Genomic DNA, 56,302 nt, shown 5'->3' with positions numbered 1-56,302 from the left:
TTGGCGCGCGACTGCGTCGCGCCGGGGAATGACGAACGGAGCGATTCGGTGCGCAACCTCAACACCTTACCCGCCGTCACCCCGCCACTCGCCCACGCGCCGTTTCTACTGTGCATGGGGTTGTTTTCGCGAAAATGAGTTTGGGAGGCATGACGGCGGAGCAGGCGGAGGGGCCCCGTGAATCCATTTGACTCCGCCCCGATTCTGATTCGACTCCGCGCCGTCCCCAATTTTAAGGAACCCGCCACCGAAGTGTCGCTTGTGCGGCAGCCCAAAACTCCATCTAGTGCAATCAAACACAGGGCGCCGCGACATGTTGCGTGAACGGAACAGGCTCAATGGGGAGTCAGCGATTCGGCCGCGATTCGTTCTAGAGTCGTTCCGATGCTTAAGGACACTGGGAAAAGCGTCGCAAAGTGAGACAGTTGCGCGAGGTTCGGGGAGAGCGCTCCCACACGCACGATGTGCGAGGCGGCATTCATCTGTCGGCTATGTGTCCGAACGCTGCCGCCCTCTCCGCTGTCATGCCCCGGCTTGACCGGGGCATCCAGTACGCCGCGGCTTCTCGGCTCATCCACAGCCGCCTCGGCGTACTGGATCGCCCGGTCGAGCCGGGCGATGACAACAGTGCGTGCGGGAACCGCCCAGCCGCCTCACCGCCCCAAACAGCACTGACATTCGCCGAAATCGGCACTACCTAATCGTACAGAATGGCTTTTCCCCCTTCCCCCTTCGCCTCCGAGCGCGCACCCGGCGCGGGCGTCACTGCGGTGCTCGGGCCGACCAACACCGGCAAGACCCATCTCGCCATCGAGCGGATGCTCGCGCATCCCTCCGGCATGATCGGCCTGCCGCTGCGCCTGCTTGCGCGCGAGGTCTATAACAAGATCGTCGATCGCAAGGGCGTGGAGAGCGTCGCGCTGATCACCGGCGAGGAGAAGATCAAGCCGAAGAACCCGCGCTATTGGGTCTCCACCGTCGAGGCGATGCCCAGGGATCTCGACGTCTCCTTCCTCGCCGTGGACGAGGTCCAGATCGCCTCCGATCTCGAGCGCGGCCACGTCTTCACCGACCGCATCCTCAACCGCCGCGGCCGCGACGAGACGCTGCTCTTGGGCGCTGCCACCATGCGCCCGATCATCGAGCGCCTCTTGCCCGGCGTGTCCATGATTACGCGGCCGCGGCTGTCGCAGCTGGAATTTGCCGGCGATCGCAAGATCACGCGCCAGCCGCGGCGCACCGCCATCGTCGCGTTCTCGGCCGACGAGGTCTACGCCATCGCCGAGCTGATCCGCCGCCAGCATGGCGGCGCGGCCGTCGTGCTCGGCTCGCTCAGCCCGCGTACCAGAAATGCGCAAGTGTCGATGTTCCAGAACGGCGACGTCGACTATCTCGTCGCCACCGACGCGGTCGGCATGGGCCTCAATCTCGACGTCGACCACGTCGCCTTCGCCTCCGACCGCAAGTTCGACGGCTACCAGTTCCGCCGCCTGACGCCGTCCGAATTCGCGCAGATCGCCGGCCGCGCCGGCCGCGCCACGCGGAATGGAACGTTCGGCACCACCGGCCGCTGCGCGCCGTTCGAGCCCGAGCTCGTCAACGCGCTGCAGAACCACACCTTCGACAGCGTGAAGATGCTGCAATGGCGCAATTCGAAGCTGGATTTCTCCTCCCTCGGCGCGCTCCAGGTGTCGCTGAACCTCTCCCCCGGCCATGAGGCGCTGACGCGGGCGCCGATCGCCGAGGACATGCGCGTGCTCGACCACGTCGCCCGCGACGCCGATGTGCGCGATTCCGCACATGGCAAGCTGGCGGTGGAGCGGCTGTGGGAGGCCTGCCAGGTCCCCGATTACCGAAAATTGTCCCCGGCGGCCCATGCCGAGCTCGTCACCACGCTGTACGGCTTCCTGATGCAGAAGGGCCGCATTCCCGATGCCTGGTATGCGGCCCAGGTCGACCAGGCCGACCGCATCGACGGCGATATCGACACGCTGTCGGGCCGGATCGCGCAGATCCGCACCTGGACCTTCGTCGCCAACCGGCCGGACTGGCTCGCGGACCCCGAACACTGGCAGGGGATTACGCGGGAGGTCGAAAATAAATTATCGGATGCGCTCCATGAACGCTTGACTGAGCGTTTCGTTGATCGCCGGACCAGTGTATTGATGCGCCGCCTGCGGGAGAACACGAGCTTGAATACTGAAATCGGCAAGACCGGCGAAGTCATCGTCGAAGGCCATGTCATCGGCCGTCTCGATGGCTTCACCTTTGCACCGGATGCGGCGGAAGCCGGCTCCGATGCGAAAGCCTTGCAGGCTGCGGCCCAAGCGGTGCTCGCCGGCGAGATCAACGCGCGCGCCGAAAAACTGGGCAACGCGCCGGACGAGCAGTTCGTGCTGACCTCGGAAGGCACCATCCGCTGGACCGGCGACGCCGTGGCGCGACTGTCCGCCGCAGAGGATGCGCTGCATCCGCGCATCCGCATCATCTCCGACGAGCGCCTGACCGGCAGCCCGCGCGAGAAGGTGCAGGCGCGCCTCGAGCTCTGGCTCAAGACGCATATCGAAAAACTGCTCGGGCCGATGTTCGAGCTCTCTAAGGCCGAGGACGTCACCGGCATTGCCCGCGGCATCGCCTATCAGCTCGTCGAGGCGCTCGGCGTGCTCGAGCGTCCCAAGATCGCCAACGAGTTGAAGGATCTCGACCAGCCCTCGCGCGCGACCTTGCGCAAATACGGCGTCCGCTTCGGCGCCTATCACCTCTATTTCCCCGGCCTCTTGAAGCCCGCTGCGCGTGCGCTCGCCGCGCTGCTGTGGGCGCTGAAGCAGGACAATGTCGATCTGTCCTCGCTCTCGGGCGCGCAGCATCTGGCATCTTCGGGCCGCACCTCGTTCCCGGTCGACAAGCAGCTGCCGCGCGATGCCTATCGCGTGCTCGGCTACAAGCAGGCCGGCGAGCGCGCCGTGCGCGTCGACATCCTGGAGCGCCTTGCCGATCTGATCCGCCCGGCGCTGGCCTGGCGTGATAACTCGCCCGGCGAAAAGCCCGCCGGCGCGTTCGACGGCCGCAGCTTCGTGGTGACGCAGGCGATGACCTCGCTCACGGGCTCCGCGGGCGAAGATTTCGCCTCGGTGCTGCGTGCGCTCGGCTATCGCATGGAGAAGCGCCCGCCGCTGCCGCCGAAGCCTGTGGCGCTCATTGCTGAAGCTTCCAGCGCAGAGGCGCCCGCCGAGACGCCTGCGACCGAAACGCCGGTCGAGGACGCCGCCGCCGCAGACACGCCGATCGAAGCCGCTGCGGTCGCAGTCACCGTCGAAGACGCGCCCGGCATGGAGCAGCACGACGCGCCCGCGCAGGACGAGCCGGTGCTCGAAGCATCGCTAGATGCTCCCGTCACGCCCGAAGACGCTCCCGGCATCGCGCCGCCGGCCGAAGAGGAAGCCGCTGCGCCTGCGGAGGTTGCCGGCCTTGAGGCAGCTCCCGCTGAAGCTGCCGCGGTCGAAGCTGCTGCATCGCCCGACGCCGCCGCGCCCGTCGAGGCCGCGCCCGCCGAGCCCGAGCTGGTCGAGGTCTGGCGTCCCGGTGGCCGTCACGAGGACCGCAAGCCGCGCCACGAGCGTCATCGCCACCAGCGTCACCATCATCAGCCACGCCCGCAGGCGGGCGCCGAGGCGGGTGCTGCGCCCGCCGAAGGCGAGGCCGCGCAAGCAGCCGACGGCGAGAAGCGCGGCGAGCGCCATCGTCACGGCGGTCGCAGGGATGGCGGCAGAGATTTCCGCAAAGGCCGCGAGGGTGGTGCCGAAGGCGCGCCGCGTCCCGAAGGGCGCGACGACAAGAACCGCAGCTTCCAGGGCAAGGACCGCGACAAGGATCGCGATCGCAACAAGGGCAAGTTCGGCGGCGATCGCGACAATCGCGGCCGCGACCGCGACAAGGGCCGTGACCGTCAGGGCGGGCCGTCGCTGCGCCCCTACGCCTCGAGCGCGAACCCGCGCGAGCGTGATCGGCCGGTCGATCCCAATTCGCCCTTCGCAAAGCTCGCTGCGCTGAAGGAGCAGCTCGCAGGGCGCAAGGAGTAGCCCACGACCGAGCGGCAGCGCATCGACAAATGGCTGTGGCACGCGCGGGTGGTGAAGGCGCGCACATCTGCGGCTGAGCTCGTCGAGTCCGGCCACGTCCGCGTCAACGGCGTGCGCGAGACTTCGCCGGGCCACGCGATCAAGGCCGGCGACGTGCTCACCATCGCGCTCGACCGCACCGTTCGCGTGTTGAAAGTGATAGCCTTCAACGAGCGCCGCGGCGATGCCGCCTCGGCGCGCGTGCTCTACGAGGAGCTCGGCGAAGGAAAGCGCAATTAATTGCGCTTTGAATTCATTTCTTGGTCGATCAATCGCGCAAAGCCGTCATGATCGACCGTCCCCGACCTTGCGGCGCCGGGCCATCCGCGCTACGCAAGCCGCGACTTTTAAAAGAGCTTTTCGGAGCGTTGGATGACTTACGTCGTCACTGAAGCCTGCATCAAGTGCAAGTATACCGACTGCGTCGAGGTCTGCCCGGTCGACTGTTTCTACGAGGGCGAGAACATGCTCGTCATCCATCCCGACGAATGCATCGACTGCGGCGTGTGCGAGCCGGAATGCCCCGCCGACGCCATCAAGCCGGACACGGAACCGGGCCTGGAAAAGTGGCTGTCGGTCAACGCCGACTACGCCAAGAGCTGGCCGAACATCACCCAGAAGAAAGAATCACCTGCCGACGCCAAGGAATTCGACGGCATGGAGGGAAAGTTCGAGAAATATTTTTCTCCTAACCCCGGCTCCGGAGACTAATTCGGCCGCAAACTTAACCCTAATAGCGGCGTGACCGCCGAAAACCAGGCCTGAAGACCCCTAAATCATTGATTTTTGCGGGAAATGTGCTATATTGGGCACATTAAGCCGAACCCCGTCAGCCCCGTTGGCCCTTCTGGGTTCCCGTGAAACCAAATGTCGAACAGGGGCGTGGCAGTTTCCGCGCGCAGGCTGTGTCACAGAAAACGCGTAAAAAGAGTACTTCAGCGAGGGCTTCCCATAAGGAGGCCAAAAAAGTCGCCGCGGCCAGCCGTAGCGCATCCAAGGGTCGGACCGCGACGAAGGCGCCGGCTGCAAAGTCCTCGAAGAACAAAAGAAGCGCAATGCCTAACAAGACTGCCAAACCGGCCGCGAAAGCGACCGCTGCCAAGCCTGCTGCCAAGGCTCCCGCTGCCAAGTCCGTCGCGCCGAAGGCCCCTGTTGCTGCTGCCAAGGCTCCTGTCGCTTCCAAGCCGGCCGTGAAGCCGGCGGCTGCTGCGCCGAAGGTCGAGGAAAAGAAGGTCGTGACCCAGCGTCAGGGCTTCAAGGCCAACGAATTCGTCGTCTATCCCGCTCACGGCGTCGGCCAGATCCTGGCCATCGAGGAGCAGGAGATCGCCGGTGCGAAGCTCGAGCTGTTCGTCATCAACTTCATCAAGGACAAGATGACGCTGCGCGTGCCGACCGCCAAGGTCGCCAATGTCGGCATGCGCAAGCTGTCCGAGCCCGCGCTGGTGAAGAAAGCGCTGGAGACGCTCAAGGGCCGCGCCCGCGTCAAGCGCACCATGTGGTCGCGCCGCGCCCAGGAGTACGAAGCGAAGATCAATTCGGGCGACATCGTCGCGATCGCGGAAGTCGTGCGCGACCTCTATCGCTCCGAGTCGCAGCCCGAGCAGTCCTACAGCGAACGCCAGCTCTATGAAGCCGCGCTCGATCGTCTCTCCCGCGAGATCGCGGTGGTGCAGCACTCGACCGAGACCGAAGCGGTCAAGGAGATCGAGGCCCAGCTCGCCAAGAGCCCGCGCCGCAACGCCAAGGCGGAAGCCGCCGAGGGCGAGGCGGATGCCGAGGGCGATGCCGACGATACCGATGGCGACGACACCACCGTCGCCGACGAGGCGGCGTAAGCCTCTCGTCGCGTCGATCGCAACAGATCAAAAGCCCGGCCGTTTGGCCGGGCTTTTTGTTTGTGATGCAACGGCGGTCGAGCCTCGCCCTACGGCGCCGCGCGCGGCTGGGTCCAGATCGCGATCGGCCGCTCGAGCCCGCGGATCGCTTGGGGATCCAGGGCGATCAACGATGCAAATGTCTCGGCTGTGCTGCCGAGCTCCAGCATGGCGCGGCTGACGAGATCGTGGCTTGCCACCAGCGCGCAGTCGAGCGTGCGCGTCAGCGCTTCGAGACGGCTTGCTGCGTTGACGGTCGCGCCGATCACGGCAAATTCCAGACAGGTGTGCCCGATGTCGCCGAGCACCACCGGCCCGTAATGCAGGCCAAAGCTGACGCGCATCGGCGGCTCACCGGATGCCCTTCGCTGCGCGCTCCACCTGTCCGCCGCCGCAATCATGGCCTGGGCACAGCGCAGCGCGTTGCTGGCGTCGCGCGTGCCGGCGAAGGGGGTGCCGAATGTCGCCATCAATCCGTCACCCAGATATTTGTCCAACGTGCCGTCGTGACGGAAAACCTCCTGCTCCATCAATCCGTGGAATTCGCGCAGCGTCCGCACCACCTCCTCCGGGGTGCGCGCATCGGCAAAGGCCGTGAAGCCGACGATATCCACGAACAGCACCGCGACGTCCTGCGTGCGCACCTGCTTCAGTGGCTCGTCGTGCTTCGACAATTCCGTCACGACGTTGGGTGAAAAGTAGCGCGCAAGATTGCCGCGTTCCCGTTCCACCGCGGCATGCCGGATCAGCAGATCGTTGCTGCGGCGGACGGCGAGCGCCAGCGTCACGGCGACGATCATGAAGACGACGATTTCCTGGATGCGGAGGCCGAATCCGATCGCAGCGGGCGAGATCAGCGCGAACAGCCTGTGATCGCTGCCCACCGCGTCCGCAATGCGGGCGGTCAGTGCGGGATCGCGATCAGGTTGCCACCACACCCAGGCCATGCCGATCACCCAGAGCGCTGCGGTCCATGTTCCGACCGCAACCACGGTTCGCCAGGAATAGGCCAGCGTGGCGCCCGAGAGCAGCACGAAGAAGTAGATGAAGTTGCCGAAATGGTACTGCATCGCCACCGGCCAGTGCGTCGTGCCGAAGGGGTTCGGGACGACGATGACGAAGGTGAGCAGCGCCAGGTCGCAGAACAAAAGCGCCAATTCCGACCGCGACACGCCGACCCGCCCAACCCTGACCTGGGCCCAGCCGATCAGCGCAAACAGGCCCAGCAGCGCCACGTAGTAGAGCTGCTCCCATGCCGGGTTAATGGCAGGCAGCAGGCAAGCGATGATGGCAAGCGCGACATAGCGCGCCCGCACGGCCAGTTGCAGGCCCTCCTGCTTGGCGGATGCGAGTGCGGCCTGCGCGAACTGGACGGTTTCGGTCTCGCGCTGGCTGCGCGCGCGTGAAGGCTCGGCAGACGATTCGCGGCGCTCGACGAGCATTGTCACGGGGCGGTCTCCTCGCTTGAGCCGTTGCAGCACGACGACGGCTGTCAGCCGCCGCAACCGATCTTCAGTCTAGTGATGCATGGCCGCGAGGTCATCAGCTCGGGTGAGTGTTTTTCACCCGCGCAGCGAACCGCTCACTTCACCGGCCGCTTCTCGAGCTTCCTCGCCAGCGTGCGCCGATGCATACCCAACCTCCGCGCTGCTTCCGAGATGTTGAAATCCGTCTCGATCAGCGTCTGGTGGATGCGTTCCCATTCCAGCGTCTTGATCGAGGTCGGCCGCGCGTCGAGCGCGACTTCGGCATTGCCTTCGGCCTTGTTGAAGGCCGCCTCGATGTCGTCGGTGTTCGACGGCTTGGCCAGATAGTGGCAGGCGCCCAGCTTGATCGCCTCGACGGCGGTCGAGATGCTGGCAAAGCCGGTCAGCACCACGATCAGCATCTCCTCATCGTGGGTGTGCAGCAGCTCGACGCAGGCTAGCCCCGAGGCGCCGCCGAGCTTGAGGTCGACGACGGCGTGGCCGAAGGATCGCTCCTCCAGCACTTTCCGTACCTCCTCGATCGAGCCGGCCAGCACGACCTCGTAGCCGCGGCGCTCGAACGAGCGTTTCAGCGTGCGCGCAAAGCCTTCGTCGTCCTCGACGACGATGAGCGAACGGTCAGGCGTCAAAGCTGCCCCCGATCGCGAGCGTTGCGAGCGGCAGGGTGAGGCGGACGGTGGCGCCGCGCTTCCTGTGGTTCTCGGCGGTCACGCTGCCCCCTAACTTGCGCACCACGTTGACCACCAGGAACAGGCCGAGCCCGCCGCCGGCGCGGCCCTTGCTCGAGTTATAGGGCTTGCCGAGCTGCGCCAGCATCTCCGGCGCAAAGCCGGGACCGCGGTCGCTGATCGACAGCACGAGATTGTCGCCCTCGCGCTCGGCCAGAAGCTCGACCCAGTCGCGCGAGACCTCATAGGCGTTGTCGAGCACGTTGAAGATGACCTGCTTCAGCGCCACGTCGGAGACGATCGCGACGTCCTCGCCGAACGTGTTGACGAAGTAGAGCGTGCGCGCCGAACGGGCGTTGCGCCACTCATCGACCAGCGCGGTCACGAAGGCCGTCACCGTCGTCGGCGAGGACCCTTCGCCGCGCGCTTCGCCCGCCGACACCAGGATGCCCGTGACGATCGACTTGCAGCGTTGCAGCGAGGTCTCCATCTCCGCGAGATCCTCCGCGAGCTCCTGATCGGCTGCGAGATCCGGCATGCGGCGCCAGTCGCTGAGGATCACCGAGAGCGAGGCCAGCGGGGTGCCGAGCTCGTGCGCCGCGCCCGATGCCAGCAGGCCCATGCGGACGATGTGGTCCTGCTCGGCCGCATGCTGGCGCAGCGCCGCCAGATGCGCGTCGCGCTCGCGCAGGTTCCTGTTGATGCGGGTGACGAACACGACCAGCAGCACGGCATTGAGCACGAAGCCCAGGAGCATGCCTGTTACCGTGAGGCTGTAGGTCTCGCTGATCGGGTTCGGCGGCAGGTCGAGCGGCCGGTACGCCAGCGTCAGCCAGACGAAGCTGGCGCAGGTCAGCGCCACCAGCGACCAGGTCGAGCGCGCATCGAGCAGCACGGCGCCCAGCGTCACCTGGAGCAGGAATAGCGAGGTGAACGGATTGGTGGCACCGCCACTGAGGTAGAGCTGCGCGGTCAGTGCCGCGACGTCGAGCATCAGGGCGACCAGCAGCTCGTTGTTGGAGATCGCGGCGCGATGGCGCACCCAGACCAGGCTCGAGACGTTGAGCAGCACCAGCGCGCCGATCACCGCGCCCATCCGCTCCAGCGGCAGGGGAATGCCGAGCCAGAAATGCACGCCGCCGATGGTGACGATCTGGCCGACCACCGCGGTCCAGCGCAGCTGGATCAGCAGCGCCATGTTCTTGCGGTTGGTCTCGTCGTCGGTCGGCGTAGCGCCGACCAGCTCGCTGCGCGCGTCCGCCTGCGATTGCAGCGTCACGGCGAGCTCGCCAAACGCCTGGGGAGGCGTTCTTCCGTCGTCAGGCCTGTTCGACGATCGTTCCAGCATCTGATCCCGTCCTGCGGGCGGCAGCATCGGAGCCGCCGGCCGGTTCGTGGACGAAGCGCCCGCGGCGGAACAGCCCGCCGCCGAATGTGACGAAAAGTTTACCGGCCAGCATGACAGCCAAGGCAAACCACGTCAGCGCGTAGATCAGGTGGTTATTGGGAAAGCGGATCACGGTCAATCCGCCGATGGGGCCTTCGATGGGGCCTTGGGCGGTTTGTGATCCGGCATCGGCATCGACGAAAAAGGGTGCGACATCGTGGAGGCCACGTGCCGTCGCGATCGCGGCGACGTCCCGCGAGTACCAGCGGTTGTGCTGGGGAACGTTGTTCCGGAGGAAGCCGCCCTTCGGCTCCGTCATGCGGAGCAGGCCGGTGATCACGACCTCGCCATCCGGATTGCCATCCCGGCGTGTCGATGCCTCGCGCCGCTCGGACGGCACGAAGCCGCGGTTGATCAGGATCAGCGTGCCGTCGTCGCGTTTGAGCGGCGTCAGCACCCAATAGCCGGGGCCTTCCTCGGTGACGGCCTGAACCAGCGTCTCGCGGTCATGCAGGAAGCGGCCGCTGACGGTGACGTGCCTGTATTCGTCGCTTGCGGCCGAGACCGCAGGCCACGAAGCGGGCGAGGGGATCGGCTGGGCCGGGGCATGGACGCGCTGCTCGACGCGGTCGATCAACGCCAGCTTCCAGGCGCGGCGTTCGATCTGCCAGACGCCGAGCGCGATCAGAACTGCAAAGGCCGTGAGCGAGAGGACCGTGAGCCAGAAGGACGGGCGCGCAGCGTTACGGCGCGCCCATCCTGTCTTGCTCGTCACGGTCCCCAATTCGTTCACTTCATTCCGCTCATCTGGTGGATCGGCATCATGTTGCTGTTGAGGTGGTTCATCACCCACAGCGAACCGGACAGCGCGATCACCACCATGACGATGGTGAAGATCAGCGCCATCATGCTCCAGCCGTTCTCGGATTTCGTGTTCATGTGCAGGAAGTAGATCATGTGCACGACAATCTGCACGACCGCGAAGGCCATGATGACCAGCGCGGTGATCTGCTTGCTCGGCAGTGCGCCGCTCATCACCAGCCAGAACGGGATCGCGGTGAGCACGACCGAGAGCACGAAGCCGAGGAGATAGGTCGAGAACGTGCCGTGGGCGTGACCATCGCCGTGGGGATGATCGTCCGCGTGGGCGGCGTGGGTATCGGTGTTCATCGCAGAACTCCCAGGAGATAGACGAAGGTGAAGACGCCGATCCAGACCACGTCGAGGAAGTGCCAGAACATCGACAGGCACATCAGGCGGCGGCGGTTGGCCTCGATCAGGCCGAACTTCGAGACCTGCACCATCAGGGTCACCAGCCAGATCAGGCCGCAGCTGACGTGCAGGCCGTGGGTGCCGACCAGGGTGAAGAAGGCGGACAGGAAGGCGCTGCGCTGGGGCGTTGCGCCTTCATGGATCATGTGGGCGAACTCGGTCAGCTCGATGCCGATGAAGGCGGCGCCGAACAGACCGGTGATCGCCAGCCACATCTGCGTCTGGGCGATCTTGTTCTGCTGCATCGTCAGCATCGCGAAGCCGTAGGTGATCGACGACAGCAGCAGCATCGAGGTGTTCACCGCGACCAGGTCGAGGTCGAACAGGTCCTTCGGCGCGGGCCCGGCGGCGTAGTTGGCGCCGAGCACGCCGAAGGCGGCGAACAGCATCGCGAAGATGAGACAGTCGCTCATCAGGTAGATCCAGAAGCCCAGCGAGGTGCTGTAGCCTTCCGGATGCGGATGCTCGTCGGCGAGATAGAAGACCGGCTCGCCGGTTTGCGAGGGATTGAGAGCGACAGTCATTTACTTGACTCCGGCGAGCAGTTTGGTGCGCGCGTCCTCGGTCCGGATGACGTCGTCGGCCGGAATGTCGAAGTCGCGGTGATAGTTGAAGGTGTGACCGATCCCGACGACGAGCATCGCGATGAAGCTCGCAGCCGCCAGCCACCAGATGTACCAGATCAGGCCGAATCCCATCGCGGTGGCGAAGCCGGCGAGGATGACGCCGGTGCCGGTGCTGCTGGGCATGTGGATCGGCCTGAACCCGGTGAGCGGACGCTGGTAGCCGCGCTTCTTCATGTCCCACCACGCGTCATTGTCGTGAACGACGGGGGTGAAGGCGAAGTTGTAGTCCGGCGGCGGCGATGAGGTGGCCCATTCCAGCGTGCGCGCATCCCAGGGATCGCCGGTGACGTCCTTGAGCTGCTCGCGCTTCAGGAAGCTCACCGCGAACTGCATCAGCATGCTGAGGATGCCGAGGAAGACGAGGAAGGCACCGATCGCGGCGATGACGAACCAGATCTGCAAGGACGGATCGTCGAACACGCGCAGACGGCGGGTCACGCCCATCAGGCCGAGCACATAGAGCGGCATGAAGGCGAGGTAGAAGCCGACGACCCAGAACCAGAACGACAGCTTGCCCCAGAAGACATCGAGCTTGAAGCCGAACGCCTTCGGGAACCAGTAGTTGATGCCGGCAAAGGCGCCGAACACCACGCCGCCGATGATCACGTTGTGGAAGTGCGCGATCAGGAACAGGCTGTTGTGAAGGACGAAGTCGGCCGGCGGCACTGCGAGCAGAACGCCGGTCATGCCGCCGAGCACGAAGGTCAGCATGAAGGCGATCGTCCACATCATCGGCAGCTCGTAGCGGATGCGGCCGCGATACATCGTGAACAGCCAGTTGAACATCTTCGCGCCCGTGGGGATCGAGATGATCATCGTGGTGATGCCGAAGAACGAGTTGACGCTGGCGCCCGAGCCCATCGTGAAGAAGTGGTGCAGCCAGACCAGGTACGACAGGATGGTGATGACGACCGTGGCGTAGACCATCGAGGTGTAGCCGAACAGCCGCTTGCCGGAGAAGGTCGAGGTGACTTCCGAGAAGATGCCGAAGGCGGGGAGAACCAGGATGTAGACCTCGGGATGGCCCCAGATCCAGATCAGGTTCACGTACATCATCGGGCTGCCGCCGAAATCGTTCGTGAAGAAGTTGGTGCCGACGTAGCGGTCGAGCGAGAGCAGCGCGAGCACCACGGTCAGGACGGGGAAGGAGGCGACGATCAGGATGTTGGTGCAGAGCGAGGTCCAGGTGAACACCGGCATCTTCATCATGGTCATGCCGGGGCAGCGCAGCTTGACGATGGTACAGATCAGGTTGATGCCGGATAAGGTCGTGCCGACGCCGGCGACCTGCAGCGCCCAGATGTAATAGTCGACGCCGACGTCAGGGCTGTAGCCGATGTTCGAGAGCGGCGGATAGGCGAGCCAGCCGGTGCGGGCGAATTCGCCGATGAACAGCGAGGCCATCACCAGCACCGCGCCGCCGACCGTCATCCAGAAGCTGAAATTGTTCAGGAACGGGAACGACACGTCGCGCGCGCCGATCTGGAGCGGCACGACGTAGTTCATCAGGCCGGTGACCAGCGGCATCGCCACGAAGAAGATCATGATCACGCCGTGGGCGGTGAAGACCTGGTCGTAGTGATGGGCGTTGAGATAGCCTTCGGAGCCGCCGAACGCGAGCATCTGCTGGCCGCGCATCATCAGCGCGTCCGCGAAGCCGCGCAGCAGCATCACGATGCCGAGGATCATGTACATGATGCCGATGCGCTTGTGGTCCACCGTGGTGAACCATTCGCGCCAGAGGTAGCCCCAGAGACGGAAATAGGTGAGGCCGCCGAGCAGCGTGGCGCCGCCGAGCGCGACCACCACGAAGGTGCCGACGACGATCGGCTCGTGCAATGGCAGTGACTCGAGGCCGAGCCGGCCGAAGATGAGCTTGAGAAGATCAGGAGACATGCGAGCTCTCTTTAGGAGTCTGACTTCGGACGCTGTCCGAGGAAGAAGGACGAGGACTTGAGCGGCGTGAAGGTCGGCCGCTTCAGGCCGGCGCCGAGCAGCGGCGCGGTGTCGACGGGCGCCGTGATGGAGGCGGTGGTCTTGCCCTGCGGCGCATCCGGCGTGCAGGTGCCGGCGACGAAGGTCGGCTCGGGGCCGAGCGCGGTGCCGCGGCGGGCGTACTTGTCGTAGGAGAGCGGCAGGGTGTTGTTCAGGCCCTGATGGCCGGCGCCGCCCTTGGCGTCGATTGCCATCATCTCGCTCTGGCACATCTTGCCGGTCTCGACGCACATGTTGAGGATCAGGCGGTAGAGATCGGAATCGATCGTGCCCCAGCGCCGCACCGGCTCGTTCTGGCTGGGCTTTTCGAGCTGGAGATATTCGGCACGTCCGAGCGAGCCGCCGGCGGACTTGGCGCTGGCGATCCAGGCGTCAAAGCCCTTGTCGTCGAGGCCCTGGAAGTTGAAGTGCATGCCGGAGAAGCCGGCGCCGCTGTAGTTCGCCGAAAAGCCCTTGTAGGTGCCGGGATGGTTCACCACCGCGTGGAGCTTCGTCTCCATGCCCGGCATTGCGTAGATCTGGCCGGCGAGCGCGGGGATGTAGAACGAGTTCATCACCGAAGAGGCGGTGATGCGAAAGTTGATCGGACGATCGACCGGAGCTGCCAGATCGTTGACGGTGGCGATGCCGTAGTCCGGATAGATGAAGAGCCACTTCCAGTCGAGCGCGACGACGTCGACCTCGAGCGGGGCCTTGGACTGGTCCACGGCCTGCTCCGCTTTGATGCGGCCGAGCGTGCGATAGGGGTCGAGCAGATGCGTCCCCATCCAGGTCAGCGCGCCCAGGCAGATGATGATCAGCAGCGGCGCCGACCAGATCACCAGCTCGAGTTTGGTCGAGTGATCCCATTCCGGCTCGTAGCGGGCCGCGGTGTTGGACTGGCGGTAGCGCCAGGCGAACAGCACCGTCAGCGCCATCACGGGGACGACGATCAGGAGCATCAGGACGGTGGAGATGATGACGAGGTCGCGCTGCTGGGCAGCGATGTCGCCGGCTGGCGCCAGCACGACGTAGTTGCAGCCACTGAGCGCAACTGCCAGGGGTAGCAGCGCCAGGATCTTGAGACGGGACACGGGCCGAGCCTTTGAGAATGAGTTTCCTTTGCGGGGCCAACGGGTAGCTGCGGCGCAGCAATCCGGACATTGGACAATTTGTCCAATGTTGCAGTGCGGAATATTGGGTCAGACAGGCCCGGATTGCCTGGCGCCCCGCCGGGCGGTCGGCTTTGGTTTTCAGGACGTTAAGGGCGCACGAATGGCGACGGCACAGACCCCCGCAATGGCAGACCTCCACTCGGGCGAGCACGGCCACGACCAGGCCAGTCCCGGCGAGATCGCTATCGGCGTGATCATCGGCCGCACCTCGGAATTCTTCGACTTCTTCGTCTTCGCGATCGCCTCGGTGATCGTGTTCCCGCGCCTGGTGTTCCCGTTCACCAGCGAGCTGACCGGCACCCTGTATTCCTTCATGATCTTCGCGCTGGCCTTCATGGCCCGGCCGATCGGCACCGTCATTTTCATGACGGTCGACCGGGAGTACGGCAAGACGGCCAAGCTGGTCTCGGCGCTGTTCCTGCTCGGCACCGCCACCGTGGCGCTCGCGTTCCTGCCCGGCTATCACGACATCGGCGTTGCGGCGATCTGGCTGCTGGCGCTGGCGCGTATCGCGCAGGGTCTGGCCTGGGGCGGCGCCTGGGACGGCATGGCTTCGCTGCTGGCGCTGAACGCGCCGCCCTCCAAGCGCGGCTGGTACGCGATGGTGCCGCAGCTCGGGGCCCCGCTCGGGCTGATCGTGGCGAGCGCGCTGTTCGCCTATTTCGCCGGCAATCTCTCGGCCGACGACTTCTTCGACTGGGGCTGGCGCTATCCGTTCTTCGTCGCCTTCGCCATCAACGTCGTGGCGCTGTTCGCCCGCCTGCGCATGGTGACGACCGAGGAATATGCCTCGCTGTTCGAGACCCGCGAATTGCAGCCCGCGCGCATCTCCGACACCGTCGCGCGCGAAGGCCAGAACATCATGCTCGGCGCGTTCGCGCCGCTCGCAAGCTTCGCGCTGTTCCACATGGTCACCGTGTTTCCGCTGTCCTGGGTGTTCCTGTTCACCCGCGAAAGCCCGGTGCGCTTCCTGATCATCGAGATCGTCGCCGCCGTGTTCGGTGTCGGCGCGATCGTGCTCTCGGGCATCATCGCCGACCGCGTCGGCCGCAAGTCGCTGCTGATGGGATCGGCGATCGCAATCGCGATCTACAGCGGTTTCGCCCCGCAGCTGCTCGATGCCGGCGCGTTCGGTGAGACCATCTACATGGTGATCGGTTTCATCCTGCTCGGCCTGTCCTTCGGTCAGTCCTCGGGCGCGATCGCCTCGAACTTCAAGCAGGCGTATCGCTACACGGCCTCGGCGCTGACCTCTGACATGGCCTGGCTGTTCGGCGCCGGCTTCGCCCCGCTCGTCGCTCTGTTGCTGGCGACCAATCTCGGCGTCATCGCCTCGGGTGCGTATCTGCTCTCCGGCGCGTTCTGGACGCTGCTCGCGCTCTGGCTCAGCGGCCAGCGCGAGGCGGGCGATATGGACGCGGGGGGTTAGTCGTTAGCTGCAGCTACAAAAGAGATGTCGTCCCGGCGAAGGCCGGGACCCATAACCCCAGGGAGGGGTTGTGGTACGAGCTTGCAGCCAAAGGTGTTCGCAAACTCTATTCTGTGGTTATGGGTCCCGGCCTTCGCCGGGACGACGGCGGAAATCAATCCGCGACGATCTTCACACGATCCCTCACCTTCACCTGCGCGGTGCGATCGAGGCCGTTGAGCACGCGGAAGCGCTCGGCGGGGTGATCGACGCCGGCCATGCGGTGGGAGAGCGATTCCACGGTGTCGCCGGGCTGCACGGTGATGACCTTGATGCGCAGCGGGCGCGCGGCCTGGATCTCGTCGAGGGTCAGGCGGCGGAACGAGTTGACGGTCTCGCGCGCGTTGCGCTCGCTCTCGGTCGACTTCTGCCGTGCCGCGAAGATGAAGCGGTAGACGTCGCTGCCGAAGCGCAGCGCATAGACCTTGAACTGCCACTGGTCGCCCTTGGCGGTGGCGGACGCGGCCGGGAAGCCGTTGATGGTGATGTCTTCCGTGGACGCCTTCTCGACGCCTTCCATCCAGCCTGAATTGAGATAGTCGCCGAGCGACTGCTCGGCCGGCACCCTCACCACGTCGAAGCGCATCGCCTGCGAGCCGCCGTCGCGCACGCCGATCACCGCCTGCGCGGTGTTGTCGAGCGTGAAATTGTCCGGCGCCTGGAAGGTGAAGCCGAGCTTCGGATGCAGGAAACGCCGGCCGCGGACAAAACCTTCGCTCGGGTCTTCGCCATAGACGAGGTTGTCGATCGCAGCGAGATAGCTCTCGCGGTCGCGCTCGCCGCCTTCCGGAGCGACGTACTGCCGCGCGATGGTCTGCGCGTTCTGCACACGCTCCGGGGTTGCCGGATGCGACGAGGTGAAGTCCTGCGCGCGCGGATCGAGCGAGGAGGTCTTGCCGGCCTTCAGCTCGGCATTGCGCTCCATCGCCGAGAGGAAGCGGGCCGCACCATAAGGGTCGAAATGTGCCTTGGCGGAGATGCCGACGCCGATGCCGTCCGCCTCGAACTCCTGGTTGCGCGAAAAGCTCGCCATGGTGAGCTTGGTCTTGGCCAGCGCGAGCGCGGTGAGATCGGGGTCGTTGCTCATGTCGGTGACGACACGGGTGACGATCGCGGCCTGGCGCGCCTGGTCCTCGCGCATCGCGGCGTGCTTGGACAGCACATGCGCCATCTCGTGGCTGAGCACGGAGGACAATTCCGACGTGTCGCTCGCAAGCGCAAGGAGACCGCGCGTGACGTAGAGCTGGCCGTTCGGCAGCGCGAAGGCGTTCACTGCGCCGGAATTGAGAATGGTGACCCGGTAGCCCTGGTCAGGGCGGTCCGAGGCGGCGACGAGCCGGTCGACGGTTTTGGTGACCAGCGATTCGAGCCTGGGGTCGTCATAGGCGCCGCCATAGCTCGCCAGGATGCGCTCGTGCTCCTTTTCGGTGGCGGGGGTCTGCGCGACTGCGGGCTTCGGCTTGGGCATCGCGACCGCCGGCGGGGCCGCCGCGGTCTGGAATCGGCCCATATCGCCGCAGCCGGCGAGCGCCGTGCCCAGCATGAGGCATAGCGCGGCCGGCGCAGCCCGAAGGCGGCGGCCTTCACTCGTTTTGTGCTGTTCTAGCACCCCATTCACGTCGTTAACCCGTGCCCGGCCCGTTTAAGGCCTTACCCCTGTCGGCTCGTTTGCACTCAGCAACTCGACCTGTCCCACGAGGCGCACATCGATACGCGGCCCCGTATTCCCCTCAACCCAGCCCCGGACTCGAATACGTCGATTTTCCAAGGACTTAATGGCAACCCCGGCGTTTTCGAACGCCGGTAACGCGCGCCTTGAAATAGTCACGGCAAAGCCGCGTGTCCAGTTCCGTCCGAAGTTGAGGTAGGTCATTGCCCCAGCTTGCCGGACCGACAGGACTTTGCCCTCGACCACCACAAAGCGCCCGATCCCGGCCAAAATATCGTCCGGACTTTCCGTGTTTTTTATGGCCGACAGGTCAGCCCAGTTGCCCTTTTTTTGGCGCCGCGCCTCGGCCTCCGACGACATCAGGGCGGCCGCACAGTCCTTGTCGGCGATCTCGGCGGAGACGATGGCCTCGCCCTGGGCCAGCAGCATCGCCTGCACCGGGGTGTCGCTTTCGCCGACGAAGACCAGCCCGCCCTGGCGCCCATAGCGATCGGGCGTGTCGTCAGCGCTCCGCAGCGTCACGTCGCGGCCGACGAGCAGCGAGGCCAGCGCCTGCTTCGTCGTCGCGGTCGGTTCGATTCCGGCGAGGCGCACCTCGCGGCCGTCATCGAGACGCACGCTGCGGGCATCGACGATCGCGGCGACGCGGCCTTCGCCCTGGGACTCGAATTGGCACGGCGCCGCGAACGCATCACCAGACGCGAAGACGAGTAGCGCTGCGGCGATGAGGATGAGTGATCGTGTCACGTTGCCCGGAGAGTTTGCGTTACGCTCCAGCTTTAACCCATGCGTAGCGGGTCGCGAAGAGGCTTCCTCACACTCCGTCATTGCCTCGCTGCGCTCGCAATGACGATGCGGAAACATCTTGCGTCATCCCACTATTCCGTTTTGCGGAAAACGCGTGACGATCGCGCGACCTGCACGCCCCTCGCGCTTGCTGCCCTCTCGCGCATGCGGCATGATTGCGGCAATAGCGATCGGCAATAGCGATAGCCAAAAGCAATAACCAAGCCGCCATCAGAGCACGGCGCGATAAGGGAGGTCTTTTCGATGAAGAGAATTTTGCCGGGCATTTTTGCCGCTGCGTTTGCCTTGAGTGCCAGCGCCGTGCAGGCCGAGGATAAGCCGCCACTGAAGATCGGTGGCATTCTCGACATGTCGAGCCTCTATGCCGACATCACCGGTCCCGGCAGCGAGACCGCAGCCAAGATGGCCGTCGAAGACTTCGGCGGCGAGGTGCTGGGACGCAAGATCCAGGTGCTGGCGGCCGACCATCTCAACAAGGCGGATCTCTCCGCCAACATCGCCCGCGACATGCTCGACAACCAGGGCGTCGAGATGATCTACGACGTCGCGGCCTCCGCGACCGCGCTTGCCGCCGGCGAGATCGCGAAGGCGCGCAACAAGATCATCATGTTCAACGGCCCGGGCTCGATCCGTCTCACCAACGAGGCCTGCGGTCCCTACACCGTGCACTACGTGTTCGACACCTACGGCCAGGCCAATGTGACCGGCCTTGCGGCGGTGAAATCGGGCCTCGATACCTGGTTCTTCCTCACCGCCGACTATGCCTTCGGCCAGGATCTGGAGAAGGACACCAGTGCCGTCGTCACCAAGACCGGCGGCAAGGTGCTCGGCGGCGTGCGCCATCCGCTCAATACGTCGGATTTCTCGTCCTTCCTGCTTCAGGCCCAGGCTTCCAAGGCCAAGGTGATTGGCCTTGCCAACGCCGGCGGCGACACCGTCAATGCCATCAAGCAGGCGGCCGAGTTCGGTATCACCAAGGGCGGCCAGAAGGTCTCGCCGCTGCTGGCCTTCGTGACCGATATCGATTCGATCGGACTGGAGACGGCGCAAGGCCTGCTGCTGGCGGAAGCCTTCTACTGGGACCTCAACGACGACACGCGCGCTTTCTCGAAGCGCTTCACCGAGCGCATGAAGCGGCCGCCGACCTCGGCGCAGGCCGGCGTCTATTCGTCCGTGACGCATTATCTGAAAGCCGTGAAGGCGGCGGGTACGACGGATGCGGCTGCGGTCATCAAGGTGATGAAGGAGACGCCGATCAACGATTTCTTCGCCAAGGGTGGCAAGATCCGCGAGGACGGCCGCATGATTCACGACATGTACCTGTTCGAGGTGAAGAAGCCGTCGGAGTCCAAGGGCCGCTGGGACGACTACAAGCTGCTCGCCACCGTGCCCGGCAGCGAAGCGTTCCAGTCGCTGGAGCAGTCGCGCTGCCCGCTGGTGAAGAAGTGACGGCGTGAGCCGTCGTGGCGACAGGCGGGCCCAACAGCAGGTCGTCATCCCGGGGCGCGAAGCGAACCCGGGATCCATCGGGCCGCAGTAACTGTTGAGAAATGGATTCCGGGTTCGCGACTACGTCGCGCCCCGGAATGACGAAATAAACAACAAGAGGGAGACGTCCCATGAGCAACGACATGGTCCTGCAAAAGCTCGAAGGCGGGCTGCTCACCATCACGATGAATCGCCCCGAGCGGAAGAACGCGCTCAACCCCGACATGGTGCGCGGGCTGGTCGAGGCGGCGCGGCGCGCGGCTGACGATCCGGAGGTGCGCGCGGTGCTGTTCAAGGGCGCCGGTGGCTCCTTCTGTGTCGGCGGCGACGTCAAGTCGATGGCGGAGGGCCGCGCGCCGCTGCCGTTCGAGCAGAAGCTTGCGAATTTGCGCCGCGGCATGGAGGTCTCGCGTATCCTGCACCAGATGCCGAAACCGGTGGTGGCGCAGCTCGACGGCGCCGCGGCCGGCGCCGGCCTGTCGATGGCGCTGTCCTGCGATCTGCGTATCGCCAGCGAATCCTGCAAGATCACGACCGCCTTCGCCAAGGTCGGCTTCTCCGGCGATTACGGCGGCACCTATTTCCTGACCCAGCTGCTCGGTAGCGCGCGGGCGCGCGAGCTCTACCTGATGTCGCCGATGCTCACGGCAAAGGAAGCGCATGCGATCGGCATGGTGACCAAGGTCGTGCCCGACGCCGAGATCGACACTGCTGCCCACGAGCTCGCGCTGTCGCTGGCGCAGGGCCCCTCGATCGCGCTCGGCTTCATCAAGCGCAACATCAACAATGCCGAGCACCTGGCGCTTGAGGATTGCTTCGACGGCGAGGCGATCCATCACACCCGCTGCGGCGACACCGCCGATCACAAGGAGGCCGCAAAGGCCTTCGTCGAGAAGCGCAAGCCCGCCTTCAGAGGCGAATGACGATGGCTTCGTATATGCGCTTGCGGCAGATCTGCCTGGTCGCGCCGCAGCTCGCGCCTGTCATCTCCGACCTCGCGGAGATCATGGGCCTCGCCGTCTGCTATCGCGACGGCAATGTCGCGAAATACGGCCTGGAGAACGCGCTGCTCCCGGTCGACACGATCCTGCTGGAAGTGGTGGCGCCGTTCAAGGCCGGCACCACCGCCGGCCGCTTCATCGAGAAGACCGGCGGCCGCGGCGGCTATATGGCGATCTTCTGCTGCGACGATCCGGACGAGCGCGGTCGCAACGCCAACGCGCTCGGCGTGCGCACCGCGAACGTGATCGACCATGCGCCTTATCACGGCGTGCAACTCCATCCGCGCGACTGCCGCGCGGCCTTCATCGAGTTCAACCACACCGAAGGCAGCGACGACGTTCTGGGCCCTTATCCGCCGGCAGGACCGGACTGGCAGAAATTCATCCGCAAGGATGTGACGCAGGCGCTGACCGGCGTCGAGATGCAGAGCCCGGAGCCGCAGGGACTCGCGGAGCATTGGGGCAGGATCATCGGGGTCGCGCCCAATGCCGCCAGCAACGGCGTTGCCGAGCTGAAACTGCCCAACGCCAGTTTCCGCTTTGTGAAGGGCGCCAGCGAGATCATGAGCGCGCTGGAGTTTCGGGGCGCGGATGTCGCGCAGGTGCTGCATGCGGCGAGGGCGAAGGGCCATGCGGTGGCGGGCAATGAATTCCTGTTGGGCGGAGTGACGTTCCGGCTCACCGCTTGAGCGAGCGGCTTGTTCAGTCGTCATGCCCGGGCATAGCCGTCCGAAGGACGGCGTCGCTTCCGCTCGCCTATGTCCCGGGCATCCACGTTCTTGATCGTCGGTGCCAGAATGAGGCGTGGATGGCCGGGACAAGCCCGGCCATGACGGAGAGAATAGGCTAGAACAAGAAAAAGGACTCGCCCCACATGCCGCATCCGCTCGACAGCTTCTTTTCGCCCGCGAGCATCGCGCTGATCGGCGCCTCCCGCGATCACGAGAAGATCCCGGGGCGGCTCTTGTCGATGCTGCGCAAGAACGAGTATCCCGGAAAGATCTACCCGGTGAACCCGAACTACGCCGAGATCGACGGGCTCGCCTGCTACAAATCGATCGCGGAGATCGGTGCGCCGATCGATCTCGCCGTCGTCATCATTCCCGCCCGTGCCGTGCTGCCTGCGCTCGAGCAATGCGCCGCCGCCGGCGTCAATAACGCGGTCATCATCTCTTCCGGATTCGCGGAGGAGGGCGGCGACAGTGCGGCGATGCAGGATGCGATCGCGGCGCTGGCCAAGCGTACGGGCATGCGGATCTCCGGCCCCAACGCTGAGGGCTTTTTCAGCCAGATGCAGCGCGTGGCGGCGACGTTCAGCCCAGCCGTGGACGTCAAGCCCGGTGTGGTGCCGCTCATCGCCACGCAAAGACGGATCGGCATCGTCGCGCAGAGCGGCGGCATCGGTTTTGCCTATTATCACCGCGCGCGGGCGCTCGGTGTGGCCGTGAGCTACGTCGTCAGCGCCGGCAACGAATCCGATCTCGGCGCCGGCGAGTTCCTGGATTACCTGGTGCAGGACGCCTCGACCGACGTAATCCTGCTGTTCATCGAGGGCATCCGCGACGTCGACAAGTTTCTCGCGGCGGCGCGGCGGGCGGCTGAAATGAAGAAGCCCGTCATCGTGACGAAAGTCGGCCGCTCCGGCGCAGGTCGGCGTGCCGCGGCTTCGCATACCGCGAGCATGGCCGGCTGGTCGGCAGCCTATGACGCGGTGTTCGCGAAATACGGCTTCATCGTCTCCAACGATCTCGACGAAGCGCTGACGATCGCCGCAGTGCTCGCGAGCAACCCGTTGCCGAAGGGCGATCGCGTCGCGGTCGTCACCGTCTCCGGCGGCGCCGGCATCTGGGGCGCGGATGCGGTGGCGCTGCGAGGGTTGCAGGTGCCGGAATTGTCCGAGCGGATTCAGGCGGAGATCAAGACGCTGATGCCGTCCTATGGCACCGCGCGCAATCCGATCGACGTCACCGCGCAGGGCGTCACGTCGGGTGGTCTCCAGAAGAGCGTCGATCTGCTCACGGTCTCCGACGAGGTCGACGCGATCCTGGTCGTGCTGTCGCTCTCGAGCGAGGTGCGCAAGCCGTTCAACGAGGTCGAGCTGGCGCCGGTGCTGGCGGCGCAGCACAAGCCGGTGGTGTTCTATTCCTACACGGTGCCGTCCGACTTCGCGCGGCGCGAGCTTGCCAAATCCGGCGTCGTCGTGCTCTCGGGTCTGACCCATGCCGGCGTCGCGATGCGGCAGCTCGTGGACTACGCCCGATTCGAGCTGCCGAAGCCTGCGGACGAGGCGCGGCCGTCGTCACGCGATCTCTCCGTGCATCTGACCTCGCCGGTTCTGTCAGAGGCCGACAGCAAGGCGTTGCTGCGCGCCGCCGGCATCGCGTTGCCGGACGAGGTGCTGGTGAAGGACAAGGCAGGGCTCGATGAAGCGGTCACCCGCGTCGGCTTCCCGCTGGTGATGAAGATCCAGTCGCCCGACATCGCGCACAAGAGCGAGGTCGGCGGCGTGCGCGTCAACATCGCTACCAAGGGCGAGGTGTTTCTGGCGTTCGAGGCGCTGCTGGGCAATGCGCGCAAGCACCGGCCTGAGGCCGTGATCCAGGGCGTGCTGGTCGGCCCGATGGCAAAGCGGGGCGTCGAGATCATCATCGGAACGATGACGGACGAGACTTTTGGCCCGATGGTGATGGTGGGTCTCGGTGGGGTCACCACGGAGCTGTTCCGTGACGTCGCCTATCGCCCGGCGCCGGTCGGCGCGGAAGAAGCGAGCGCGATGCTGGCGGGATTGAAGGCGGCGCCACTCCTGAACGGCTTTCGCGGAGCCGTGGAGGCGGACGTTGCGGCGCTATCGCAACTGATCGCCGACATCTCCGTGCTCGCCGCGCGCCACGCGAGGCAGATTGCGGAGATCGAGCTCAACCCGGTGCTGGTGCACGCCGAAGGGCAGGGCGTGACGATCGTGGATGCGCTGGTGGTGGGGCGGAAGTAGCCGCTACACCCACCGCCGTCGTCCCGGACAAGCGAAGCGCAGATCCGGGATCCATAACCACAGGGTGTGGTTTGACGAGGACTCGGAGTTACCAGCTTGCGCGACGACTCCTCCCTGTGGTTATGGGTCCCCGCGTTCGCGGGGACGACAGGAGAGGTTGCCGAAGCACCGGCGCGATACGTTGACTACCGCCCCCTGAAATTCGCCGCGCGCCGTTCTTCCGTCGCCTTGACGCCTTCCTTGAAGTCTTCCGTTGCGCGCAGGCGGGTCTGCTCGGCGAGCTCGTGGTTGGTCGCGGCCATGACCCGGTCGGCGAGGCTGGCGCGCATCGTCGCGCGGGTCGACAGCAGGCCGAGCGGAGAGCACTCGGCGATTTCGCCGGCGAGCTTCATCGCGGCCGACTTCACCTGGTCCTGCGGCACCAGCTCGTTGGCGAGCCCCCATTTGACCGCTTCTTCGCCGGTGACGCGGCGGCTGGTGTAGAACATCAGCTCGGCGTTGTTCTTGCCGATCAGATCCGGCAGCGTCACGGTCAAACCGAAGCCGGGATGGAAGCCGAGTTTTGTAAAATTCGCGGAGAAGCGTGCCTCGGGGCAGGTGACGCGGAAATCCGCGGACACCGCGAGACCCAGGCCGCCGCCGATGGCCGCGCCCTGCACGGCGGCGACGATCGGCTTCTTGGCGCGGAAGATACGCACGGCCTGGATGTAGAGATGGCTGATCGGGCCAAGATTGTCCGCCGGATCGCCCTTCTTGTTAGCCTCGCGCGCTTCCTGGGCTTGTCGCGCCGGGTCGCCAAAATTGGCGCCGGCGCAGAACGCCTTGCCCTGCGCCGAGAGCACCGAGGCGCGGATCTCGATGTCGCGGTCGAACTCGTCGAGCGCATCCGCGATCTGGTTGATCAGCGAGATGTCGAAGAAGTTGAGCGGCGGACGGCGGATCTCGATGGTGCCGACGTGCCCGACCTTCTCGACGCCGATATCTGTATAGGTGCTCATTGATGGTCCTCGATTGAATTAGCGCAAGCCAAGCCCGCGGGCGATGATGCCGCGGAGCACCTCGGTGGTGCCGCCCTGGATGGTGAGTTTCGGTGCGGTCTTGATGGCGAAATCGAGCTGCCGCTCCAGCGTCTCGCGGTTGGTCGCGGTCTCCTCGACGAAAGCGGCGAGGTCGCGCACGCGATGCGGAAGCTGCTGCTCCCAGACCGTGCCGATGTCCTTGACGATGGACGCTTCCACCACGGGCTCCTTGCCGGCTTGCAGCATGCCGGCAACGGAGACCGACATGCGCCGCATGGTGTGGAGCTGCGCCACCAGCCGGCCGATGCCTTCGGCGCTGCGCGTGTCCGGATTGGGGCCGACCGCGCGGACGAGCTCGGTCAGAACGTAGTAGGTTTCCAGGAAGCGCTCGGGGCCCGAACGCTCATAGGCGAGCTCCGATGTGGCTTGCTTCCACGCACCGTCGACTTCGCCGAGGACGTGATCATCGGGTACGAAGAAATCGGTGAAGACGACCTCGTTGAACTCGTACTGGCCCGTGATCTGGCCGATCGGGTTCACCTTGATGCCCGGCTGCTTCATCTTGACCAAGAACTGCGTCAGGCCGTGACGGCGGTTCTCCTTGGTCGGCGGCGAGGTCCGGAAGATCGCGATCATGTAGTCGGCGATGTGCGCCGACGAGGTCCAGATCTTGGTGCCGTTGATGAGATAGCCGCCGTCGGTCTTGGTCGCGCGCGTCTTCGCCGCGAACAGGTCCGAGCCGGAGTTCGGCTCGCTCATACCGATTGCAAAGCAGATCTCGCCGCGGCAGATGCGCGGCAGAATCTCCATCTTGATGTGTTCAGGGGCGTATTTCAGCAGCACCGGTCCGCTCTGGCGGTCGGCGACGAAGAAGCGCCGCGTCGGCGCATTGGCCACGCGCATCTCCTCGGTCACCACGTAGCGTTCGAGGAAGGAGCGCTCCTGGCCGCCGTATTTCTTCGGCCAGGTCATGCCCAGCCAGCCCTTGGCACCGACCCGGCGGGAAAATTCCGGCACGTCGGTGTCTTCGCGGTTGGGCTTGTGCGGATCGAAGGTGCCGGCGGCGATTTCCTCGGCGAGGAAGGCGCGGACTTCCTTGCGCAATTGCTCGCATTTCTCGGGCAGGCGGATCGGATCGAAACGGAGGGCAGCGGTCATGTGTTTCGTCTCCCGATCAACGCGAAGCTACGAGCGGCCACAATTCGTCGGCGCCGCGCCGGGCCACCAGCTTGCCGAGCTCGACGGCCCAGTGGCTTTCCGAACCGAAATCGTCGCGCCAGGCCAGCGCCCGCAGCGAATACCGGTGCAGGATGTGCTCGCTGGTGAAGCCGATGGCGCCGTGCACCTGGTGCGCGATGGCGCCGCCTTTCTCCGCGGCTTCCGCGCAGCGGATCTTTGCCGAGGCGGCCTCGAGGTAGACCTCGTCGTCGAATGACTTTGCGTTCGCGATGGCGTCGGCCGCGGACGTTGCGGCCGCAAGCGCGGCGGCGGATTCGCCGGCGAGACGGGCGAGGTTGTGCTGCACGGCCTGGAATTTCGAGATCTTCTTCTCGAACGCGACGCGCTCGTTGGAATAGCGCACCGAGATGTCGAGCATCGCTTCCAGCGCGCCCGCGATCTGAAGGCTGCGCGCGACGCCGCCCATCAGCATGAGCGTGGTCTGGTCGAAGCCCTTCACGGGCTTGACGGTGATGGGCTGGACCTTGTCGAGCGTCACGGTATCGCTGTGATCGTAGCCGACGTTGAGTCCGGATTCGATCCGGGCCTTGCCCGCATCGACCAAAGCAATCGAGATCCCATCCTTGCCGTGCGCCAGCACCGCAAAGTGCTTCGCCGCCTTGGCAAAGGGCACGCCGCGAGCGCGGCCGGAGAGCGCGCCGTCGGCATCGCGCGTGATGCGATCCTTCGGCGACGCCGGGACGACCGTCATCTCGCCTTCCGGCGAAGAAATCCTGGCCTGCGCCAGCAGCCAGCCCGCCAGCATGGTCTCGGCGAGGGGAACCGCGAGCGCGAAGCGGCCGGCAGCGTTGAGCAGCGCAAAGCCGTCAGCAAGGCTCGCGCCGGAGCCGCCGAGATCATCGGGCACCCAGGACAGCGGCAGCCCGGCTTCGCTCAGCGCCTGCCACAGCGGCGCCTGCCAGGAATCCTTCTTGTCGTTGTTGATGGTTTGCGGATCGGCGAGATCGGCGAAGATTTTTTCCGCGGTCTCGACGACGATATTGTCACTCTCCGCCACAGCGTTCCCCGTGTTTTGCCATTGGCGCGTCCCGCCAGGTCAAGCCGGCGCGCGGTCTCTTCTTGCGCCCGATGATCTGAAAAAGCCATGGCCCTGACAAGCGTTGATCGCAAGCCCATCTGCGGCACCGGCATGGGCGCGAGAACCGATCTGGACTAATTCCGCTTAGCGGAGTTTGCTCGATTTGCAGGGTGCGCCAAACTCGCTAAACAGGGCCAGCGACCCAAGGCTTGCATCAGATACAGGGGAAGGAAATCCGGATGGCCAAAGACAGCTTGTGCGCAATCGTGACCGGGTCCGCATCCGGACTTGGCGCAGCGACCGCGGAAATTCTCGCGCGGAGCGGGGCGCGGCTCGTCATCAACTATTCGTCGAGCCAGAAGGAAGCCGAGGCCACGGCAGAGCTCTGCCGCAACGCGGGCGCTGCGGAAGTCCAGGTCGCCCAGGGCGACGTTTCCAAGGATGTGGATTGCCGCAAGATCGTTGCGGCAGCCAGCGGCTGGGGCCGGCTCGACGTGCTCGTCAACAATGCCGGCACCACCAAGCATGTCGCGCACGCCGATCTCGACGGATTGTCGGCGGAAGATTTCCAGCGCGTCTACGGCGTCAACACCATCGGCCCGTTCCAGATGGTGCGTGCGGCGCGCAGCCTGCTGGAAGCCGGCGCGAAGGCGTCGGGGCGGCCGTCGGCGGTCGTCAACGTGTCGTCGGTCGCGGGCATCAGCGGCGTCGGCTCGTCGATCGCCTATGCCGCGAGCAAGGGCGCGCTCAACACCATGACGTTGTCGCTGTCGCGCGCGCTGGCGCCGCTGATCCGCGTCAACACGGTGTGTCCCGGCTATATCGACACGCCCTGGTTCACCAAGGGCCGCGGCGAGGCCGGCGCAAAGCAGGTGCGCGACAGCGTGGTGGCGAAGGTGCCGCTCAAGGTCGCCTCGAGCGCGGAGGACATCGCGCAGCTCGTCTGCTTCCTGGCGATGCCGGCCTCCAGCAACATGACCGGCGAGGTCGTGCGCATGGATGCGGGGATGCATTTGATTACGTGATGCTACGCGACGTCATTCCGGGCGATGCGTTAGCATCGAACCCGGAATCTCGAGATTCCGGGTTCGCGCTTTGCGCGCCCCGGAATGACGGCAACTACCCCTTGATCACGCCGCTCGCCACCAGCCGGTGCCAGATGAACAGCACCACCACCGCGCCGATCGTGGCCATGATGAAGCCGGCGCCCTGGTCCGGGCCGTAATGGCCGATCGCCTGGCCGATGAACGTCGCCAGAAACGCACCGGCGATGCCGAGGATGGTGGTGAGGATGAAGCCGCTCGGATTGTTCGGCCCCGGCGCGAGCCAGCGCGCGATGAGGCCGGCGATGAAGCCGACGACGATGATCCACAACAGGCCGCCCATGCTCATGACAATGCTCCCCTTCCCGAGAACGCGCAGATCAATCTTCGATTAAATTCTGCCCGAGAGTTCGTTCTCCGTCGGCAGCCGTCCGTCCGGCGTCAGGTGGTCGATCACCTGCGGCAGATATTGGCTGAGGCCGGAGAGCAGCTCCTCGCGCGACAGGCCGCTCTGGGCGGACAGGCTCTCGATCTGGTCCGCGCCGAGTGCGCTCGCGAGATCGCCGGGCGCGATCGGCTTGTTCTCGCCCTTGCCGACCCAGGAATTCGCGGCCTCGCCGTGGCCGCCCTGCTGGAGCTGATTGAGGAGATCGCCGAGCCCGCCGCTCAGGACGGTGCCGGCCGCGCCGCCTGCGAGCAGGCCGCCGAGGCCGCCTTTGAGCAGATCGCTGAGACCGCCGCCGCTTCCTCCGGGAAGCGTGGCGTTGCCAGTATTGACAGGCGTCGGAGGCGGCAGCGGTGAGCGCTGCTGCGGGGCAGGCGCCGCATCCGGCTGGCCAGCCGTCAGATGCTTGAACGCCTTCCAGGCGAGCAGGCCGAGCAGCGCCATGGTCATCGGCGACATGCCGCCGGAGGAATTCTCGGAGCTGGGTGTGCTGGGGCCGCGCGGGCCGTTCTGCATGCCGTTGAGGACGTCGAGTAGACCCATGGTGCTCTCCTTTGGCGTCTCGTCCGGCGAGTGCTCGCCGGTGACTGCCCCCGGGGCGAGAACATATGGGGCTCGCATGACGGTTACAAGGCGGCTGCGACGCGATGGGCAGCTGGCCTCGCCTCTGCTATCGAAGGCCGGTCATTCAGGGAGCGAGGTCAGTGGTTACGGATCGACCGATCGTGGTGGCTGGCGCGGGCGCCATCGGCTGTTTCGTCGGCGGCATGCTGGCGGCTGCTGGCCGCCGCGTCGCGCTGCTGGTGCGGCCGCGGATCAAGACCGAGATCGAGCGGTTCGGCCTGCGGCTGACCGATTTCGACGGCTCCGAGAAGAAGCTCGGGGCTGGCCAGCTCGCGCTCTCGGAAGACCCTTCGATCTTCCACAGCGCCGGCATCGTGCTGGTAACCGTGAAGAGCGCCGACACTGCCGATGTCGCGGAGCAGATCGCGCAGCACGCGCCGCAGGATGCCGTCATCGTGTCCCTGCAAAACGGCGTCGGCAATGTCGCGGTGTTGCGCGAGCGCCTCGGCGGCCGGCGCGTGCTGGCCGGCATGGTGCCGTTCAACGTGATCGCGATGGGCGAGGGTCGCTTCCACCGCTCGACCTCCGGCGACATTCATGTCGGAGAGGACGCCGGGAACACGGCCGGCGCGCTTTCGGTGGCTGGCCTTTCGATGCGCGCGAGCAGCGACATCACCGGCGTGCAATGGGGCAAGCTGATCATCAACCTGAACAACGCGCTCAGCGCTTTGTCGGACATGCCGCTCGCCGCGCAACTGGCAAACCGCGACTGGCGAAAATTATTCGCCGACCAGATGGCAGAGGGGCTGGCCGCGATGAAGGCCGCCGGCCTCAATCCGGTCTCAGCGACGCCGATCCCGCTGAACTTGACGCCGACATTGCTGAAATTGCCCGACATGATCTTCAACGCGATCCTGGGGCGGACCATGAAGATCGATCCCGAGGCGCGCTCCTCGATGTGGCAGGATCTGAAGCAGGGCCGCAAGACCGAGATCGACTATCTCCAGGGCGCGGTCATCGCGCTTGCCGAGCAGAACAATGTCGATGTGCCGCTGATGCGCCGCATTGTTGCGCTGGTCAAGGAGGCTGAAGTCGCTGGCAACGGCCCGCCCGGGCTGACGCCGCAGCAGATTCGCGGGTAGCGCCTGAGTGCATGCCGCGCGACCGGAGGAGCCACGATGAGGCGTTTCTCGATGATCGGATTCGCACTGGCCGTGCTCTGCGGCGCGTCGACGCTTGCGGAAGCCCGGCCGCCGACGGTCATGAACTCTCCCGGCTATGACAGGCGGTTGCAGGAGAGCAGGTCGCAGTTGGGCAGTTCACCGGCGACGGCGCCAGCGGATGCGCCGGTGGTCAAACCGAAGCGCAGCAAGAAGAAGCAGCCGAACTGAGAATGTGGGTGCGAATCTCTATCCAGCCCGTCATTGCGAGCGCAGCGAAGCAATCCAGAATCCCTCCGCGGAAAGACTCTGGATTGCTTCGCTGCGCTCGCAATGACGGCTGAGCCTCAGCTCACCCCTTCTTCGCCGCCGGCTTGCTCGGCGTCGGATTGAACAGCTTCTTCAGTTCGTTCAAGCTTTCCGATAGCCGCGGCCATTCGCAGGAGAACGAGCCCTTGGTGCAGGGCGCGCCCTTCGGTCGCTGGCCGACACTCTGCTGCACCTTCGGCCGCTCGACCGGGACGGGCACGCGCTCGACGTCGGTCCGCAGCGCGACCTGCTGGAACTGCTGCGCCTGTTTTTCCTGCTGCTCGCGCTGCTGACGCGCGGTGGCTTGGGCCGCTTCGTTGCTGCGGCGCTGATTGGCGAGATAGCCGGTGTAGGCTTCGTCGATCTTCTTCTGCTCTTCCGGCGTCGGGTTGGGACCTGCGATGTCGAAGGTGCGGTCCTGGAGGAAGTCGTAATAGGTGTAGCCGCCGCCTGCCTTGCGGCGGCCGGCGAACTTGGCGTTGCAGTCCGCAAGTGCGGATGTCTTCTCGGCCTTGGTTGCGGCCTTCTCGGCGGCATCAGCGCATTCCTCGAAGTCGACGGGCGCGCGCTTCCACCATTGCGCCTGGGCATGCGTGTGCGTCAGCAGAAAAAATCCTGCTGCGGCAACGAGAAGCGCCGCACGACGCGATGCAAACACGACCGACATTCTACGAGTGCATTCCTTGCAAAACTCAACCCGAACTGAGTCGGGCCAATTTTTGCCCCTTTATCGCCGGCTTGTCACCCATGGAACCCGGGAATTTCATGGCTGCAATGCTGACATTTTTTGCTTGACGTGGCGCGGGAGTCACAGCCGCGCGGCATAGGATGCGCTTACAGTTTGATCGATCTGAATTTGGGGGAGAATCTCCGTCATGAGAGCGCTGGCCCGATTTGCCGCACTCGCCTTGGTGCTGATTTGCGGCCATGCCTTCGCGGCGGACGAGGATGCGCCCAACCGCAAGCCGGTGAAGGCGGTCGGCGATGCGCGGCTCTCGGTCGGCGGCCGGGGAATGCTGCCGCTCTACCTCTCCCGCGACTGGTCGATGCCGTTGCCGGCGATCTCGCGCGCCATCATCGTGCTGCATGGACGCCTGCGCAATGCCGACGAATATTACATATCGGCCAACAACGCGCAGGCAGCAGCAGGCGACGATGGCAAGAGCGCGCTCATGATCGTTCCGCAGTTCCTGGCGGAGATCGATATCGACGCGCACAAATTGCCGGAGGACACGCTACGCTGGTCGCTGGAGGGATGGGAGGGCGGCGATGCCGCGCTTGCGCCCAATCCGGTCTCCTCGTTCGAGGCGCTCGATGCGATCCTCGCAAAACTCTCCGACCGGCGCATCTTCCCGAACCTGAAGCAGGTCGTGGTTGCCGGCCATTCCGGCGGCGGGCAGGTCGCGCAGCGCTATGCCATCGCCGGCAAGGGCGAGGCGGCGCTGTCGCGCCAGCACATCGACATCCGCTATGTCGTCGCCAATCCCTCGTCCTATGCCTATTTCAGCGCCGACCGGCCGGTGCCGGCAATTGCTGCATCCTGTCAGGGCTACAACAACTGGAAATACGGCATGGGCGACCGTCCGCCCTATCTCGCCGACGCGACGCCGGCGGCACTGGAGCAGCGCTATGTCGAGCGCGAGGTGATCTATCTGCTCGGCACGCTCGACACCAATCCGAAGCATTCCGCGCTGGACAAGAGCTGCATGGCAGAGGCGCAGGGGCCTTATCGTTACGCCCGCGGCCACGCTTACGTGGACGCGATGGCCAAGCGCGACCACGGCACGCCCAATCACAGGGTCTGGGATGTCGCCGGCGTCGGTCATGACGGCGACAAGATGCTGACCTCGAAATGCGGGCTCGCGGCGCTGTTCGATATTCCGGGCTGCGGCGCGGAGCGCTGACGCCGCTGCCTTGAAGCTCCGGCTCCGGCGGTTACACTTCGCACCGCGAGCGCCTCACCCCGAGGCGCCGCCAGGAAGACGAAGTGGAAACGCCTGATGCTGCTGCCGCTGTCCGATGTGCCGCGCTGGTGGCCCCGCCGCGCGATGATTCCGGAAAAGTTCGTCGCACGCTGTTGCGCGGCGAGCGCGCTGCGTGGATGAAGGAAGGGCGCGCCTTCCGGATCTGGCCGGCGAAGGCGCGGGCGCACGCCGAATAAGAAAATTCACGAAAGGACTCTTTGACATGACCATCACCATCGCAGCCAACAGCGTGCCGAAGCCGCCGGCCGATATCATCGAGGGCTTTCGAGGTGCGCCCACGTCCGTGATCTCGGACAATCTCGCCAGGCTGCCGGGCGTGGTGGGGCTCAAACCCTATCATCGCGGCGGCAAGCTGGTGGGCACGGCCTTCACGGTGCGCACCCGTCCCGGCGACAATCTCGCCATCCACCGCGCGCTCGAGCTGGTCGGTCCCGGCGACGTCATCGTGGTCGATGGCGGCGGCGACGAGACCCGCGCACTGGTCGGCGAGATCATGAAGAACATCGCGCAGTGGCGCAAAGCCGAAGGCTACGTGATCGACGGCGCGATCCGCGACGTTGCGGCCTTCGCCGCGGACGACTTCCCATGCTATGCCCGCGCTGTGATCCACCGCGGGCCCTACAAGAACGGCCCCGGCGAGATCAACGTGCCTGTGTCGGTCGGCGGCAGCGTGATCTCGCCCGGCGACATCGTCGTCGGCGATGAGGATGGCGTGGTGTCGTTTCCCGCCGCCGGCGCGGCTGCGCTGCTGGAGGCGGTGCGCGCCCAGGTTGCGCGCGAGGAGGAGACCATGAAGGCGATCCGCGAGGGCCGCTATCAGGGCTCCTACGGCAAGTCCTGATCAAAAGAGAGGCATCGTTGGGCCAGAAGGACGAATTCCACATCCTCGACAATCCTGCCGACGGCGGCTTCGGCGCGACGTAAGGTTGCGAAAGCCTTTCGATCGCGCCCTGGCGGTGGGGGAAAACGGGTATTCTCGTTCGTCGTGTTGGGAGTGGCTTTTCGGCCCGCTCTCTGTGACGCGGCAGGCGATTGGCCTGGCTCAACCGAGGGACTCTGCCAGGCAGGCCTTGCATTTGCCTGACTGTCCTTGTCTGCTACAATCTTTCGGCGTCACAATGGTTGTGGCCGCCCCAGAGTTGTTGCGCCAGTGATGATGATCAGTGTCGACAACACGTCCCCGGACAACGGCTCGGATCAAGGGCGGCCGAGAAGGCGTACCGCAGCTACGATTTTCATCGATGTCGTCGGATATTCCCGGCTGATGGGAAGCGACGAGGAAGGCACGCATCAACGATGGATGTCGATGCGATCGGACGTTATCGAGCCGCGCGTCGCTTCAAATGCCGGTGAGGTAATCAAGAGTACCGGTGACGGCTTACTGCTGGAGTTCAGGAATCCGGTTGACGCAATCAGGTTCGCGCTCGGCATGCAGATGCATCTGGCCGAATCGTCATCAGCCGGTAGCAACCCGCTGCAGTTGAGGATGTCGGCAAATGTCGGCGACGTCATCGCCGAGCGTGACGACATCTACGGGGACGGAGTCAATATTGCAGCCCGGCTTCAGGAATTCGCCGGCCCGGGCGGGGTCGTGATTTCCGGGGCCATTCACGATCAGGTGAAGGATCATCTGCGCTACCAAGCCGCCGATCTGGGATTCCTCACGCTCAAGAATATCGAGCGGCGCATCCGGGCATTCAAGATAGCGCATCACGACCTACGGGCTCCGACAATCTCGGTGGCCCATTCGCTCAAGCCGTCCGTGGCAGTATTGCCGCTGCAGATGCTCGGCCTTCAGGCGGCGGATGCCTATCTCGCGCAGGGAATCGTCCACGATATCGTCGCCTCGCTGGCGGGTATTCGCGAATTGTTCGTCGTATCCAGCACGTCCACACTTGGGTTCACCGGTCCTACCGTCGACCCTGCTGCCGTTTGCCATCGCCTTGGCGTGCGATATCTCGTCACGGGAACGCTCAAGCGTCACGGCGAGGTGCTGCGGATGCGGGTGGAATTGATCGATGTCGATACGCGGTCCATGCTGTGGACCAACCAGTACGAGGCGTCGATCAGCCAGTTGTTTGACGTGCAGGAGAAGATCGCAACCAGCATCGCATACGCGCTCCTGCCGCATATCCATATCTCCGAGCTGCAGCACGCCGAGCGCAAGGCGCCGCAGAGCATGAACGCTTACGACCTGGTCCTGCAGGGCATGTATCGCCTGTATCGCCTCGGTCACGACGACATGCTTGCGGCGCGAAGCCTGTTCGAACGCGCCCTCGACCATGATCCGCAATATGCGGCGGCCTATGCCCTGATGGCAAAATGGTACATCCTGCACATCGGCGAGGGTCATTCCACCGACTTCAAGGCCGATTCCCGCGAGGCATTTCGACTTGCGTCGCGCGCGCTCGAGTTCGAACCGTCGGACCCAATGGCGCTCGCGATATTCGGGCACATCAATTCGTTTCTGTTCGGCGCGTATGACCGTGCCATCGATGCTTTCGACCGTGCCATTGGAGGAACGCCCAATTCCGCTATTGCGTGGTCCCTGAGCGCATCGACATACTGCTATCTCGGCGACGGACCACGTGCCGTGGCGCGCGCGTCTTACGGCATATCGCTGTCGCCGCTCGATCCGTACGCCTATTTCTATCAATCGGCGCTCACCAACGCGCACTACACCAATGAGACCTTCGACGATGCCGTGCACTGGGGCACGAAGGTCATGGCGGCGGCTCCGCAGTTTGCCGCTAATCTGCGGCTTCTTGCCGCGAGCCTCGTCGCCGCCGGCTCGCTCGAGCGGGCGCGCGAAGTTGGCGCCGCACACATGAGGATCGATCCCTCGTTCTCGGTTGAGAAATATTGCAGTTGGTACCCGATCAAGCAGCCGGATCGGCTAGCGCTTTTGGGCGAACGATTAATTGAAGCCGGGCTGCCTCGTTAACGTACGTGATGAATTGCGCCACGGCGCTCGATCGCTTCTCAGCAACGAAAAGGTTCTGTAGCGACAGCTCTGGAGGATCACATGGGAATGGGCATGGGAATGGGCATGGGAATGGGCATGGGCATGGGCATGGGTATGGGGATGGGGATGGGCATGGGCATGGGCATGGGTATGGCCTTCGGCGCTACGCCACCCGAGCTCGGCTTCCGACCCCTGACCCTGCAATACGACCTTGGGCCGAATACCGATCCGAGTTTCCCGGACCAATTGCTGCCCAAGGAATGCTGGAAAGACAGGGTCGGACCGTGGGATCCTGACGTTCTTTGTCTGCTCCCTCTCACGGAGTTCATAAGAGCCACCAATTGGGACACGATCGACGCGGACATCGTCGCGGAGCGGCCCAGGCTGCTCGATTGGAAGCCGGGCACGGCGGGCTATCAGGATTTTGTGGCCCGCGAGATCATCCAGCTACAGCTGCTCATGCAGACCGATCGCGAGCGCTACATGGGCGAAATCGTTGCGCAGCATGACAATGCACCCGGATACTGGGTGAGCCTGATGGCCGTCAACAATCGTGAGCACCACAATACGCTGGTGGTCATGAATCTTGCGGTCCGAATCGGCCAGATCGTGGCGGCCTTTTACAAGGTCAAGTACCACCGAACGCGACCGTCCTACGCCTGCCCAGGCCTGCTGCCGGCTTTCGGCCCACCAGCGCATGCTTCATTTCCAAGCGGTCATTCCTTACAGAGCTGGCTCATGTCGCTTTTCCTCGAGGAGGTAGCGCCTGCCTACAAAGAAGAGCTGTACTGGCTTGCAAAGCGGGTCGCGCTCAACCGTGAAAGGGCGGGAGTTCACTACCGAAGCGATACCGAAGCAGGCGAGTTCATTGCCACGAAGTGCAAGGCAAAGATCATGGCTCTGCCTGCCAACTCCGAGATCAAAGAGCTGCTCGAACGGGCCAAGAATGAGTGGAGCCAACCAGCAGCAATAGCCCCTGCCATCGCTCCGGTTTAGGTGGCATTGCGAGAGGTGATGACCGTCTATCCTGAGGGAACGCCGGTCCAGATCGGCGCAAGCTCTACGAGAGGGTCCACTCCCGATAACCGAGATTGTTGTCGGCGCGGACAAGGTCCGCGACGACCACCGGACCGGTGGCTACAGGCAGGTTAGACCCCGCATCAATGTTGCTGCGGTCGCCTTTGACCGTCGCGCGGACGAGCAAAGCGTTTCTCTTTCCTGCCTGTGGAGTCCACTCGAACGGCCCAAAGATCGCGGATGGTTCACCGGGTGATACATCCATCGTCGTATTGTTTGGGTTCACTGGCGACCACTGGCCCGATTGGGCATCCCAAGTGTCCGCATAGTTGCCGACGGCTGTGAAAACATCCACCGATGCCGCGGTCGCGATCTGGGCGCCGCGATTCCCAAGTTTGACGTAGACATAGTTCACATAGCCCGGGCGCGGCGTCTGATCATCCGACTGGCCGTCCGCGGCGTTGCGGACCCAGAAAACAGCAGGGAGTGCGTGCCAGTGGTTGCAGTACTTGTATTGCCCGCCACGGCCGTCATCGACGTAGATGTCAATCGGCGGTGCGCTGCCCGGCGTGTTCTGGCCGGGCGAAGACGTCTGATAAAGACCTTGTTGCTCAAAAGCCCAGCGGACAACCTTGTGAAGCATTCCGCCCAGCCGCCTCGATCCGTCGTAGTCGAGATAAGGTGTGCCGACATCGGCGTCCATCAAGGCTGTGGCGAACTGGCTCGCCTCGCGGGTCGGCTGCGTCGCGACGGAACCGAGCGACGCGATCGCGCGTACGATGAGGTAAGCAATGTAGTATGCAGTCGCCGTGCGGGCGTCGACATCCGGCGCCTCGTCGGGGCGAACCGAATCGCCGCCAGCGGCGAGATAGAGCTGGAACAGGGTGGTCGACAGGATCTGCTCGGAGTTGTAGCCGGCGGGATCGCGCGGCCCGTAGGTCGGATTGGGTTTCTCGTACAGAGTGCCGTTCCAACCCCACCCTTTCGTGACCTCACGGTCGTGGCGCCGCAACGGCAGCTGGATGAAGGGGAACGTCACCCCCCGCCACGCCTTCGGGAGCTTTGACGCCGGATCACACATGATCGCGCCGAGCGCGTCACCGGCGCTGTGCGCGAAGTCGAATTCGGTCGAGCCAGTCGCAGCCAGGATCAGGACGTGGCAGAACTCATGCCAGACGAAGCGCACGTCGGCGACAAGCCCAAGAGGGTGCTTCCAAGTGTCCGCGAAATCCGCAAGCCCGAACAACATCCTGACGTCCCACTCTGTCGCCATTTGGTCGGGGCGGAACGGGGTCACATAGGCATTGATGCCGCGGCCGTCATGGGCTCCCGAGCCCGTCAACATCTTGGCTCGATGTTCGACGGTCAACGGTAGTGCAACCTTTCCAAAATAGTCTTTCAGAACAAACCCGAATCCCTGGACCAGTTGCATCATTGAATCGCAATGACAGTAGGCGCTGACCGCGGCGAACTCGTTGGTCCGAGCCGTGAAGGCGAAGGGAGGCCGCTGCACCGGCGGATCGTAGTCGTCACCCAGCGCCGCCGGCGTGAGCACCGTCACGCGCGGCCCCGACAGCTTCCGACGCCCGCCACCGGCGTGATCGAGATCTAGCAATCCGACCGGATCGCGCTCGGGATCGAGCAAGTCGGCGCCGCCGTCGGGGCGCAGCTTGAAGCCGCCTGTCTTGCTGTCGGGATCGCTGAGGAAGGCATATCCAGCGCAAGCCGACGCGATCGGGGCCTTGCGGATAAGCCTGGCTTCGAGAGGATCAAAGAGGACCTGGTGCGCAATGGAGTCGCCGCTCGCCATCGGCAAGAAAACGGTGGCGGCAGCCGCCAAGCCAAGCCCGCCATCCTCGTACGCGGTGCTGGGCCCGCTTCGATGATACGCAACAAGCTGTCCATCTGCGATTGCGTCCGGCGACACAAAGCCCAGAACAGGGCCGAGCCAGTCCGAGATCAGTTCCGCGGGGAGGCTGTCGGCCCACTCCGGATCGAAACGGCGAAACACCCTTTCCACGAAGCCCGGTTTGATCGACAGATTGGCATGCATGAGTAACGTTGATCGGGCACTGGTGATTTGCCACCGGCCGGTCCGCCGCCCGTAGTGTGCGACGAGACGTATGCTGCCACCCCGAACATCGGGGATGAAGTCAGTACCCCCGACCTTGATCGGAATTGTTTGCTGACACCAGACGATCGTCGTCTCGATCTCGCCGTTGCGCTTCAGTTCGCGCGGCTGCGACCATCGAAATCTTGATTTGCTGGATCGCCCTGGTCCGTCGGAGTCGGTCGTGTGGTCAAGGTGGTCCAAATCGTCGTCGCTGAGCGGCAGCAAAGGCGGATCGGTGTGGGACGCCAGCCTCAGATACTCGAACGCTGCTCGCTTCGCTGACACGTCAGGGTCGGCCACCGCCGGCGTTTGCAGATGGCGCAACTCACGAATAACCCCGTCCGCATCCTTCTCAATCAGAAGATCTGGTTCTTGCGGAAGATACATAGCTCACCTCAAGGGGTCTCGATCTCCGGCACGACGGAGCCCGAGCATGCCCTTGACCATTGCGCGAGGCAAGCGTCCTTCTCCCGCCGGAGCTGCGGAGAAGGGGCAGCGGATGCCACTGGAATCACTATTGATTTCGTTTGCCATCTCCTCGGGCCGCGGACCGGACGGCTCGTTTCGCCGCATGGCGGTCCGCATCACGCTCCGTTGCGAGGGGGGATCGAACCTGCCTCGCGGATTCCGCGGTCCCTTAGCTCAGCCGGACAGCGCGACAGTTTCCCCGCGCGGCCACGGCCCAAGAAATCTCTTCCCGGGATTGCCATCCCGGGTCCAGTACGCTCGCGCGGGCTTGAGCGTCAGAGCATCTTGCCGACGATCTTTGTCATATCTGCCGCCGAAAACGCGCGCAGCGTTTCGGTGCGGACGTTGCCGAGCGCGCTGAGACTAAGGCTCAGCGACATCGCGGCAGCCTCATCTGGAGCCTCGAGAACGGTTACAACGTCATATCGTCCCTGCGTCCAGACGATCTCTCTCACGCTCACGCCGAACGTTTTGGCCATCTCCTTGAAGGCGTCGGCCCGCTTCGGCGAGTCCTTGACGTTGCGGACTCCCTGATCAGTGAAGTTCGCCAGCACGACATAGGTTACCATGGTCGTCCTCCCTGGTTAGAACCCAGATACAATTCTCGCTTGAGGCAACCGCGCCCAGCTTGCCACGGCGGCTGAGACAGCGCTACTCGCGCGTTGGGAAGGTCAGCGGATGTGACTTATTCGGTCAGGACAACGGCCGCGCGAAGCTGAGCTCATGGCCGTCGGGGTCGGTGAGATGGAAGTAGCGCTCACCCCATTCTGCATCGCGCGGCGTGGTCGACGGCTGCCATCCGGCGGCGCGTGCGCGCTCGTAGGTCCCGTCGACATCGGCGACGTAGAAGATGATGCGGCCCCACCAGGACCAGCGCTTGTCGTCCGGCTGCGCCGTCAGGTTGAGATAGCCGGTGCCGGCGCGAAAGCTGGTGAATGCAGCGGCTTCGCCGCCATACAGGAGCTCGAACCCCAGCGAACGGTAGAAGTGCACGGCGCGCCCCATGTCATGCGTGCCGAGCGTGATGGCGCTGATGCTTTCGATCATGTGAGCTGCTCCGCCGAGAGGGACCTGGGCGCGATTGTACAGCCGCCTTGTTCAGGTTGACGATGATCCGGCCCGCCATGCGGCTGGCGAACCGTAACCTGCTCTGCTATGAGGGGGCCGAACCCGCACCCGCAGGTTCCGCGGTCCCGTAGCTCAGCCGGATAGAGCGACGGTTTCCTAAACCGTAGGTCGGAAGTTCGAGTCTTCCCGGGATCGCCATTTTGTCATGGGCAATGGCCGCTATTTGGCGGGCTCTTCGGCGCAAAACTTGCTACAGGCAACAGACTTCCCTCCTGGCCACGCCGACATGTCGGCCGCGCCTTACTGCCCTATCCGGAGACCATGATGCCTTTCGACCTGATCCTGCGCGGCGGCCGTGTGGTCGACCCGTCCCAGAAGCTCGACGCCGTGACCGACGTTGCCTTTTCCGGCGGCAAGGTGGCGGCGATCGGCAGCGGGCTGAAGGCCGATCCGGGCACGGAGGTGCGCGACGTCTCGCAGCTCATCGTGACGCCGGGACTGATCGATCTCCACACCCACGTCTATTGGGGCGGCACCTCGCTCGGCATCGATGCGGAGGAATTCTGCCGCCTCTCCGGCGTCACCACCGCGGTGGATACCGGCAGCGCGGGGCCCGGCAATTTCGCGGGCTTCCGCAAGCATGTGATCGAGCCGAGCCAGGTCCGCATTCTCGCTTATCTGCACGTCTCGCATGCCGGCATCTTCGGCTTCTCGCACCGGATCATGGTCGGCGAGAGCGAGGAGTTGCGGCTGATGAATCCGATCGAGGCGGCCAGGGTCGCCGATGCCAACCGCGACCTCATCGTCGGCATCAAGGTGCGCGTCGGCCTGCATTCCTCGGGCACCTCAGGGGTCGTGCCGCTCGACATCGCGCTCGAGGTCGCGAACGAGGTCGGCATGCCCCTGATGGCGCATATCGACCACCCGCCGCCGAGCTATGAAGAGGTGCTGGCGCGCCTGCGTCCCGGCGACGTGCTGACCCATGCGTTCCGTCCCTTCCCCAACACGCCGGCGACGGCGCAGGGCACGGTGAAGAAGGCGGTGCTGGATGCACGCGAGCGCGGCGTGCTGTTCGACATCGGCCACGGCAAGGGCTCGTTCGCCTTCAAGACCGCGCGCGCAATGCTCGCCAACGGCTTCTATCCGGACACCATCTCCTCCGACATCCATCAGCTCTGCATCGATGGCCCGGCCTTCGACCAGGTGACGACCATGTCGAAGTTCTTGTGCATGGGCATGGAGCTGTCCGATGTGATCGCGGCCTCGACGGTGAACGCGGCGATGGCGCTGCGACGCCCCGAGCTCGGCAGCCTCAAGCCGGGTTGCGTCGGCGACGCCACGCTGATCTCGGTCAAGCCGGGCCAGTTCGACTATGAGGACGTCGTCGGCGAGCACTTGATCGGGGATCGCAAGATCGTTTCGGAGGGCGTGGTCATCGGCGGCCGCTGGTGGCATCCGAATTGAGCGGATCAGGCTTGCTCGCGATAGAATTGCAGCAGCCGCGCGCCCGCCGGCGAGAGCCAGTCGGGTGCGCCGGTGATGTAACCCTCGACGTGATTGCTCGCGCCGACCAGATAGGTCACCGGCATGCCGACGAACGGGAAGACCGAGGTTGAGGCTTCCGCCGTCATGCCATACGCATCGACGTAGCAGGCGAGGTTTTGCACGGCGAGACCGCCGAGGAACGCGCGGATCTTGCGCAGGTCCTTCGTGTCGGTGCAGATCGCGACGACGTCGAGCCGGTCCGGCCGCGATCCCGCGAGGCTTGCGAGCACAGGCAGATCGAGCCGGCAGGCCGCGCACCACGTCGCCCAGAAGTTGACGAGCGTGATCCGGCCCGGCCGCGCCGTCAGCACAACGTCTTTTCCATGCAGGTCCTGAAGCCCGAGCTGTGGCATCATCGCGCGAGGCCGCACGACGGTAAACTGGCTGCGGCCGGCCTCGAACACCGGCGGCCAGGCGGGATTGCCGCCCTGCGCGCGGCTTGCGCGCGGAGGGACAAGGATCGCCGGCGCGACCATCAGCAGCGCTCGTCTGGACAGTGTCGTGCCGCGCGCCGCCTCACGCATGGATATAGGCCCAGCCCTTCAGTTGCAGATCGACGACGCGCCCGATCCCGAACGGGATGAGGCTGGCGCCCGCGATCAGCGGAATCGAGACCTGCTCCTTGGCTTCCGCGATCGCCTTTGACGACGCGCACATGCTGTAGGTGAGATTGGGCAGCGATTGCCGCAGCGTCGCGAGCGGCTCGACCAGCGGAGTCTTGTCTGCCCTGAAGACGTCGATGCCCTTGCCGTTGGCGACGACCTCGATCAGCAATCGCGCGCCCTTGTCGGCGAAGTGCTTTGCGAGGTTGGCCGAGTAGCTGATCGCATGTCCCATGACATAGGGCTCGTTGCTGTCGATCAGGATCACGACGCCGTCGGCGAGACGGTCCTCCCTGGCGGCGGCGCCGCCCGCGGTGAGGACCGCGGTGCCGGCGAGCAGGCCCCTCCGGGACCATCCATTGGCTGACATCATGGCGGCGGCGTTCCTGCCGCTCAGAACTGACGTGGCGCGATCGGCGCCTTGCGGCCGCGTCCCCACAACACGAACAGGCTGAGCGCAAGCAGGACGACATTGAGCGGCGTGACATCGGCCTCGCCGCGCGAGAGGTGGAAGGCGAGCGCGAACACCTGCAAGACCGTGCAGCCCAGTGCGGCCAGCACCGTCAGCCGCGGCAGGATTCGCGTCAGGGCCGGAAGCAGGATGCCGATCCCGCCGGCGAGGTCGATCAGCCCGATGATTCGGACGAACGTTTCGGAATACTGGCCGGCCCAGGGCATCATAGCGGCGAGCTGAGGGATGGGCGTGAGCAGCTTGACCAGCCCGGCCGAGGTGAACACGAAGAAGATCAGGCCCTGTGCGGCCCACAGGCCGATACGAAGGGCGCGGCCCGGGGTGGCGGTCTCGAAGGTGGTGGCGGACATGGTGGGTCTCCAGGATGTGAGGGTTGCCACCATTTGATGGTTTCGCATTATTTGATCATTATGCGTTCCAGGATTAATTCATTTCCTGGATGTTGATGATCTCATGGATTCGCTGGTCAGTATGAGGGTGTTTTGCCTGGTCGCGGAGCTGAAGAGCTTTGCGACCGCGGCACAGCGCCTGCGCATTTCTCCCGCCATGGCGAGCAAGCACGTGATGCAGCTCGAGAAGCGGCTGGGCACGCGGCTGCTCAACCGCACCAGCCGGCGGGTCAGCCTGAGCGAGAGCGGCGCGCTCTATTTCGAGCAGGCGCGGCAGATGCTGGATTCGCTCGACGAGGTCGAGGCCGCCGTCAGCAAGGCGACGGTCGTTCCCCGCGGCACGTTGCGGCTGACCGCGCCGGTGTGGATGGCGAATGCGATCTTCGCGGGCGTGCTGGCGGATTACCAGACCCGCTATCCGGAGGTGTGTCTCGACGTCGATCTCAGCGGGCGGCTGGTCAATCTGGTCGAGGAGGGATTCGATCTCGCTTTGCGCGCGACCGGCACGCTGGACGAGGCGTTGATCGCGCGTCCCATCACCAAGGTCCCGTTCTTGTTGGTTGCAGCCCCTGCGTTCCTCAAACGCGCCGGACGCCCGACGAAGTTCGCCGATCTCTCAGGCCAGTCGCTGTTGCACTATGCGCTTTATCCGGGAGAGAGCTTCTCCCTGAACAGGAACGGCACGGTCGAGACCATCAAGCTCAACCCGGTCCTGCGCAGCGGCAACGAGACGCTGCTCCACATGGCCGCGCTGGAAGGCATGGGCTTCGCCTTCCTGCCGAAATGGCTGGTCGCGGACGACATCGCCGCCGGTCGGCTCGTGCACATCCTGCCCGACGACATCATCTTCGAAGGGCGCCTGTTCGCGGTCTATCCGAGCCGCAAATACCTCTCCGCCAAGGTGAGGACCTTCATCGACTTCATCGCCGCCGACAAGCGGATGAGGTGAGCGGCTACGGCAACCGCGGGATCAAAGGCGGCCCGGTCAGTCGCGTCCTGCTTCCATGATCGTCCTGGCAAGGCGTGCCGGATCGGAGAAGCACAGTTCGTGGCTCCCCGGCACCTGCACGAGGCGGAACAGGCCGAGCTTTTCCGACAGACGCGGATGCCAGGGATAGCCGTGCGGTAGCGCGGTGTCTTCGGTGCAGTTGATGTAGGATTTTGCCAGCGGCATCTCCGCCGGATTGGTCTTCAGCGCGATCTTGTCGCTGAAGGTCTTCAGCGGATGCGGATTGAGAATGTCGTAGGCGCGCTGCGCCAGTTCGAGATTTGCGTCGTTGATGAAGGCCTCGCGCCAGATCGGGAACGGTAGCACCACCGAGCCGTCGCCGCGCTCGGCCGCGATCATGTCGAACAGCCCGATATAGTGCGGCGGCACCATGTCGTTGAGCGATTCGCCATGGTTGGGCACGAAGGCGTTCCAGTAGACGAGGCGGCGGATGCGCTCCGGCACGAGGTCGGCAACGCCGGTGATGACCATGCCGCCATAGGAGTGGCCGAGCAGGATCACATCCGTCAGGTTGTTCTCGGCGAGATAGTCGGCAATCGACTGGATCGCCTCCTTCAGCCCCGTCGTCTTGGCATCGCCCGGGCGGTTGCCCTTGATGGTCGGGAGGTGGACCTGATGGCCGGCGGCCCGGATCGGCGCTGCGACCGGTTCGAGCTCGGCACCAGTGTGCCAGGCGCCGTGAACGAGAACGTAGGTCGACATATTGTAGCTCCCTCGGAAGGCTGGTTAGATTGGCGGGGCGATGGCCTTGCCGGCTGAACGCCGGTCTTTGTCGTTGTTGCCGCCATATTGAACCGGCCGGGATGCCGCGCGCTTGTCTGGCGCTGAACCGGATTGGTCTCGGAGCGAACTGATGGAGCAGGTCAATTCTATGAGCCGGCCGCGGCACGCGATCTGGAACACCGCGGAGACCCGGCCGGACGAGCAGTTTTCCTATTACCGCGAGGCGATCTGCCAGGCCTTCATGAACCTGACGCCGGAATCGGCGACGACGTCGCGCTTCCCGGCCAAGGTGGAGACGATCGGGCTCGGCGCCGGCGCGATCAACCGGGTGATGTTTCCCGAGCACACCGTGAATCGTTCGCGCGCCGATATCGCGGCATCGCGCGCCAGCTGCTTCTATCTCAACTTCAAGCTCGCCGGGCGCTGCCGCATGCTCCAGGATGGCCGCGAGGTCAGCCTGTCGCGCGGCCAGGTCGGCATCGTCGACAGCGACCGCGAGGTGACGCTGTTGCACGATCGCGGCCCGACGCTGGAGGTCGCTTCGTTCTGGGTGCCGTCGCGTGCCTTGCGCGACCGGCTGCCGCCGTCGTTCGATTTCAGGGCCGAGCGCGTGTCCGACGATCCCCATGTCGGTCACCTCATCGTCGAGACCGCGCGCTCCCTGAACGCCGGCGCATTGCGGATGACGGAAGAGGACAGCGTTCGGCTGTTCGACGTGCTGCTCGATCTCGTTGCGCTCAGCCTGTCGCGCCGCTCGCGGGCGCAGACGGCGGAAGCCGCAAGTTTTGCGGACGCCACCGTGCTGGCGCTGCGCCGTGCCATCCACGAGCGGCTGCGCGAGCCGGGATTGACGGTCGCGGCGGTCGCCGGCGCGGTCGGCATCAGCGAGCGCTACGTCCACAAGCTGTTCGAGCGCTCCGGCACGACGTTCTCGGACTATGTGATGGATCGCCGCCTCGTCGGCGCGGCGGCCGACCTGAAGCATCCGGCACTCTGCGGCCGCGCGATCGGCGCCATTGCGTTCGACTGGGGCTTCTCGGACCTCTCCCACTTCACCCGGCGCTTCAAGCAGCGCTTCGGCTGCCGGCCGCGCGACTGGCGGGCACGGTGAGGCGGGGGCTTGTGCAACGCTGTCGCCCGGATGTCCCCGCGTCGTCCCGGCGAAGGCCGGGACCCATACCGCGTGATCTATCAATCGCGAAAGGTAGGAGTACCGAACCGCTAGTCTTCGCCAAACCTCTCCCTGTGGTTATGGGTCCCGGCCTTCGCCGGGACGACAGTGTTTCTTGTGGTTGCCATACTGCCTCAAACGCCTTCGCCTGAGGTGAAGCAGAGCTACAGCGACCTTGCGATCAGCAGCTTCATGATCTCGTTGGTGCCGCCGTAGATCTTCTGGATGCGGGCATCGACGAAGATGCGCGAGATCGGGTATTCCTGCATGTAGCCGTAGCCGCCGAACAGCTGGAGGCATTCGTCGGCGGTCTGGACCTGCTTGTCCGAGCACCAATATTTCGCCATCGATGCCGTCACCGTGTCGAGGTCCTTGGCGACCAGGCGCTCGATGCACCAGTCGACGAAGACGCGCGCGATCATCGCCTCGGTCTTGCGCTCGGCGAGCGTGAAGGCGGTGTTCTGGAAGTCCATCAGCGGCTTGCCAAAGGCCTTCCGTTCCTTGGTGTACTCGGTGGTGAGCTTGACCGCGCGCTCCATCGAGGCGACGGCGCCGACCGCGAGCGCGAGGCGCTCCTGCGGCAATTGCTGCATCAGCTGGACAAAACCCTGGCCTTCCTCCTTGCCGAGCAGGTTTTCCGGCGGCACGGCGACGTTGTCGAAGAACAGCTCCGACGTATCGGAGGCATGCAGGCCGATCTTGTCGAGGTTGCGCCCGCGCTTGTAACCGTCCGCGCCTGAAGTCTCGACCACGATCAGCGAAATGCCCTTGGCGCCTTGCTCGCCGGTGCGCGCGACGACGATGACGAGATCGGCGGCCTGGCCGTTGGTGATGAAAGTCTTCTGGCCGTTGATGACGTAGGAATTGCCCTGCTTCTTCGCGGTGGTCTTGACGGCCTGGAGGTCCGAGCCGGTGCCGGGCTCGGTCATGGCGATGGCGCCGACCATCTCGCCGCTCGCCATTTTCGGCAGCCAGCGCTTCTTCTGCTCCTCCGAGCCGTAGTTGAGGATGTAGTGCGCGACGATGGCGCTGTGCACGGAGACGCCGGTCGTCAACTCCGGCACGGTGCTCTCGAGATCATCCAGCACGGCGGCATCATAGGCGAAGGTTGCGCCCAGGCCGCCATATTCCTCCGGCACGCTCGCCAGCAACGCGCCCATCTCGCCGAGCCCGCGCCAGGCGAAGCGGTCGACCATCTTCTGCTCGCGCCATTTTTCGGCATGCGGCGCCAGGTCCTTGGCAAGATACTTCCGGAACTGGTCGCGAAAGACGTCGAGCTCTTCGGTCATCCAGGAGGAGCGGTAGGACATGGTTACCTCGGTTGATGCGGTGTTCCGGCTTGGTAGGCTGGCCGGCGGCGACAATTATTGTGTTTTCAGGCTGCGCCGGTGACGCTACCAAGGCGGCCGGAATAGCGTCTGTCGGGATGGCTGATTGTGGCGACCAAAACTCAAGAGCTCAAGCTGGACATCGAGCGCATCGGCACGGTCTCGGCGATCCTGACGCAGCCGAAAGATGCGCGCGCCTGTTATGTGCTGGCGCACGGCGCCGGTGCCGACATGCGGCATTCCTTCATGGAGAAGGTCGCTGCGGGCCTCGCGAACCGTGGCATCGTGACCTTCCGCTTCAATTTTCCCTACATGGAGAAGAAGCTGGGACGTCCCGACCAGCCGGCGGTCGCGCACGCCGCCGTTCGCGCAGCGGTCGAGGAGGCGGCGCGGCTGTGCCCCGGCGTGACGCTCGTCGCCGGCGGCAAGTCCTTCGGCGGGCGGATGACGTCGCAGGCGCAGTCCAAGGCTCCATTGCCGGATGTCAAAGGGCTCGCCTTCCTCGGCTTTCCCCTGCACGCCGACAAGAAGCCGTCGACGGAGCGCGCCGAGCACCTCGCCGGCATCGCAATTCCCATGCTGTTCCTGCAGGGCACGCGCGACGGGCTTGCCGATCTCGGCCTCCTCAAGCCCGTGATCGATGCGCTCGGTCCGAAGGCGACGCTGCACGAGGTCGAAGGCGGCGATCACTCCTTCGCGGTGCTGAAAAAGTCCGGCCGCAGCAACGAGGAGGCGCTGGCGGAGGTGCTCGACGCGCTCACGGCCTGGATCGACGGGCTCGCCTGAAGTTCAAGCCGAGTAAAGCCCCTTGTCGCGCGCCTTCTGGATCGCCAGCGCGGCGATCAGGTCGAGGGTCGGCGTCGACAGGCCGCCGGTGCGCGCGAAGGCGGCGGGCGCCTTCACCAGCACGTCGATCTCCATGGCGCGGCCGAGCTCGTAATCCTGGAGCAGCGATGGCTTGTGATTGGGGGCGGGGCCGCTGCGCGTCACGCGCTTCACCTCGGGAATGAAGTGCTGGGCGATGTCGTTGGCCTCGTTCAGCATGCGCGGGATGACTTCGGCGAACGCAGGGTCGTCGCGCACGCCGCGCGCGGTCTGGCCGGTGAGCAGGCACAGCACCGACAGCGACATGTTGGTCAGCAGCTTTGACCAGATCGCCTCACGGATCTCGGCCACCGGTGGCGATTCCAGTCGCGCATCGTTGAGGACGCCGCGGAGTTTCGTGATGCGCTCGCAATTGCGGTCGTCGCATTCGCCAATCAGCAGGCGGTTGCGGTCCGGCGTGAGGTTCTGCACCACGCCGGGCGCGATCACCTCGTTGGAGGAGAAGACCACGCCGCCGATGATCCGCTCCTTCGGGATGCAGGCGCGCAGGCGACCGCCCGGATCGAGGAAGGAGATGTCCGGCGGGGTGGGATGCCGTGGCGGCAGGCCGATGCCGTACCACCAGGGAATGCCGTTTTGCGCGAACACGATCGCGGTGTCGTCTTGCAGCAGCGGTTTGATGCTGGAAACCAGTCCCTGAAGCGCGGTGGCCTTCAGCGTGCTGATCACCACGTCCTGCGGGCCGAGCTGGGCGGGATCCCCTGATGCGTTCACCTTGGCGGTGACCTCGGAATCACCGACGCGCAGCTTCAGGCCGCCTGCGCGCGCCGCCTCCAGATGCGCGCCCCGCATCACGCATGACACCTCATGGCCGGCGCGTGCCAGCCTGACCGCGATGTGGCTGCCGACGGCGCCCGCGCCGAAAATGCAGATGCGCATGTATGTCCCGTCCCTGATCCCTTGGTGCCGTCAGGCGACAGCATGACACAAGCCGCCATGCGATGGACGCGGCCGCCCTACGCCGGAAACATATGGATCGGGATGCGTTGCCTCGGCCATAGTGTGCACCAAACAAACGACCGGAGGATCGCCGATGACTGCCAGCCCCGTCCTGTGGACCCTTGATGCGCGTGGGGTTGCGACCGTCACGCTGAACCGGCCGGAGGTCAACAACGCCTATGACGGCGCGCTAATCGCGGGCGTGCTCGCAGCCATGGACGATCTCGGCAAGAAGCCCAATCTGCGGGTCGTGGTTCTCAAGGGCAACGGCAAGCATTTCCAGGCCGGCGCCGACCTCAAATGGATCAACGGCGTGCGGCCGCAATCGACCGAGGCCAACGAAGCGGCGTCACGGGCGACGTTCGAGGCCGTGCAGCGGCTCAACACGCTGCCGATCCCGACGGTCGCGCTGGTACAGGGCGGCTGCTTCGGCGGCGGCACCGGCGTGATCGCGGCCTGCGACGTCGTGATTGCGGCGGACAATGCCCTGTTCTCGATCACGGAGGTGCGATGGGGCCTGACCGCCGCGATCATCATCCCGCAGCTTTGCGACGCCATCGGCGTGCGGCAGGTGCGCCGCTATGCGCTGACCGGCGAGCGCTTTGGTGCCGAGGACGCCCGCCGCATTGGCCTTGTCCACGAAGTCGTGCCGCTCGCCGAGCTGGAGGCCGCCGGCGCCAAGGTGGTCGAGCAATTGCTCGCCAACGGACCGGAGGCGATGGCCGAGACCAAGCGGCTCGCGCTGGAGAGCTCGTTCGGCGGGATGGCGGTGGACGATGCGGCCTACGCGCGGCTCGTGCACCTGCATTCGGTCAGGCGCCAGAGCGCGGAGGCGGCGGAAGGGCTGGCGTCCTTTGCCGAAAAGCGTGCGGCGAAGTGGGGTGGCGGGACAGGCTGAGCGTTCTCCGCTCAGCAGCCGCGGCAGATGTTGTTGATGCTGCGATAGACGGCGTCGTCGTCCTGCCGCAACTCGCGCAGCGATTCGAGCGTCTTGCTCTCGTTAGCCGGCGCGGCGGGCTTGCGCTTTGCGGCCAGCTCTTCCTCCTGCCGCTTGTAGCAGGCTTCGCGATCGGCCTTGGCCTGGATGAAGCGGCAGTTCTGCTCCACGGCCGAGGCGGCGGTGGTTAAGATCGCAAGAGCAATCAGGGCTGGCAGGGCGAATTTCAAAAGCGTCGAATCCATTCGTTGAACCAAGATGCTCGTCGTCGCCCGGCTTGACCGGGCGACCCAGTACGCCGCGGCTTCTCCGTATACGTTTGGCGTCTCTGGAATACTGGATCGCCCGCCTTCGCGGACGATGACGGGGGAGTTTGATGGCACTTCTCTCAGGTCTGTCACGCCAGAGCAACTGCGATGTTGTGACAGGTGCCCGACACGGCGCGCACCGCGTAGCCCGGATGAGCGAAGCGATATCCGGGAATGTTGCGAAAGTCCCGCATGTCGCTTCGCTCATGCGGGCTACGCCACCTCACAATTGACACGGCTCACAGCGACGGCGCGAGCGACGTTTTTAGCAGTGTCAGCAGCGCCTGCACCGCGGCCGCATTGCGCCGCCGCTCGGGGATCGCGGCCTTGACCCACAATTCCGGAATCGGAAAGTCGCGCAGCACCGGCTTCAGCGTGCCGTCGCGCAAGGCATCCGCGACGAGATATTGCGATATCAGCGCGATGCCGTTGCCGGCGATCGCGCTGCGCGCCAGCACATGTCCTTCGTTGGAGGAGAGCAGCGGGCTGACCTGGATGCTGATGCGGCCGCGCGGCCCGTCAAAGATCCATTCGGGGCCGGTCGGCAGAAAGCTGAGGCAGCGATGCTCGACGAGGTCGCGCGGATGCTTTGGCGTGCCGTGCTTCTTCAAATAGGCGGGCGAAGCGCAGAGCAGCCGCTTCAGCGCGCACAGTGGCTCGTCGACCACGCCGCCGAAGGAGTGCGGGAAGGCGCCGATGGCGATGTCAAAGCCTTCGGTAACAGGATCGACCGGGCGATCGATCAGCACGATCTCGAGCTTCAGCCTGGGGTTCTGGGTCTGGAAGGCGCTGAAGGCGTCGGCGAGCCGCGCCACCGTCAGCGAGGTCGGGGCCTTGATGCGGAGGTGATCGACGAGATCGTGGCCCTTCTCGCCCATGCGCGAGAGCAGGTCGGTGGCATCAGTGACGACGCCGCGCGCGCGATGCACATAGCGCTGGCCGGCGTCGGTGAGGCGCAATTGCCGGGTCGAGCGGTGAAACAGCGGTGTGCCGATCCGCGCCTCCAGTTGCGTGACGCGCTTGGCCACGACCGAGGTCGAGACATCAAGCTTTCGCGCGGCGGCGGAGAAGCCGGCTGCATCGGCGGTGGCGAGGAACGCCTGAAGGTTCACCAGAATGTCCATCTCGACCTTTCGCGATTCGAGAAAGCTGATCGCGTATTTTGGTGGATTGTAGCCCGCCTCGCGTTAATTCATAGTCGGTCCCAAGCAAGGATTTTCAGGGATAGGACGCGCCATGCGGGCCACGACGATCGAAGAACCAGCGCGCCAGGTGCCGCTCTATGGCGAGTATGAAGTCGTCGTGCTTGGCGGCGGCCCGGCCGGCATCATCGCGGCGGCGTCCGCTGCGCGGGCGGGGCGGAAGACGCTGCTGATCGAGCGCTACGGCTTCCTCGGCGGCATGGGCACGGCAGCCGGCGTCACCAATTTCTGCGGCCTGCATGGCAACGTCTACGGCGAGGCCCACCGGCTGGTGCAGGGCATGGCGTCCGAGCTCCTGGCGCGGATCGACCTGCTCAACGGCCTGAACACGCCGCATCTGATCCTCGGCAAGGTCTTTGCCCAGGCCTACGACACCGCGGCCTACAAGATCGCGGCCGACGAACTCCTTGCCAGCCACAAGGTGCACATCCTCTTCCACGCGCTCGGCGCCGGCGTGGTGATGGGCGATAACAGCCGCATCGACGCGCTGATGGTCGAGACCAAGGGGGGCCGGCAGGCGGTGCGCTCAGAGATCTTCATCGACTGCTCCGGCGACGGCGATCTCGCCGTGTGGGCCGGCGCGCCGTTCGAGATCGGTGACGAACACGGCCATCCGCTGTACCCCTCGATGATGCTCCGCCTCAACGGCATCGATCCCGAGAGGGCGGGCGAGGCCTGGCGCACCATTCCGCAATTGATGGAAAAGGCGCTCGCCGCCGGCACCCACAAATTCCCGCGCAAGAGCGCCATCGTGCGGCCGCAGAAATCCGGCATCGAATGGCGGGTGAATTTCACGCAAGTTGCCCGCGAGGATGGCCACGCCATCAACGGCATCGAGCCCGACGATCTCACCCGCGGTGAGATCGAGGGCCGCAAGCAGGCGCTCGCCGCGTTCGAATTCCTGCGCACCGTGCCGGGCTTCGAAAAGTCCTACATCGTCGATTTGCCGCCGCAGCTCGGCATCCGCGAGACCCGCCGGATCAGGGGCGGCTACCAGCTCAGCGGCGAGGACGTGCTCGGCTGTGCCTCGTTCGAGGATTCCATCGGCGTCAACGGCTGGCCGATCGAGGCCCATGTCCCCGGCGACGTCGTCTTCACCTTCCCGCCCATTCCGGAATCCCGCGGCTACAACGAGCTGCCCTACCGGATGCTGGTGCCCGAAGGCGTCGACAATCTGCTGGTCGCCGGCCGCTGCGCCTCGATGACCCATGAGGGCCAGTCGGCCGCCCGCGTCTCCGGTGCCTGTTTCGTGATGGGGGAGGCTGCCGGTTCCGCCGCCGCGCTGGCGCTCTCCGGAAACCGGATCCCGCGTGACATCCCCATTGAAAAATTGCAGGAAACGTTGAAACAACAGGGCGCCTTCATCGGGCGGGACCAGCCCGTACCCGAAGGGCTTTGACGGGCTGCAAGACAACGACGGAGGAAACGGGATGATCGGGATTGCGCGGCTCGCGCTTGCGAGCCTTTTGGCGATCATGGCGACGGGCGCGGCGCAGGCTGAGGACGCGCTGAAGGCCAGGATCGGCGTGCTCCGCCTGTCCTCCTCCGCGCCGGTCTTCATCGCGCAGGACAAGGGCTATTTTCGCGAGGCGGGGCTCGACGTCGAGCTGAAGTTCTTCGACGCGGCGCAGCCGATCGCGGTCGCGACCACCTCGGGCGATGTCGATTTCGGCGTCACCGCCTTCACCGCCGGTCTCTACAATCTCGCCGGCAAGGGCGCGCTGAAGGTGATCGGCGGCATGAGCCGCGAGAAGGCCGGCTACCCCCTGATCGGCTATTTCGCCAGCAACAACGCCTATGCCGCCGGCCTGAAGACGCCGAAGGACCTCGCGGGCAAGCGCGTGGCAATGACGCAGGTCGGATCGTCCTTTCATTATTCACTCGGCCTGCTCGCCGACAAATACGGTTTCAAGCTCGCGGACGTGAAGATCGTCCCGCTGCAATCGCTGTCGAACGCGGCGGCGGCGCTCAAGGGCGAGACCGTCGATGCGGCGCTGCTGCCGATCTCCACGGCGCGCAAGCTGATGGATGAGGGCGGTGCGAAGTTCTTGGGCTGGGTCGGCGACGAGACGCCGTGGCAGCTGGGCGCGGTGTTCGCCGCGCCCAAGACGCTGACCAACAAGGTGCTGGTGACCAAGCTGCTCGGCGCCTTGGCAAAGGCCGACCGCGAGTATCACGACGTCATCCTCGCCGCGATGAAGGAGGGCGTGGCGCCCATCAACGAGCAGACCAAGCCGCTGCTGGAGATCATCGCGAAGTACACCAATCTGCCAGTCGAGCAGGTGGTCGGCAATTGCGCTTACATCGATCCCGACGGAAAGCTCGACGTCAAGAACGTCGACAACCAGATCAAATGGCTCCAGGAGCAGGGCTTTGCCGACAAGGGCTTTGATGCCAATACGATCATCGCCAAGGACTATGTGAAGGCGGACTGACCTTTCGTCATTCCGGGGCTCGCGAAGCGAGACCCCGGAATCTCGAGGTTCCCCGGTGCGCAATTGCGCACCTGAGGTCTGGTCCTTCGGACCATCCCGGAACGACGGGGCAGAGGATAGACAAGACAGAATGGACCTGATCGCCAACCACATCACCCACCGCTTCGGCGACCTCGCCGTGCTCGACGACGTCTCGTTCACCGTCAGTGCCGGCGAGGTGGTTGCGATCGTCGGGCCCTCCGGTTGCGGCAAGAGCACGCTGCTGTCGATCCTGGGCGGGCTGTTGCAGCCGACATCAGGCGCGCCCGAGCTGCGCGGGGCGCCGCCGGCGGACAGTCTCAATCCGCTGACCTTCGTGTTCCAGGACTTTGCGCTGCTGCCCTGGGCGACGGTCGAGGAGAACGTCGAATTCCCGCTGCTGCACGCCCAGCTCTCGGCGGCGCAACGCCGCGCGCTGGTCGAGGATGCGCTGCGCCGCACCGGCCTGACCGATTTTCGCCAGACCTATCCAAAGCAGCTCTCCGGCGGCATGCGCCAGCGCGTCGGCATTTCGCGCGCGCTTGCGGTCAGGCCCGCCATCCTGCTGATGGACGAGCCGCTCTCGGCGCTGGATTCGCAAACGCGCGAACTGCTGATGGAGGATTTCGTCCGCCTGCTCGCCGATGGCGGCATGGGCGCGGTCTACGTCACGCACAATCTCGAAGAGGCGGCGCGGCTCGCCGACCGCATCGTGGTGCTGTCGCGCCGGCCCGGGCGCATCCGAGAGGTCGTCACCGTGCCGATGACGCGCACTGAGCGCGGCGAAACCGCGGCGCGTGAAAAGCTGCTGGCGCTCCAGAACCAGATCTGGTCGCTGATCCGCCACGAGGCGATCGATGCCGAGCGCGAGGTCCAGCATGCTTGATCGCGCACCGTCGACGGAGACACCTGTAAAGAGCGAAGCGACGCGGCGCGTCCGCTTCCGCGGCGCCGGCTTCGTGCCCGCGTCGAGCCGGTTCGGCGGCTGGATCGCGCTGGCCCTCGTCATCGCGCTCTGGCAGGCGGCCGGCAGCGTCGGTCTCGTCAATCCGCTGTTCCTGCCGGCACCGTCGGCGATCGTGCGTGCGATCTACGAGCTCGCGATATCAGGCGCGCTCTGGCAGCACCTCTCGGCCTCGCTGCTGCGCATCGGCGTCGGCTGGCTGCTGGGCACGGCGGCCGGCATCGCCGTCGGCTTTGCCATCGGCCTGTCGCGGCTCGCGCGCAGCGTCGGCATCACCTTCATCTCGGCGCTGTTCCCGATTCCGAAGATCGCGCTGCTGCCGCTGTTGATCCTCTGGCTCGGCATCGGCGAGGAGCCGAAGATCGCGACCATTGCGCTCGGGGTGTTCTTCTCGACCGCGATCTCGGTCTATAGCGGCGTCGACGCGGTGCCGCGCAACCTCATCCGCATGGCGCAGAGTTTTAATGTCCCCTTCGCCACCATCGTGCGCAAGGTGATCTGGCCGGGCGCGCTGCCCGCAATCCTCGCCGGCTTCCGCATCACCGCCTCCGTCGCGCTGCTGCTCGTCGTCAGCGCCGAGATGATCGGCGCGCAATACGGCATCGGCGCGTTCGTGCTCCAGGCCGGCAATCTGATGCAGACGGACCAACTGCTCGCGGGCGTGGTGATCCTGTCGGTGTTCGGGTTGGCGGTGGGGAAGGTGATCAATCTGCTTGAGACGCGGCTGTTGCACTGGCGGTAGCCATGTTAGCAATGGTGATGTGGATGGAGGCGCGGCCACAACCCTGCCGTCGTCCCGGCGAAGGCCGGGACCCATAACCCCAGGGAGGGGTTTGGCGAAGACCCGTAGTTACCTTTCGTCGGTACGAATACCGCCGTTCCTAGTCACGTGAATCTAAAGTTCGCCACATAAAGTCTGCTGGGCTTTGTGGCAGAAGCGTTTGACGGAAGCCAAG

At 65.0% G+C, this 56,302-nt stretch carries 52 protein-coding genes and 1 tRNA gene; 26 read left to right on the top strand and 27 right to left on the bottom strand.

Features of this window, described 5'->3' with window-relative positions:
• The first annotated feature begins 710 nt into the window (after positions 1–710).
• From XI08_RS27765 to XI08_RS27750, 4 genes are all read left to right on the top strand, one after another.
• A complete protein-coding gene (locus XI08_RS27765; protein ID WP_271576816.1) occupies positions 711–4,079 on the top strand; it encodes a helicase-related protein in 3,369 nt (1,122 codons plus the stop codon).
• A 21-nt stretch (positions 4,080–4,100) separates the two neighbouring features.
• Entirely contained in the window at positions 4,101–4,358 is a 258-nt protein-coding gene (locus XI08_RS27760; protein WP_271570084.1) for an RNA-binding S4 domain-containing protein, read from the top strand.
• 132 nt (positions 4,359–4,490) lie between these two features.
• Entirely contained in the window at positions 4,491–4,829 is a 339-nt protein-coding gene (gene fdxA, locus XI08_RS27755; RefSeq protein WP_027545217.1) for a ferredoxin FdxA, read from the top strand.
• 344 nt (positions 4,830–5,173) lie between these two features.
• Positions 5,174–5,956, top strand: a complete 783-nt coding sequence (locus tag XI08_RS27750) for a CarD family transcriptional regulator (protein ID WP_271576815.1) — start codon at positions 5,174–5,176, stop codon at positions 5,954–5,956.
• An 89-nt stretch (positions 5,957–6,045) separates the two neighbouring features.
• Here the strand turns inward: XI08_RS27750 and XI08_RS27745 are convergent, their stop codons facing one another.
• The 8 genes from XI08_RS27745 to cyoA all read right to left on the bottom strand — a co-directional run bounded on the left by XI08_RS27745 (position 6,046) and on the right by cyoA (position 14,503).
• Positions 6,046–7,437: an adenylate/guanylate cyclase domain-containing protein gene (locus tag XI08_RS27745; RefSeq protein ID WP_271576892.1), complete on the bottom strand. Its 1,392-nt coding sequence runs from the start codon at positions 7,435–7,437 to the stop codon at positions 6,046–6,048.
• Positions 7,438–7,577: 140 nt separating this feature from the next.
• Entirely contained in the window at positions 7,578–8,111 is a 534-nt protein-coding gene (locus XI08_RS27740; protein ID WP_027545216.1) for a response regulator transcription factor, read from the bottom strand.
• Positions 8,101–9,498: an ATP-binding protein gene (locus tag XI08_RS27735; RefSeq protein WP_271576814.1), complete on the bottom strand. Its 1,398-nt coding sequence runs from the start codon at positions 9,496–9,498 to the stop codon at positions 8,101–8,103. Before XI08_RS27735 ends, XI08_RS27740 begins: the two co-directional genes overlap by 11 nt.
• The gene (locus tag XI08_RS27730) at positions 9,470–10,330 is read right to left on the bottom strand and encodes an SURF1 family protein (RefSeq protein ID WP_271576813.1); all 861 of its coding nucleotides are present in this window, start codon (positions 10,328–10,330) and stop codon (positions 9,470–9,472) included. Before XI08_RS27730 ends, XI08_RS27735 begins: the two co-directional genes overlap by 29 nt.
• Entirely contained in the window at positions 10,327–10,707 is a 381-nt protein-coding gene (gene cyoD, locus XI08_RS27725) for a cytochrome o ubiquinol oxidase subunit IV (RefSeq protein ID WP_271576812.1), read from the bottom strand. Before cyoD ends, XI08_RS27730 begins: the two co-directional genes overlap by 4 nt.
• Entirely contained in the window at positions 10,704–11,333 is a 630-nt protein-coding gene (gene cyoC / locus XI08_RS27720) for a cytochrome o ubiquinol oxidase subunit III (RefSeq protein ID WP_271576811.1), read from the bottom strand. Before cyoC ends, cyoD begins: the two co-directional genes overlap by 4 nt.
• Positions 11,334–13,331, bottom strand: a complete 1,998-nt coding sequence (cyoB, locus tag XI08_RS27715; protein ID WP_271576810.1) for a cytochrome o ubiquinol oxidase subunit I — start codon at positions 13,329–13,331, stop codon at positions 11,334–11,336.
• A gap of 11 nt (positions 13,332–13,342) precedes the next feature.
• Positions 13,343–14,503 (bottom strand): ubiquinol oxidase subunit II, encoded by a 1,161-nt coding sequence (cyoA, locus tag XI08_RS27710; protein ID WP_271576809.1) that lies wholly within the window; start codon positions 14,501–14,503, stop codon positions 13,343–13,345.
• Between the two features lie 181 nt (positions 14,504–14,684).
• Here cyoA and XI08_RS27705 point away from each other — a divergent pair, with 181 nt between their 5' ends.
• Positions 14,685–16,013 (top strand): MFS transporter, encoded by a 1,329-nt coding sequence (locus tag XI08_RS27705; protein ID WP_271576808.1) that lies wholly within the window; start codon positions 14,685–14,687, stop codon positions 16,011–16,013.
• Between the two features lie 154 nt (positions 16,014–16,167).
• On the opposite strand, the gene XI08_RS27700 is transcribed toward XI08_RS27705, so the two are convergent.
• Positions 16,168–17,595 (bottom strand): M48 family metalloprotease, encoded by a 1,428-nt coding sequence (locus XI08_RS27700; RefSeq protein ID WP_271576807.1) that lies wholly within the window; start codon positions 17,593–17,595, stop codon positions 16,168–16,170.
• Positions 17,596–17,694: 99 nt separating this feature from the next.
• Positions 17,695–18,549: a thermonuclease family protein gene (locus XI08_RS27695; protein WP_271576891.1), complete on the bottom strand. Its 855-nt coding sequence runs from the start codon at positions 18,547–18,549 to the stop codon at positions 17,695–17,697.
• A 222-nt stretch (positions 18,550–18,771) separates the two neighbouring features.
• On the opposite strand from XI08_RS27695, the gene XI08_RS27690 reads away from it, so the two are divergent.
• From XI08_RS27690 to XI08_RS27675, 4 genes are all read left to right on the top strand, one after another.
• Positions 18,772–19,977, top strand: coding sequence for an ABC transporter substrate-binding protein (locus tag XI08_RS27690; protein WP_135174865.1), 1,206 nt, complete (start codon positions 18,772–18,774; stop codon positions 19,975–19,977).
• 170 nt (positions 19,978–20,147) lie between these two features.
• On the top strand, positions 20,148–20,939 hold the full coding sequence (locus XI08_RS27685) for an enoyl-CoA hydratase (RefSeq protein ID WP_271576806.1): 792 nt from the start codon (positions 20,148–20,150) through the stop codon (positions 20,937–20,939).
• Positions 20,940–20,941: 2 nt separating this feature from the next.
• Positions 20,942–21,706, top strand: coding sequence for a hypothetical protein (locus tag XI08_RS27680; protein WP_271576805.1), 765 nt, complete (start codon positions 20,942–20,944; stop codon positions 21,704–21,706).
• A 185-nt stretch (positions 21,707–21,891) separates the two neighbouring features.
• Positions 21,892–24,006 (top strand): acetate--CoA ligase family protein, encoded by a 2,115-nt coding sequence (locus XI08_RS27675; protein WP_271576804.1) that lies wholly within the window; start codon positions 21,892–21,894, stop codon positions 24,004–24,006.
• A gap of 185 nt (positions 24,007–24,191) precedes the next feature.
• Here XI08_RS27675 and XI08_RS27670 read toward each other — a convergent pair whose 3' ends face one another.
• Genes XI08_RS27670 through XI08_RS27660 form a run of 3 tightly spaced genes read right to left on the bottom strand, consistent with a single transcriptional unit; the run spans position 24,192 to position 27,261 of the window.
• The gene (locus XI08_RS27670; protein ID WP_271576803.1) at positions 24,192–25,004 is read right to left on the bottom strand and encodes an enoyl-CoA hydratase/isomerase family protein; all 813 of its coding nucleotides are present in this window, start codon (positions 25,002–25,004) and stop codon (positions 24,192–24,194) included.
• 18 nt (positions 25,005–25,022) lie between these two features.
• A complete protein-coding gene (locus XI08_RS27665; protein WP_027545202.1) occupies positions 25,023–26,183 on the bottom strand; it encodes an acyl-CoA dehydrogenase family protein in 1,161 nt (386 codons plus the stop codon).
• Positions 26,184–26,199: 16 nt separating this feature from the next.
• Positions 26,200–27,261 (bottom strand): acyl-CoA dehydrogenase family protein, encoded by a 1,062-nt coding sequence (locus XI08_RS27660; RefSeq protein ID WP_271576802.1) that lies wholly within the window; start codon positions 27,259–27,261, stop codon positions 26,200–26,202.
• Positions 27,262–27,521: 260 nt separating this feature from the next.
• On the opposite strand from XI08_RS27660, the gene XI08_RS27655 reads away from it, so the two are divergent.
• On the top strand, positions 27,522–28,307 hold the full coding sequence (locus tag XI08_RS27655; RefSeq protein ID WP_271576801.1) for an SDR family NAD(P)-dependent oxidoreductase: 786 nt from the start codon (positions 27,522–27,524) through the stop codon (positions 28,305–28,307).
• A 94-nt stretch (positions 28,308–28,401) separates the two neighbouring features.
• Here the strand turns inward: XI08_RS27655 and XI08_RS27650 are convergent, their stop codons facing one another.
• Both XI08_RS27650 and XI08_RS27645 read right to left on the bottom strand, forming a co-directional pair.
• Positions 28,402–28,674, bottom strand: coding sequence for a GlsB/YeaQ/YmgE family stress response membrane protein (locus XI08_RS27650; RefSeq protein ID WP_083926312.1), 273 nt, complete (start codon positions 28,672–28,674; stop codon positions 28,402–28,404).
• Positions 28,675–28,716: 42 nt separating this feature from the next.
• Complete coding sequence (locus XI08_RS27645) at positions 28,717–29,313, bottom strand: YidB family protein (protein WP_271576800.1); 597 nt, start codon at positions 29,311–29,313, stop codon at positions 28,717–28,719.
• Positions 29,314–29,474: 161 nt separating this feature from the next.
• Here XI08_RS27645 and XI08_RS27640 point away from each other — a divergent pair, with 161 nt between their 5' ends.
• Together XI08_RS27640 and XI08_RS27635 are read left to right on the top strand one after the other, a co-directional pair.
• Positions 29,475–30,476, top strand: coding sequence for a 2-dehydropantoate 2-reductase (locus tag XI08_RS27640; RefSeq protein ID WP_271576799.1), 1,002 nt, complete (start codon positions 29,475–29,477; stop codon positions 30,474–30,476).
• A gap of 36 nt (positions 30,477–30,512) precedes the next feature.
• The gene (locus tag XI08_RS27635; protein ID WP_271576798.1) at positions 30,513–30,725 is read left to right on the top strand and encodes a hypothetical protein; all 213 of its coding nucleotides are present in this window, start codon (positions 30,513–30,515) and stop codon (positions 30,723–30,725) included.
• Positions 30,726–30,846: 121 nt separating this feature from the next.
• Here XI08_RS27635 and XI08_RS27630 read toward each other — a convergent pair whose 3' ends face one another.
• Entirely contained in the window at positions 30,847–31,470 is a 624-nt protein-coding gene (locus tag XI08_RS27630) for a hypothetical protein (protein ID WP_271576797.1), read from the bottom strand.
• 208 nt (positions 31,471–31,678) lie between these two features.
• Between XI08_RS27630 and XI08_RS27625 the strand changes: the two genes are divergently transcribed.
• The 4 genes from XI08_RS27625 to XI08_RS27610 all read left to right on the top strand — a co-directional run bounded on the left by XI08_RS27625 (position 31,679) and on the right by XI08_RS27610 (position 36,749).
• Positions 31,679–32,707 (top strand): alpha/beta hydrolase, encoded by a 1,029-nt coding sequence (locus XI08_RS27625; protein WP_271576796.1) that lies wholly within the window; start codon positions 31,679–31,681, stop codon positions 32,705–32,707.
• 283 nt (positions 32,708–32,990) lie between these two features.
• The gene (locus tag XI08_RS27620) at positions 32,991–33,629 is read left to right on the top strand and encodes an RraA family protein (RefSeq protein ID WP_271576795.1); all 639 of its coding nucleotides are present in this window, start codon (positions 32,991–32,993) and stop codon (positions 33,627–33,629) included.
• Positions 33,630–33,941: 312 nt separating this feature from the next.
• Positions 33,942–35,732, top strand: coding sequence for an adenylate/guanylate cyclase domain-containing protein (locus XI08_RS27615; protein WP_271576794.1), 1,791 nt, complete (start codon positions 33,942–33,944; stop codon positions 35,730–35,732).
• Between the two features lie 81 nt (positions 35,733–35,813).
• Positions 35,814–36,749 (top strand): phosphatase PAP2 family protein, encoded by a 936-nt coding sequence (locus XI08_RS27610; RefSeq protein WP_271576793.1) that lies wholly within the window; start codon positions 35,814–35,816, stop codon positions 36,747–36,749.
• A 64-nt stretch (positions 36,750–36,813) separates the two neighbouring features.
• Here the strand turns inward: XI08_RS27610 and XI08_RS27605 are convergent, their stop codons facing one another.
• From XI08_RS27605 to XI08_RS27595, 3 genes are all read right to left on the bottom strand, one after another.
• Positions 36,814–39,270: a hypothetical protein gene (locus XI08_RS27605; protein ID WP_271576792.1), complete on the bottom strand. Its 2,457-nt coding sequence runs from the start codon at positions 39,268–39,270 to the stop codon at positions 36,814–36,816.
• A gap of 356 nt (positions 39,271–39,626) precedes the next feature.
• On the bottom strand, positions 39,627–39,920 hold the full coding sequence (locus XI08_RS27600) for a GYD domain-containing protein (RefSeq protein ID WP_271576791.1): 294 nt from the start codon (positions 39,918–39,920) through the stop codon (positions 39,627–39,629).
• A gap of 124 nt (positions 39,921–40,044) precedes the next feature.
• A complete protein-coding gene (locus XI08_RS27595; RefSeq protein ID WP_063980666.1) occupies positions 40,045–40,398 on the bottom strand; it encodes a VOC family protein in 354 nt (117 codons plus the stop codon).
• Between the two features lie 142 nt (positions 40,399–40,540).
• On the opposite strand from XI08_RS27595, the gene XI08_RS27590 reads away from it, so the two are divergent.
• Positions 40,541–40,617: transfer RNA gene (locus XI08_RS27590), tRNA-Arg, on the top strand.
• 126 nt (positions 40,618–40,743) lie between these two features.
• Positions 40,744–41,883 (top strand): amidohydrolase/deacetylase family metallohydrolase, encoded by a 1,140-nt coding sequence (locus XI08_RS27585; RefSeq protein WP_271576790.1) that lies wholly within the window; start codon positions 40,744–40,746, stop codon positions 41,881–41,883.
• A 5-nt stretch (positions 41,884–41,888) separates the two neighbouring features.
• On the opposite strand, the gene XI08_RS27580 is transcribed toward XI08_RS27585, so the two are convergent.
• From XI08_RS27580 to XI08_RS27570, 3 genes are read right to left on the bottom strand one after another with little or no spacing between them, the layout of a single operon-like run.
• Positions 41,889–42,488: a TlpA family protein disulfide reductase gene (locus XI08_RS27580; protein WP_271576789.1), complete on the bottom strand. Its 600-nt coding sequence runs from the start codon at positions 42,486–42,488 to the stop codon at positions 41,889–41,891.
• Positions 42,481–42,939 carry a DsrE family protein gene (locus tag XI08_RS27575; RefSeq protein ID WP_271576788.1) on the bottom strand — a complete coding sequence of 153 codons (459 nt, stop codon included), beginning with the start codon at positions 42,937–42,939 and terminating at the stop codon, positions 42,481–42,483. Before XI08_RS27575 ends, XI08_RS27580 begins: the two co-directional genes overlap by 8 nt.
• A gap of 20 nt (positions 42,940–42,959) precedes the next feature.
• On the bottom strand, positions 42,960–43,388 hold the full coding sequence (locus XI08_RS27570; protein WP_271576787.1) for a DoxX family protein: 429 nt from the start codon (positions 43,386–43,388) through the stop codon (positions 42,960–42,962).
• A gap of 103 nt (positions 43,389–43,491) precedes the next feature.
• Here XI08_RS27570 and XI08_RS27565 point away from each other — a divergent pair, with 103 nt between their 5' ends.
• The gene (locus XI08_RS27565) at positions 43,492–44,376 is read left to right on the top strand and encodes a LysR family transcriptional regulator (protein WP_271576786.1); all 885 of its coding nucleotides are present in this window, start codon (positions 43,492–43,494) and stop codon (positions 44,374–44,376) included.
• A gap of 36 nt (positions 44,377–44,412) precedes the next feature.
• Here XI08_RS27565 and XI08_RS27560 read toward each other — a convergent pair whose 3' ends face one another.
• Positions 44,413–45,138: an alpha/beta hydrolase gene (locus tag XI08_RS27560; protein WP_271576785.1), complete on the bottom strand. Its 726-nt coding sequence runs from the start codon at positions 45,136–45,138 to the stop codon at positions 44,413–44,415.
• 151 nt (positions 45,139–45,289) lie between these two features.
• Between XI08_RS27560 and XI08_RS27555 the strand changes: the two genes are divergently transcribed.
• Positions 45,290–46,270, top strand: coding sequence for a helix-turn-helix domain-containing protein (locus tag XI08_RS27555; RefSeq protein WP_271576784.1), 981 nt, complete (start codon positions 45,290–45,292; stop codon positions 46,268–46,270).
• Between the two features lie 224 nt (positions 46,271–46,494).
• Here XI08_RS27555 and XI08_RS27550 read toward each other — a convergent pair whose 3' ends face one another.
• Complete coding sequence (locus tag XI08_RS27550; protein WP_271576783.1) at positions 46,495–47,640, bottom strand: acyl-CoA dehydrogenase family protein; 1,146 nt, start codon at positions 47,638–47,640, stop codon at positions 46,495–46,497.
• A gap of 126 nt (positions 47,641–47,766) precedes the next feature.
• Between XI08_RS27550 and XI08_RS27545 the strand changes: the two genes are divergently transcribed.
• Positions 47,767–48,444: an alpha/beta hydrolase family protein gene (locus XI08_RS27545; RefSeq protein ID WP_271576782.1), complete on the top strand. Its 678-nt coding sequence runs from the start codon at positions 47,767–47,769 to the stop codon at positions 48,442–48,444.
• 3 nt (positions 48,445–48,447) lie between these two features.
• Here the strand turns inward: XI08_RS27545 and XI08_RS27540 are convergent, their stop codons facing one another.
• Complete coding sequence (locus XI08_RS27540; RefSeq protein WP_135174841.1) at positions 48,448–49,422, bottom strand: ketopantoate reductase family protein; 975 nt, start codon at positions 49,420–49,422, stop codon at positions 48,448–48,450.
• 154 nt (positions 49,423–49,576) lie between these two features.
• On the opposite strand from XI08_RS27540, the gene XI08_RS27535 reads away from it, so the two are divergent.
• Positions 49,577–50,380, top strand: a complete 804-nt coding sequence (locus tag XI08_RS27535; protein ID WP_271576781.1) for an enoyl-CoA hydratase-related protein — start codon at positions 49,577–49,579, stop codon at positions 50,378–50,380.
• Between the two features lie 11 nt (positions 50,381–50,391).
• Here the strand turns inward: XI08_RS27535 and XI08_RS27530 are convergent, their stop codons facing one another.
• Complete coding sequence (locus XI08_RS27530) at positions 50,392–50,820, bottom strand: hypothetical protein (protein ID WP_271576780.1); 429 nt, start codon at positions 50,818–50,820, stop codon at positions 50,392–50,394.
• Between the two features lie 146 nt (positions 50,821–50,966).
• Positions 50,967–51,851 carry a LysR family transcriptional regulator gene (locus XI08_RS27525; RefSeq protein WP_271576779.1) on the bottom strand — a complete coding sequence of 295 codons (885 nt, stop codon included), beginning with the start codon at positions 51,849–51,851 and terminating at the stop codon, positions 50,967–50,969.
• 112 nt (positions 51,852–51,963) lie between these two features.
• Here XI08_RS27525 and XI08_RS27520 point away from each other — a divergent pair, with 112 nt between their 5' ends.
• The 4 genes from XI08_RS27520 (at position 51,964) to XI08_RS27505 (ending at position 56,088) form a co-directional block, all read left to right on the top strand.
• Positions 51,964–53,328 carry an FAD-dependent oxidoreductase gene (locus XI08_RS27520; RefSeq protein WP_271576778.1) on the top strand — a complete coding sequence of 455 codons (1,365 nt, stop codon included), beginning with the start codon at positions 51,964–51,966 and terminating at the stop codon, positions 53,326–53,328.
• 31 nt (positions 53,329–53,359) lie between these two features.
• Positions 53,360–54,364, top strand: a complete 1,005-nt coding sequence (locus XI08_RS27515; RefSeq protein ID WP_271576777.1) for an ABC transporter substrate-binding protein — start codon at positions 53,360–53,362, stop codon at positions 54,362–54,364.
• A 130-nt stretch (positions 54,365–54,494) separates the two neighbouring features.
• Complete coding sequence (locus XI08_RS27510) at positions 54,495–55,268, top strand: ABC transporter ATP-binding protein (RefSeq protein ID WP_271576776.1); 774 nt, start codon at positions 54,495–54,497, stop codon at positions 55,266–55,268.
• Complete coding sequence (locus XI08_RS27505; protein ID WP_271576775.1) at positions 55,261–56,088, top strand: ABC transporter permease; 828 nt, start codon at positions 55,261–55,263, stop codon at positions 56,086–56,088. Before XI08_RS27510 ends, XI08_RS27505 begins: the two co-directional genes overlap by 8 nt.
• Positions 56,089–56,302: the final 214 nt, after the last annotated feature.

This window comes from Bradyrhizobium sp. CCBAU 11361, assembly GCF_028128935.1.
GTDB lineage: Bacteria > Pseudomonadota > Alphaproteobacteria > Rhizobiales > Xanthobacteraceae > Bradyrhizobium > Bradyrhizobium niftali.
The sequence above is the reverse complement of the archived record's forward strand: the minus strand, read 5'-3'. Positions and strand labels throughout refer to the sequence as shown.

What these genes read in the sequence shown, in the direction of transcription:
- XI08_RS27765 (WP_271576816.1), top strand. Translation starts at nt 711, where the DNA reads ATGGCTTTTCCCCCTTCCCCCTTCGCCTCCGAGCGCGCACCCGGCGCG.
- fdxA (WP_027545217.1), top strand. Translation starts at nt 4,491, where the DNA reads ATGACTTACGTCGTCACTGAAGCCTGCATCAAGTGCAAGTATACCGAC.
- XI08_RS27750 (WP_271576815.1), top strand. Translation starts at nt 5,174, where the DNA reads ATGCCTAACAAGACTGCCAAACCGGCCGCGAAAGCGACCGCTGCCAAG.
- XI08_RS27745 (WP_271576892.1), bottom strand. Translation starts at nt 7,437, where the DNA reads ATGCTCGTCGAGCGCCGCGAATCGTCTGCCGAGCCTTCACGCGCGCGC.
- XI08_RS27735 (WP_271576814.1), bottom strand. Translation starts at nt 9,498, where the DNA reads ATGCTGGAACGATCGTCGAACAGGCCTGACGACGGAAGAACGCCTCCC.
- cyoD (WP_271576812.1), bottom strand. Translation starts at nt 10,707, where the DNA reads ATGAACACCGATACCCACGCCGCCCACGCGGACGATCATCCCCACGGC.
- cyoC (WP_271576811.1), bottom strand. Translation starts at nt 11,333, where the DNA reads ATGACTGTCGCTCTCAATCCCTCGCAAACCGGCGAGCCGGTCTTCTAT.
- cyoB (WP_271576810.1), bottom strand. Translation starts at nt 13,331, where the DNA reads ATGTCTCCTGATCTTCTCAAGCTCATCTTCGGCCGGCTCGGCCTCGAG.
- XI08_RS27705 (WP_271576808.1), top strand. Translation starts at nt 14,685, where the DNA reads ATGGCGACGGCACAGACCCCCGCAATGGCAGACCTCCACTCGGGCGAG.
- XI08_RS27700 (WP_271576807.1), bottom strand. Translation starts at nt 17,595, where the DNA reads ATGCTGGGCACGGCGCTCGCCGGCTGCGGCGATATGGGCCGATTCCAG.
- XI08_RS27695 (WP_271576891.1), bottom strand. Translation starts at nt 18,549, where the DNA reads ATGACGGAGTGTGAGGAAGCCTCTTCGCGACCCGCTACGCATGGGTTA.
- XI08_RS27690 (WP_135174865.1), top strand. Translation starts at nt 18,772, where the DNA reads ATGAAGAGAATTTTGCCGGGCATTTTTGCCGCTGCGTTTGCCTTGAGT.
- XI08_RS27685 (WP_271576806.1), top strand. Translation starts at nt 20,148, where the DNA reads ATGAGCAACGACATGGTCCTGCAAAAGCTCGAAGGCGGGCTGCTCACC.
- XI08_RS27680 (WP_271576805.1), top strand. Translation starts at nt 20,942, where the DNA reads ATGGCTTCGTATATGCGCTTGCGGCAGATCTGCCTGGTCGCGCCGCAG.
- XI08_RS27675 (WP_271576804.1), top strand. Translation starts at nt 21,892, where the DNA reads ATGCCGCATCCGCTCGACAGCTTCTTTTCGCCCGCGAGCATCGCGCTG.
- XI08_RS27670 (WP_271576803.1), bottom strand. Translation starts at nt 25,004, where the DNA reads ATGAGCACCTATACAGATATCGGCGTCGAGAAGGTCGGGCACGTCGGC.
- XI08_RS27665 (WP_027545202.1), bottom strand. Translation starts at nt 26,183, where the DNA reads ATGACCGCTGCCCTCCGTTTCGATCCGATCCGCCTGCCCGAGAAATGC.
- XI08_RS27655 (WP_271576801.1), top strand. Translation starts at nt 27,522, where the DNA reads ATGGCCAAAGACAGCTTGTGCGCAATCGTGACCGGGTCCGCATCCGGA.
- XI08_RS27650 (WP_083926312.1), bottom strand. Translation starts at nt 28,674, where the DNA reads ATGAGCATGGGCGGCCTGTTGTGGATCATCGTCGTCGGCTTCATCGCC.
- XI08_RS27645 (WP_271576800.1), bottom strand. Translation starts at nt 29,313, where the DNA reads ATGGGTCTACTCGACGTCCTCAACGGCATGCAGAACGGCCCGCGCGGC.
- XI08_RS27635 (WP_271576798.1), top strand. Translation starts at nt 30,513, where the DNA reads ATGAGGCGTTTCTCGATGATCGGATTCGCACTGGCCGTGCTCTGCGGC.
- XI08_RS27630 (WP_271576797.1), bottom strand. Translation starts at nt 31,470, where the DNA reads ATGTCGGTCGTGTTTGCATCGCGTCGTGCGGCGCTTCTCGTTGCCGCA.
- XI08_RS27625 (WP_271576796.1), top strand. Translation starts at nt 31,679, where the DNA reads ATGAGAGCGCTGGCCCGATTTGCCGCACTCGCCTTGGTGCTGATTTGC.
- XI08_RS27620 (WP_271576795.1), top strand. Translation starts at nt 32,991, where the DNA reads ATGACCATCACCATCGCAGCCAACAGCGTGCCGAAGCCGCCGGCCGAT.
- XI08_RS27615 (WP_271576794.1), top strand. Translation starts at nt 33,942, where the DNA reads ATGATGATCAGTGTCGACAACACGTCCCCGGACAACGGCTCGGATCAA.
- XI08_RS27610 (WP_271576793.1), top strand. Translation starts at nt 35,814, where the DNA reads ATGGGAATGGGCATGGGAATGGGCATGGGAATGGGCATGGGCATGGGC.
- XI08_RS27605 (WP_271576792.1), bottom strand. Translation starts at nt 39,270, where the DNA reads ATGTATCTTCCGCAAGAACCAGATCTTCTGATTGAGAAGGATGCGGAC.
- XI08_RS27600 (WP_271576791.1), bottom strand. Translation starts at nt 39,920, where the DNA reads ATGGTAACCTATGTCGTGCTGGCGAACTTCACTGATCAGGGAGTCCGC.
- XI08_RS27595 (WP_063980666.1), bottom strand. Translation starts at nt 40,398, where the DNA reads ATGATCGAAAGCATCAGCGCCATCACGCTCGGCACGCATGACATGGGG.
- XI08_RS27585 (WP_271576790.1), top strand. Translation starts at nt 40,744, where the DNA reads ATGCCTTTCGACCTGATCCTGCGCGGCGGCCGTGTGGTCGACCCGTCC.
- XI08_RS27580 (WP_271576789.1), bottom strand. Translation starts at nt 42,488, where the DNA reads ATGCGTGAGGCGGCGCGCGGCACGACACTGTCCAGACGAGCGCTGCTG.
- XI08_RS27575 (WP_271576788.1), bottom strand. Translation starts at nt 42,939, where the DNA reads ATGATGTCAGCCAATGGATGGTCCCGGAGGGGCCTGCTCGCCGGCACC.
- XI08_RS27570 (WP_271576787.1), bottom strand. Translation starts at nt 43,388, where the DNA reads ATGTCCGCCACCACCTTCGAGACCGCCACCCCGGGCCGCGCCCTTCGT.
- XI08_RS27565 (WP_271576786.1), top strand. Translation starts at nt 43,492, where the DNA reads ATGGATTCGCTGGTCAGTATGAGGGTGTTTTGCCTGGTCGCGGAGCTG.
- XI08_RS27560 (WP_271576785.1), bottom strand. Translation starts at nt 45,138, where the DNA reads ATGTCGACCTACGTTCTCGTTCACGGCGCCTGGCACACTGGTGCCGAG.
- XI08_RS27555 (WP_271576784.1), top strand. Translation starts at nt 45,290, where the DNA reads ATGGAGCAGGTCAATTCTATGAGCCGGCCGCGGCACGCGATCTGGAAC.
- XI08_RS27550 (WP_271576783.1), bottom strand. Translation starts at nt 47,640, where the DNA reads ATGTCCTACCGCTCCTCCTGGATGACCGAAGAGCTCGACGTCTTTCGC.
- XI08_RS27540 (WP_135174841.1), bottom strand. Translation starts at nt 49,422, where the DNA reads ATGCGCATCTGCATTTTCGGCGCGGGCGCCGTCGGCAGCCACATCGCG.
- XI08_RS27535 (WP_271576781.1), top strand. Translation starts at nt 49,577, where the DNA reads ATGACTGCCAGCCCCGTCCTGTGGACCCTTGATGCGCGTGGGGTTGCG.
- XI08_RS27525 (WP_271576779.1), bottom strand. Translation starts at nt 51,851, where the DNA reads ATGGACATTCTGGTGAACCTTCAGGCGTTCCTCGCCACCGCCGATGCA.
- XI08_RS27520 (WP_271576778.1), top strand. Translation starts at nt 51,964, where the DNA reads ATGCGGGCCACGACGATCGAAGAACCAGCGCGCCAGGTGCCGCTCTAT.
- XI08_RS27515 (WP_271576777.1), top strand. Translation starts at nt 53,360, where the DNA reads ATGATCGGGATTGCGCGGCTCGCGCTTGCGAGCCTTTTGGCGATCATG.
- XI08_RS27510 (WP_271576776.1), top strand. Translation starts at nt 54,495, where the DNA reads ATGGACCTGATCGCCAACCACATCACCCACCGCTTCGGCGACCTCGCC.
- XI08_RS27505 (WP_271576775.1), top strand. Translation starts at nt 55,261, where the DNA reads ATGCTTGATCGCGCACCGTCGACGGAGACACCTGTAAAGAGCGAAGCG.